The following is a 57,671-nucleotide window of genomic DNA, read 5'->3' as shown; positions in this document are numbered from 1 at the left end:
CACCCCTCGTTCGCCAAGGGTTGTTTTGATTCCCTGGGGTAATTGTTCAACTAAATCTGCTAGTTGGGCCGTTTGAATCGCATACGTTAATTGTTCTTCATCAATCAAATCATCAGGAACTCCAAAGGCAATATTCCGTTCAAATGTGTCATCGATTAGAAATATAGATTGGGGAATATAGCCCACTAAGTTTTGCCAGGAACGGAGATTGGTGTATATAGATTTACCGTCAACTTTTATGTCTCCACTCTCTGGAATTAAAAGACCTAAAATTACATCGACTAATGTAGTTTTTCCTGCGCCAGACTTACCGATAAATGCAATAGATTGACCTTTTTTGATATTTAGAGTAATATTTTCTAGATTAGCAACTTGGGATTCAGGATAACGGTAGGTTAATTTTTCTAGAGAAATTTGATCAAAAAATGATATTGCTTGACTATTTGTGACTGAATAGTGTAGCAAATCATCTGTATTGAATTTAGGTGAAAAACTCTGCCTTTTTATCTGCTCTATTTCTTTGAGTATGAAATAGAGTTTTTCTAAAGTATACTTTGAGTTTCGCAGTGCCCCAGTTGCCATTATGACTTTGCTGACCGACGGAATCAAACGAATCGAAGCAACGGCAAAAACACCGAGAATTGAATTCAAATCTCTTGAAGTTTGACTTAAAACAAAGACTAGCGTAAACCCAATTAAAAATGTTATCAAACTGCCTTCCACCAGAAGACGTGGAACAGTTTGCAAAATACTATAGGAAATACCTGCATTGATATACCGCTGAGCTTGCTCATCAACTTGATGAACGAAATAATCTTCACAACCGATTACTCGTGTCTCTTTGAATCCTCCCAATGCGTGATTGATAATGCGAATAGAGGCAGATTGAGATTCAGAGAATTCTTTGCCAAAGTAAACAAGCTTCCCTTTGAATTGGTTATAAATCAAGAATACTACGAGCAGGAGTCCAGCAATAGTTGCTGTTGCTAAAAAGTCGGTGTTGGCGAGAAGTGCAACTATAAAACATACCACCATCAATTCAGAGACTCCTTGAAGTAATGGAATCATGATATTATTGCAGAATCGATTGGTTTCATTAAATGTATTGTGAATTAAAATTGCTGTGTTAGTTTTGAGGTGAAAAGTATAAGGAGCCATTAAATAGCTATCCATTAATTTTAGTCTCAGTTTTCTTTGTTGACCATAGCCAAATCGATGAATGTATCTCTGGCTGTATAAAAATAAAGCTGATTTACTGTAAAAAACAAGTATAATAACTAAACCAATAACGATAATAAACTGATTAATGGAAATTAAGCCAAAAAACAATTGGAATTGCTGATACAGAAAGAATGTGTTGGAATTTTGATGAATTGACTCTGGGTTTGTCGCTAATCCGATAAATGGTCCAATCAGTCCTATGCCTAATGTATCTAGCAGAGGAGTGACTAAGAAGAAAAATCCCAAGGGAATGAGACTGTTCTTACGGGATGGAAGAACATACAAAAACTTGGATAAATAGTTAAACATTGCTATATACCTTAAAAGCTATATTACAATTATAAAATATAATGATATAATTAATTTAATTATTTAATTCTTGTCTGGCAACCTGTCTCACTTTAGTATTGTATGTAAAGATATTATCATAGTTTTAAGGAACTATTCAAGTAGTGCTGTTAAAGTCAAGGATGAACTCAATAACGACAGGAGGCTTTAGGATAAAAAGCATTTGATGAGCAGTTAATGTAACTTTTTGTAAAAAATCTTGACAAAAACAAAAAATAGTGGATTTATTTGGAGATATGCACCCAGGCAACAGTAGGAAAAAGATACGAGTGTTTTTTGTGTCATTAAAAACTAGGGTTGATTTTCATGAATAACTTAAAAATGCTATAATTCCCCTATGGAATTTGTATCCGTTAATTTATTATGGTGGACAGTCAGCCTTTGGAACCTTTAGAGCAAAAAGTCAAAATATTCGTACATATAGGAGTGGCAAAGGCAGCTAGCACAACCTTTCAAAAACATCTATTTGATAAACATCCAGAAATTCATAATTTGGGCATTTATCCCACAGGTAATTTAGGAAAAGATAGTAACGAAATAAATTATAATTGCGCTTATTTGAAAGATAAAGCCTTAAGACTGTTTTACAGTAACTTAGTGATGTTAGATGGACTTGAATATCGTTTTAGCAATAACATTAAACTCTATGAACAGGCTGTAAAACCTTGCTTAAAGTTTGATAAGATTAACTTATTTAGTTATGAACGTTTTACCTCTGTTTTGTTTTCTCATGATGACATCAAAATTAAGGCTGAACGATTAAAGGAGATTTTTCCCAATGCTAAAATCATCTTAGTCATAAGAAATCAAACTCAACTAATTATATCTCAGTATCGAGATCATCCTTTTGATCCACGATGTGTAAGAATTGGTAAACCTGTATCTATAGATAAATGGATCAAAATTGCTCTTGACGATCAGTTTACTAAATACATTAGCTCTTTAAATTACTATGGAATCGTCACTCTTTATGCTGAACTTTTTGGTCGAGAGAATATAGGAGTGTTTCTTTTTGAAGACTTGGTACATTGCCCTGACTATTTTGCCGAAAAAATATCGGAATTTTTAGGTATTAATTCTGCAACTACACAATCTATGCTCAAAAACAAACATGAAAACTTGTCAGTATCTGGGCGGTATAATTTGTATAGAAAATTAGCGAGGAGAAAATTTATACCTCACTTAGAGTCTCTAAGATTTTTGCCAAATTCTTGGACTAACTATGTATCTAATTTTTTAAAGGAAGGAAAAAAGGGTGAGTATAAAATCAGTCCAGCCATGCAAGCTAAACTTCATGAGCATTTTGCTCCCTTGAATGATAAGTTACAGGAAGAATATCAATTAGACTTGAAGAGTTATAATTATCCACTTACCTAATCATGAACGAAAAAATAAGAGTCGGCTTTTATCTACAAAATAGAGGCTATTTGAATGTTGACTTAAGGGTTCCAGAAAGGGGAAATCCAGGGATTGGTGGTACTGAATTTACTACAGTTGCTACAGCCTACTATTTAAACAAATTTTATTCAAATCATCTGGATATCTGCCTGTTAGCAAATATTCCAAACTTATTACCTTCATCTTTAAATGTCTATCAGGCTGAGAGTCTTGTTGATGCCGCGATAAAAAGTGAACAAGAAGGATGTGATATTTTTGTTTTTAAATCTACTCAAGGAGACGATGAAATATATGATAAACTTCGTCAACTAAAGATAAAAGCCATAGCTAGATCTAATAATACACCGTATAGGGAAGGATTAAATCAAATTGCCAACTGTCCTCAAATTAAAGCCCATGTTTGTGTGGGTCATGAACAACTCGACCTGTTGCGAGATCATAAAGTTTTTGAAAAATCAGTTCTGATTTTTAATCCATTTAATGCTAATAATTTTGTTCCAAAAAAAGATATAGTAAAAGCCGGAAATACAGTTGTGTTTTTGGGAAATATTCATCCAGCTAAAGGCTTTCATCACTTAGCTAGAGTTTGGTTCTCTATTCTTAAACATAGACCCGATGCTAAACTGATTGTCATTGGGAGTGGTAAACTCTATGATCTAAACCAAAAATTAGGAAAATGGGGAATTGCTGAAGAAGGTTATGAAGCACAATGGATACGCCCCTTCTTGTCTGACGAGAAGGGGAATATACATGATTCTGTGAATTTTATGGGATTACTCGGCGCTGAGAAGATTGACATTCTACAACAGGCTGACGTGGGAGTTGCTAATCCATCCGGTTTGACAGAAACATTTTGTTCAGTTGCTGTGGAGTTCCAAGCCTGTGGTACACCAGTTGTTTCGGCTGCTCAAGGTGGATTACTTGACACTGTGGTTCATGGAAAAACAGGGTTGCTTTGCAAAAATGATAAGGAGCTAGTCAAAAATATTTTATATCTTTTAAATAACCCTTCAGTAGCTCAACAATTTGGTAAAAACGCAATTCAGTTTGTTAAAGAAAAATTTGACTACCGAAACAATGCTCGACAGTGGTTTGAGTTATTCATGGATGTTTACTATGACAAACCCCTTATGCCACAACCCATGAAAGAGAATTATTTTTATAATGCTAAGTTTTTCAGAGAAGGAATGAGACTTTTCAAGAAAGCTGTACCTTTATTTTATCAAACTCCTGCTTTAATTGAAATTAAGCCTTTAATCAAACATTTTTTTAAAATTAACTACAGAGGTTGATCAGTTGATGAAAATTTTTTTTACTCTGGATTAATACACTCATCTAGCTACCCTAGTTTATTCAAAAAACTAGCTATTAGTATTTTTAGTCCTTTATATGGATTAAATAGAAAGGCGCTAATAGCAAAGCGACGAGCTTGATTCCGATTAAAACGATGCATTTTTATGCTGATACCGGAATAGTAAGCTGACCAAGCCTCAGCTTGAATGAATAAATTTTCCCCTTTAAGTACTTTTCTCAAGCTATTCCGACGCTGCTGAATAAACACCAAAAATTTTTCATATTCATCTGTTCTTTTTGATAGAGAATTTGTTCTATTACGATATTTATACACACATTCTTCTATATTGTAAAATTTTCCTATTTTAGCTAGCTTGAGAATTATATTAGTCGCCACGCCATATTGTAAATCTTCGTCAAACATTCCTACTTCTTCTATCGCTTTTCTACGAACAAGGCTCGCGAGTATTAGATTTTGCATACTAGCAAACAATTTTTTTCGATTTGTAGAAATTTTTTTAAACGAACTATAACCTAAAACTTCATTTGTTAAGTCATCAAAATATTCCATTTCCCCGTGTATAAGACAATAGTCACTACCTAAAGAAAGCATCTTATTTAGTAAAGTATAAACTGCTTTTTCCGGTAGTAAATCATCGGCATCTACAAACATTAAAAAATCACCTTTTGAGGATTTAATACCTGTGTTTCTAGCTTTTGATTCACCACTATTACCTTGATGGATATAATTAATCCTAGTTAAATATTTTCTTAAGACAGTAACTGTGTCATCAGTAGAACCATCATCAACTACAATAATTTCTATAGCTTGATAATCTTGTTGTAAAATACTCTCTATAGTATTTGGAAGATACTTGGCTGTATTGTAGGTTGGGATAATAATACTAACTAATGGAGGTAAGCTTTCCATGGTTTATCATCTAAAGTAAACTTCAATTTTTTGGAGTAAAGAGTAATCAAAAGTTAAATTTCTCAGTATCTAGACTTAACCGAACCACTGAAACAATATAATAACACCAAATGTAGTCAGTTTCTAAAAGACGGCTAATTGAAATATTCACTATAACCATGAATGTTAACAGCAAGATTGGTAATACTGATTCATAGTCTTGGGTTTGAGTCACATATAAGACAGCACGAGCCAGAGTTGTCAAGAATGATACAAGAAACAGTCCACATCCAACTAAACCTAAAGCTACAGTTAAGTCGACAAAACCATTGTGAGCATGATCAGCTTTGTATCCGGTAGACGCTATTATTATCTTAGCAGAAGGATCATCTACTCCTAGATCGGGTTTCCAAAAGCCCTCATATCCGTAGCCTAGCCAAGGGCGCGATTTTATCCCTTGCTCCCAGACCATTTGCCAAATTGGTATACGTCCCGTAAACGTCATATCCTTGTTCAGAACATCAACCACAATTGTCTCCAGATTTTCTGTAATTAGAATAGCTGCTATAGTAACAACGATCAAGAAAACTAGGACACCAAAAAATGCCCATTCAGAACTTAGTTTTTTAATGAATTGAAGATATATTATAAGGCTTAACAAAACAACAACTTGTACTTTAGAGCCAGCAGAATTAGTCTTTTGTAAGAGCAAAAATGACACGCAAATTATGCCTATTGATAGCCAGCGTTGTTTCGGATTATTAATTGCATGCCAAATCCATAAGGTTGCAACTAAAGCCATAGCCGCTCCGAGTTGGTTAGGATGACCTAAAATACCGGGCCAACCCTTACCATGATAACCCCGTTTTACTAAAGAAATTAAGGCTATTCCTGCACCAATCCAACGAAAAAGATGATAAAAATATTTTAAAGAGTATTGTTTGGCAATATAAACCGTAACCGTTGTAGTGCAGAGAAGAACTAGACTGCCTTTAAAAGTGTCCATAGGAGTTATTGACCAAAAAGCCGATAGACTTAAGATTAACAGGAAAAGACACAAGGACGGGTTCTTTTTGATAATGACAACTCCAACCTTTAAAGAATCTTTGAGTGTAAAACGCAGCCGTGGGACTAAAACAAATAGAACAGAGGCATAAAGACCTAGCTGAACAGCCGCCGAAGGTAGGGTTTTGGCGCTGTGAGCTAGTGCATTAGGATGTAAGTATAAATTAAAGCCATATAGTGTAGGACTGTAAAGCGTGAAGAAAAAAAGAATGACAAAAGCTTTTTCCAAAAAAGCCACAAGTTTCTTGTTGCGACTCGTAAAACAAAATACAATAGCTAAATAGACTGTACCAATAGCTAGGATGATAGGCAGGAATATAGGACTTAAAATGAGTTCTTTCATTATAGTTTGACCGAGAATATTGAACGAATAATTTTAAGTGTATTTAAGTGTTTTTATGTCTATAAAAGCTTTCCTGAAATAGCTGATAAGCTGTCAGGCATTTGAATTGGATAAAAGTAGCGAGCAAGATGCTCGCACGACAAAGATTTCACCATTTCATTTATTGATATTAAACTTTAAATGCCGAACAGCTTCAGCAAAACAAACTCAAAAACATTCAAACTGATATCCTGTGTATACAATGAAATTGATATCCTTACTCCTCCGACAATGGCAGTGGAATCAGTGGAAATGTCTTCTACCCATCTTAACCAACAAAAAACGCCGACAATTGCAGGTCTGACCCTTTTGGCTTTCATGGTTATGACTTGCCCGGGGTTGAGCCAAGCTCAATTACCTGTTTTCCCAGAAAACCTGCCCGTCAGCCCCCCAACTAGCCCCACACCAACACTATCAGATTACACCCTAGGCGGTGGCGATCGCATCCGTATTGAGATATTTAAACTGCCCGACTTAAGTCAAGAGTACCAGCTCCCCCCGGATGGAACACTTGTCCTACCCTTAATTGGTGCTGTATCTCTGCAAGGCGTAACCCTGACCGAAGCCAACCGCACTCTATCCAACCGCTACGCTCGTGTCCTCAAGCGCCCCATTGTCACCGTAACCCTGGTAACGCCTCGCCCCTTAAGTGTCGTGATTGCTGGGGAAGTTACTCGTCCGGGTTCTTACTTACTCAATCTCCAAAGCGGTGTCGGTGTTCAACCTGGATTAAAATATCCCACCCTACCCCAAGCACTTGAACAAGCGGGAGGAATCACCCTAGCAGCCGATATACGCCAAGTCCAAATCCGTTCCAGTTCAGGAAACCGCTTAGAATCTGTCAAAACAGTTAATTTGTGGCAACTTGTCCAGACTGGAACTGAACGTCAAGACCTCACCTTACGCGACGGCGACACCATCTTTGTGCCACCCTTAACCGCAATTAATCTTACCGAAGCCAGTCAAATTGCGACCAGTAGCTTTGCGCCTAAACCGGAACAACCACGCACTGTAACGGTTGTAGGTGAAGTCAATCGTCCGGGAACTTATGTGGTTGTAGGTGGAAATACAACAAATGCCCTAAACCGGAGTGGCTTTCCCACGTTGAGTCGCGCCCTCCAACTAGCTGGGGGGATTAAGCCCCTAGCGAATATTCGCCAAATCCAGCTACGCCGGGTCAGCAAAACGGGTGCAGAATACATGATTCCGGTAAATTTGTGGCAATTTCTCCAACAAGGAGATTTTACTCAAGACACCGTTGTCCAAGATGGCGATACGATTGTTGTCCCCACTGCTGCTGATGTTAATCCTGCCGAAGCCACGGAATTAGCGACGGCTAATTTTTCACCGGATACGATTCGCGTCAGTGTGGTTGGCGAAGTCACTGAACCAGGCACAGTAGAAGTTCCCCCCAATACCCCCCTTAACCAAGCATTGTTAGCGGCTGGGGGATTCGAGCAAAGTCGCGCTCGGAAGCAGTCGGTGGAACTGATTCGCCTCAACCCCGATGGCACAGTTGCCAAACGCACCATCCCGATTGACTTTGCCCAAAACATCAATGAGCAAGGCAATCCCATTCTTCGGAATAACGATATCGTCGTGGTTAATCGCTCTGGTTTAGCTAGAGTTACAGACACCCTAGGAACAGCACTAGCACCAATTAATCCCGTGGTAGGAGTTTTGAGAATCTTTCAACTCTTGGGAATTCTGGAGTAGTTAAAACATCTACAGAAAAATGGCATTCACGATCTTTTTTGTAGATTGGGTTGAGGGACGTAGGCGAAGCCTTCTCAAAAGAGTAACCCAACGCCATCATCAGCTTGAACATTTTGTGCAACCCTGACATCCTCCCGTTTTGCATTCCCTAACAACTCATCCATCTCCCTGTTGTTCCCCTTTACCCTCTGGCTAGCGGAATAAATGCATAGAATGTAATATATAGGATTCTGTCCTACTCCACTCAACGGTGTTGATGCTGTTTTCTAGCCAATCAACCCCAGACGCTAGAGGTACTCTAGATGGATACCGAACCCAATTTCCCGCCTTTATCATCTCGGTCTAATGGCAAACCCCTTCAGGTGTTGCCGCAGACCTCTACCACTGTACCTGAGGAGAGTGAAGAACAACCCATAGACTTAAACTGGCTGTTTGCCGTTATACGTCGCCGCTTACTGGTTATGGCAGGTGTGGCGATCGGCTTAACCGCGCTAACTGGGGGGTTCATTGTCTGGAAAGCCAAGAGCGTCCGACCTACATATGAAGGCTACTTTCGCTTACTGGTTGAACCCGTATCTGCTCAAGGTCGATTGGCGGAGCAATACATCATGGCTGGAACAGATTCAGGCACAGATATTCAACGCATCAAAGTCGATGAATCAGCGTTAGACTACGAAACTCAAATTCGGGTCTTACGCAGTACTCAACTGATTGAACCCATTGCCGAACAGATTCAACAGCAATATCCTGACCTTGACTATAACAAACTCCTAGGTAAACTCGGCATTAACCGCGTGAGTTATGAGAAAGACGGCAAAGAACAAGGTACGAAAATTTTACAGGTGACCTATCGGGATACTGACCCCAAAGAAATTCAGTTTGTTCTGGAAAAGGTTGCCCAAGCCTATCTGAAATATAGTCTGGATGAACGTCAAACCAGCTTACGCCAAGGCATTCAATTTCTGGAAGAACAGCTTCCTCAGCTATCCCAGCAAGTTGACACGCTGCAAGCGAAAATCCAAACCCTACGGCAACAACACAATGTTATCGATCCAGAAGAAGCCAGTGGCTTACTGACGCAGCACGCTCTATCCATCAAACAAGACCGATTAGCCACTGAAGCCAGATTAGCGGAAACCCGGACTCTCTATCAAACCCTGCAAAACCTCTTTCAAGAAACCAATGGAACGCCACTGCTGGCGCGTGAAGGATTAGCCTACAATACAATCACTGGACAGCTTCAAGATATAGAAACCCAGATGGCATTAGATTCCTCCCTCTATCTGGAGGATAGTCTACCCATGGAAATCCTGCGTGAACAGGAGCAACAATTGACTCGTTTATCCCGAGAAAAAGCCCAAGCCATTCTGCAAGATGTGGAAGGGAAACTAAAGGGAATAGAGGAACAATATCAACAGATTATTCAAGCCGAAAATCAAGTTAAACAGCAAATTCAAGCCTTGCCCAATGCAGCTCGTCAATACAATGACTTACAACGGAAGTTAGAGGTTGCCACCGATAACCTCAAGGAATTCTTAAGAAAACGCGAAGCCTTGAGATTAGACAATGCCCAACAGGAAGTTCCTTGGCAGCTCATTGAGGAACCCAAGATTCCGCGTCATGAAAATGGTATGCTCATTCCGGCTGAAGCCAAGCAAACCAAGCGACAGGTGATGATTGCCATGATTTTAAGTTCGCTGCTGGGAATTGGGGTGGGTTTTCTGGTTGAAGTTCTCCATACGGTTTTCCACACCCCTGATGAAATCAAAGGCGCAACCAAACTACCTGTATTAGGCGCGATTCCGATTGCCAAGACACTCAAGAAGCTGCCTCAGCAACGGAATCAACTCGCAGCGTTAACCCAACTTGCTGATGGAGCAAATGGGAAAAACCGTCCTCTGTTGGGGGGGAATCATCGCAGCCAACGGAATCCCTACACCGCTTCTCCCTTCATGGAAGCGTTTCGTTCACTCTACACGAATATCCGCTTGCTGAATGCGAAAAAGCCAATTCACTCGTTAGCGATTAGTTCAGCCATACCAGGTGACGGGAAAACGACGGTTGCTGTCTACTTAGCCAAAACTGCAGCGGCAATTGGTCAGCGCGTCTTACTTATAGACACAGATTTACGAGTTCCGCAGCTTCACAATCGGTTGGACTTGCCCAATACCCAGGGGCTTAGTGATATCATTAGCACAAACGTAACGATTAATCAGGCAATCCAGAAATCTCCCTTAGATGACAACCTCTTTGTCTTAACCGCTGGTCAGACCTTGGCTGACCCAATCAAGCTGCTCTCGTCTGATAAGATGCAGTCTCTCATGGATCAATTTTCTACCCAGTTTGACTTGGTAATATATGATACACCACCGTTGCTTGGGTTAGGAGATGGTAACCTGCTAGCAGCTCAGGCAGATGGGACGTTACTGGTTGTAGCCATAGAGAAGACAGACCGTTCTCTGCTCACAAAGGCATTCGATGGGTTAAAGATTGCTGGCGCTTCTGTTTTAGGAACTGTTGCCAATGGTGTTAAAGCAGAGGAAACAGCGTCCTATCGCCGACAGACGGTTCGATATTAGTGCCAGACAGACTATCAACCCGATAGTGATAGAATTTGAGAATTATCGATCGATTGATTTACGCATTAGCCACTTCTGTCGTCATTCTCCATAGTTATTGTGTTACATAATGGCTTTTACATCCTTAGCACCGAACCCTTAATCGTGTCATATATCGGTCATTTTCCCAGTTTACCTGAAGGGTTCAGACCGAAACATATTTTGCAAGGGTGTGCTGGCTTTGCGGCTCGATGGAAACCGATGGTCAAGCACAAAACCAATCAAATCCTGCATTCGCTAAAAGGTAGGAAACATCATTTTATCGTCAATACCCCAGAGGAAGATCTATGGCGGAAACGTTGGTTGATGCAGGGAGCGCATTTTAATCATAATCTTTATGTTAACGAGTATATCTATAAACCACTTGATGAACCAAAACATTATGATGCTATTTACATCGCCCAGCTTGCCCCCTTCAAACGGCATTGGCTGGCAAAAGATATAAAACGCCTGATGGTAGTATCTTACGGCGGTGATTTGCCCACCTTCTGTCCAGAATTAGCCCATGCTGAGTATAATAAGGAATTTATTCCCCGCCCAGAATTAGCTAAAAAAATGAATCAAGCTTATGTGGGTTTGTGCCTTTCGGCGCAGGAAGGAGCGATGTTAGCTTCTATGGAATATCTGCTTTGTGGCATTCCCGTCGTCAGTACACCAAACAAAGGCGGACGTGATGAGTTTTTCAATGAGAAGAATTCAATCATTGTTCCACCAGAACCTGATGCTGTTGCTCAAGCCGTACAACGTTGGCAAAAATCACCACCCGATCCGCATAAAATCCGCGAGCAGGTACTCAAGCAGGTCAACGCTGCTAGGCTCGATCTATGTCGCTACGTTGCTCAACTTATTGAGGCAGAGGGAGGTGGTAAAAAAGAGCCAGAAAAACTTATGGGAAAATATTTTGCTGCACCCGGTATTTCGTCTCGTTTTGTTCATCAAAATGATTTAACCAACTTTGACGTAGAGCAATTCAGAGTGTAAATTGGAAATTACTAATATTTCCAGAAATTCATAGTTGCACTTTCTGAATTTCTGATTTACGCTTCAAGCTCATCACCAAAAACCAGATTGTACTCCCTAGTACCACAACAATACGATATTGCAACAATAGATTGCTGTGGATAAAACTCATGACCAGATTTCGTGGAAAAAGCATAATGAATAGCAATCCTAGGGCAATCCAAGTTGCTATTGGGCGATTATGCATATAGCGCCAGGATGCCGCCACCATAGGTGCTAATACGACTAAATCATAATGATGTGCCAAACCAAACAGTAAAGCAATTGCCATCAATAGTCCAATCATATCATCGATAATCACTCTAGAACGATACCACCATAATAAACCCGTCAAGACAATTCCCAACGGCAATAACGGTGGCACTTTAATCCCAGCCGCATAAAATAAATCTTGGAGACTGAAAACCCCCCCAGTGCCTAAAACATTGGCAAATATCGTTTTATGTTTACCCAAAGTAGCGAACCAATCAAAAAACACCTCAATTGGACCACTAATCGCCATGGGAACTAGGCAAAAAATCAAGGTAGTAACAGCGGCTACTGCCAAAATTCGCCAGCGCCGTTCTAAAAGGAACCACAGGATAACCAGGAGGCTTAACTGCGGTTTAATTGTAGAAATGGCAATCAGAATACCACTTAAAACCCACTTATCGCGATAAGCATAATACCAACCCCCAACCAGCGCTGCGGCAACAATTAAGGTTGTTTGTCCCAAAACAATCACATTTAGGGTAAAGGGATTAGCCAGAACAATGGCTGGAATAAACCACACTGCACCAGAACCCGGAACCCTTAGCTGTTTTACCTGAGGCTGTTTAACCAATAATACAGAGAAATAAGCTAATACCCCAGCGCTAATCCCATTGACAAGGGTCATTACTACTTTTGCCTGTGTCCAAGGAAATGCGCCGAGAAGAAGACACAGGGGCGCAATCTGGGGAGGATAGAAAAAACTCCCTAAACTCTGGTTTGCCCCTAGTCGGCTAGCTACATTCGGATCATAAGCATTTGACCCTTCCCACCAAGACAACCCAGCCACATACAGGTATTTTGTGTCAAAGTGTTGGTTAAAGCCAATGATGCTAACGATAACCAACAGTACACAAGCACCCAGTAAACAGGCACACCGCACCCACAAATTTTGGGACAGACGAAAAATCAATACCGTCAATTTTAACAATTATATTTTATCTCTAATAAATTCAGTAAACACCTTAGCATCATTACTGATTAAATGAGTACCATCTGAAGTGTTCCACTCTCTCGCGGGTGGCTCAGGTAACCACTCAAATTTCTTGGGCGGAAATAAGGTTCGTAGAAATTCTTGCTCTTGACGTTGCTTCATTGTCTTATCAATCCGTGGATCTCCAGGTACATTGTACAAAACAACCCGCACACCACTTGTTTCAATAGCTTCAATTTGAGATTTAATAGACTCTGCATCTCGCCTTAGAGTTGCTTTGTCTTCTTCTGATAATGGTCGATTATTGTCCTGAATCGCTTCTTTGACGATGGTTTCTCTAAATTCTAGATTAATGCGCTGTTGGTCTATTTCCTCTAGACTAATAATATCTTTCTCTTCCAAAAAATTTCGCACAGCTTGGATAAAAACACTCACAGGTCTATACTCAGTCCTAAACATAGGAAGATACTGACGAATATAGTACTTGAAGGGACTAAATAACGACTTGATTAGGTCTTCATCTTGCCGACCAATTGTCTCATTAATTTCTACTAAAACACGGGATGGCTTTAATTTGGTCTTTTTCACTAACTCTAAACCCGTTGCTGAAGACAATCCCCGCATTCCTAGATTCGCCGCGTCATCACTAATATATTGAGGATCAAGTTTAGCGGTACGCGAACTTCCCACTAATAACACATCAATTTTGCTATCGTGATAGACGTATTTTTCAACTTTGACATAGTTTGTTTCCTCGATACTGATACCCTCACTAGAAGGTAACACTTTACCAACCGTTAATGTATGATATAAGCTCAGTAAGAAAATCAAGATTAATAGCGGACGCACCATAAAGCGCCAACTAGAATTGGAAGTAGATGAATTCATTAGAGCTACCACTATTTAATAGTATAAAAAATAACATTGTCGCTAGGGCTATGTTTTGAAGCCCTTTTACAACTTTATTTTTTGAGGGATCAAGATAACGGTTGGTTAGATGTTCAAATGTGGGAAAATGAGGGAAATGGTACATAACAACGGGTAATGAAAAAATTAAAATAGGAGCCACAAACCTCAAATCGGGAGGTTTACCCACATTTTTAATCAGCGCTCCCATAAATTGTAGCGCTTCTCCAAACTGAGGTAGCTTAAACAAAAGCCAGCCTAGAGAGACAAACCAAAATACAGCTATCACTCGAATGGAATCTAAGATAAACTGTTGCCAGAGTGGTAATTGCTTCACTTGTTCTTCTGCTTTCTTGTTAGCTACACCCAAAAATCGTTCTAGGGCTAAGCCGAACCCATGAAACATCCCCCAAACCGCATAACTCCAAGCCGCACCATGCCAAAGTCCTCCTAAAGTCATAACAATCATCAAGTTAATATATGTCCTAATGTTACCCTTGCGATTCCCGCCTAACGGGAAATATAAATAATCTCGTAACCAACTTGATAAGGAAATATGCCAACGTCGCCAAAATTCGGCAATCGATCGCGAAATATAAGGGAAGTTAAAATTCTCTGGAAAACGATATCCCAACGCCGCTCCTAAACCAATGGCAATGATAGAGTATCCGGCAAAGTCGGCAAATATTTGCATCGAGTAGCCGAAGAGCAAAACTAGATTAGTCGAAGTGGCTTGTCCTTGGCAGTATGGGCAAGCAATCCAATACGTATAATCTTTTAAGTTATCCGCTACGACCATTTTCAGAAAATAACCAACGGTCAAGGAACGGAAAACAATATCCCACTTAATGTATTTTAAATACTTCGTTTCTATCTGAGGAAAAAAGGTATTTGCTTTGACAATAGGACCTGCAATAATTTGGGGAAATAAGGCAATAAAGAATGAAGTATTGATAAGATGACGAACTAAACTATCTCCTACATACGAGTTGTCTTTGTCCCGATTGCGAAAAACATCAACAACTAAACTAATTCCTTGAAATGTATAAAATGAAATCCCAATCGGTAGCGGCAAATGTAACAGTAAAGCAACAACCCCTTCTTCTGGATTAACCGTAGTTAAGTTATCAACGAATAGATGCGTTACTAAAGAACCATACTTAAACAAGCCCAATATCGCTAAGTTAGTCGTAACGCCTGTAAACGCCCAAAAGAATTCACCTTGTTTGTCAGGCGCATGGGCAACTCGGAAACTGGTGAACCCATTCAGCAGCATTGATATAATTAGCAAGATAACCAGCATTGGATTATCCCAACTGTAAAATATCAAACTCGCTACAAGTAAGATAGGAATTTGTATAGTCTTGCAGGCGGGCAAGTAGTAGACTGAGAAGGTTATTAAAAAGAAGACTAAGAAAGCAAAGCTATTAAATAGCATAAGTTTGGTAGCCCACTAGACACGATTTGAGCAAGAGTATACCAGATGTAAATGCGAGCGGCTCAGGAGCATAACATTTTTTTAAAGTTATTATGGATGGGGCAAGTATATTGCTGGCATATAGTCCACTCCTATCCGCATTAATATTCTAAAAGTCCCTCTAGCTGATGCAAATACTTTCTTAACAAAATAACATATCCGGTATCTTGATATTCTCAGAGAGTAAGTCAACTAAGTAGGACTTACGCCCTAAATACTACTGGCGTGGTATCGCTAAAATGATGAGATATTACCATTGGATCGGGCGCAAAGCTTTGCTCCCCTACTGTTTCCGGGCGTGGGATGAATTCATCAAATGAGGTGTGCCACGCCGCTATATATATACTGAATACTGATTGATTATTGCTCAGGTACAGCATAGCGATTAAATCCGATCGCGCCTTTGAAGTTGGCGTCGCTGAGGTTCGCTCCCTGTAAGGTTACACCCATCAAAGCGGCTTGGGCAAAATCGGCTTGCGTCAGGTTAGCATAACTCAAATCTGCCCCAGTTAAGTTAGCCCCGCGTAAATCACATCGGGTTAAATTTGTATAGGTTAAATTAGCCCCAGTTAACGTGGAACGAATCAGGCTGGCATCTTCTAAGGTGGCGCCAACCAATGTAACATTACTTAAATTCGCCTCTCGCAGTTGCGCCTGCTGCAAATCCACACCACTTAAATTGGCATTTGTCAGCGTCGCACTGTGTAGGTAAGCTGAATGGAGAATCGCCCCCGTCAGTTGGGCATTAGTTAGGTTTGCGATCGCGAGTTTAGCATTGCTCAAGTCTGCCCCCTCCAGATTCACCCCTGTCAAATTAGCACGATTGAGTCCAGTCCCTTTCAATAGCGTCTCTTGCAAGTTCGCCTGACTCAAATCAGCCTTCTGAAAATTGCTCCCATTCAGAACCGCTCCTTGCAGTGTTGTCCTCACTAAAACCGCGCCATTAAAATCAGCGTTACTGATATAAGCTTGACTTAAATTAGCACCGCTTAAGTTAGCGCTATCCCCATTCACTGTATCCAGATTGGCATGATTCAGGTTAGCGCCCCTCAAATCCGCTGAGCGAATATCGGCTACCTCTAGTTGGGCGTCGGTTAAATTAGCATTGCGTAGATCTGCACTGACTAAGTTCGCGTTGGTGAGTGTAGCTTCCTGTAAGTGCGTGCTGACTAAGCTAGCGTAGTCGAGTTGAGCTTCTTGGAGATTAACACGAGTGAGTAGCGCCCCATTCAGGTTAGCCCGATACAAGTCAGCCCCCTGCAGGTTAGCATCGCGCAAATCGGTGACCACGGCTTCATACCAATTGGCAATAAATGCCGGAAAATAGCCCAGCCAGGATAGAGTATTGTAGAGATTATCGGGTTCGACCTGAGAGGGTAAGGGGTTATTAGCATCCCGTTCTCTTAACGCCAGTTTCGCCTCCCTCAAATTCGTCCTCGCTAAATTTGCCCCAGCCAATTTAGCACCATTCAATTCAGCATTGCGGAGATTGGCTTCCTTTAAGTTAGCCCCCTCTAGAATTGCCCCCTTTAAATTAGCACTGCTTAAATCTGCCTGTTGAAGATTGGCATTGGTTAAATCAGCATCGGTTAAGTCACACTGAGGACAAGCATTGGTTGTCTTTAGCTGTTCCAAGTGTTGGGGGTTAGCCCCATGGGTGGTGTTGGTGAACCCTTGAGTGATGACCAGGGAAATCCCCAAGACAAGCGTTTTCAAGCATGTAGGGGCGGGTTTAACTCTTATCGTGTTTTTTCCGACGCCGATGTAACTAAACCCATCCCAACCGACGTTTTCAGTTGTGAGAGGGGGAATCAGAGGGATTTTCATGATCACTTGTGCGTGGCTCATTGTTTGAACCCGTTTTAAGGGGACGCGAGCTTTTCGCCCGTAGACGCGGAGCGGCTTCTGACGGAGTACTTTAGTTCAGGGCTGATTAAGTGCTGAGTCATTAGAGTCTTATTGATTTTAACCACCGCCTGGGAGGTCGGCAATTTTTTCACCCGTCCCGGTGACTTGTTCTTGTCCATTGCTATAGGGGAACCAGCAGCAGGAGTAGCCGCCTAGGAAAGGGTTTCATGGGAGCGATCGCGCGTCATGTAGCTATGGGATATTTCCAGGTTAAGGGGAAAAGGAGAGTTTTCCCCTGATCCTAGACGTGCCATGGCACGTCTCTGCATAAGCAAAATCAATCATCCTCATATCAGATTGTGTGGCTAATGAATCTAAAGAAATGTTGCGGTTTTAGAAAAAGTACGTTAAATTTTATTACAGAGACAGATACAGGAGACACCACTCATGCAAGAACAACAAACGAAGTTTGGCTTTACCTCAATTGCTGAAACCTGGAATGGTCGCTTGGCGATGCTGGGTTTCGTCATCGGTATCGCGACCGAATTACTCACAGGTCAAGGCATTCTGCAACAAATCGGCTTAATGTAATGGCAAAAGACGGGTAATTGGACAAGGCGAAAACGTACACCAAAGGGTATTTAGAGGGAATAGTTATGCAAGAACAACAAACAAAGTTTGGCTTTACCTCATTTGCTGAAACCTGGAATGGTCGCTTGGCGATGCTGGGTTTCGTCATCGGTATCGCAACCGAATACCTCACAGGGCAAGGCATTCTGCAACAAATCGGTTTAATGTAATGCAGCGATACCTGACTCCTTCCTAGAAGACGCTTCGTATCCCTACGGCTCGACTCAATCGTTGGTAGCCAAGACATCTAGAACTGATTATTCGTGTACAGAACGATTATAGGACTGAGGGCTTTTGCCTTCAGTCCTTTCCCGTTATCCTAAGAGTCTGTCTGTTTAGAGTTATTCAGTATGTCCTCCCAACTATCGAGGAAACCCAGCGCTATCAACGTTGTCTTTGTCGGCTTTATTGCTGTCGCTATCCTATTTGCCGGGTATACCGACAGGATGGAAGCCATTACTGACGCCAGTTTTGAATCCGCCAAAACCGCCGTCGAGTTAGCCATTGGCTTGATTGGTATCATGGCACTTTGGTTAGGATTAGTGCGGGTTCTGGAAGCGGGTGGACTGATGTACAATCTGGCAACTGTGCTCAAACCCTTGATGGTGAGACTTTTTCCCGATGTACCTCCCACCCATCCAGCAATGGGGGCGATGATTCTGAATATTTCTGCCAATATGCTGGGTTTGGGGAATGCGGCGACTCCATTTGGCATCAAGGCAATGGTGGAGTTAAATAAATTGAATCCGTTTCCAGGAACGGCAACTGATGCGATGTGTCTGTTTCTGGCAATTAATACATCAAGTGTTGCCCTATTTCCCTTGGGTGTAATTGGTGTACGAGCCGCAGCCAATAGTAGTGATCCCGCCGCAATTTGGCTACCTACGTTGTTGTCTACGACTTGTTCTACCCTTGTCGGGGTTTTAGTGGCGTTGTTTTTACGCAAAAGGAGTCAAGTATCTGAGCCGAGTATAGCCGATGAGTCAGGACAAGAAACGGTATTGCAAATAGAGGATGAAGTTAAGCCCGTTGAAGAACCTGATTTTTCCCATTTGTTGTATCCAGCCGGTCTCGTTTCTAAAATTATCGCTTGGGGTTTTATGGCTGGATTTCTCTTTTCTATGGTTTATGGGGTGATTACCAGCCAAAGTTTAGGTGGTTTCTTCGACCAAGATTTTCTTTCCTATTGGCTAATTCCCACATTAATCTTATTGATTATCGCCTATGGTGTCGGACGAGGGGTGAAAGTTTATGAAGCGGTGACAGAGGGAGCGATACAAGGGTTTGAGATTGCAATTCGGATTATCCCGTTTTTAGTCGCTATTTTAGTGGCAATTGGTATGTTTCAGGCGTCGGGGGCGATGGAAGCACTCTCAACTCAATTAGAACCGATAACCGACTTAATTGGTATGCCTGCTGACGTATTACCGATGGCGTTAATCCGTCCCCTTTCTGGAGGCGGAGCATTGGGCATCTTGAGTTATATAGTGGAACAAGCGCCGGATTCCTATAGTGCGTTTTTAGCTTCGACAATGATGGGTAGTACAGAAACAACGTTTTATGTTTTGGCTGTTTATTTTGGCGCCGTTGGCATTACTCGTATCCGTTATGCACTTGTGGCAGCGTTATTGGCAGATGCGACGGGGTTAATTATGGCTTGTGTTTTTTCGGCTCTATTTTGGAGATGAATTTGTCATTGGTTATTTGGATACCCAGGTTACTTTAAGTTATAAGATTGGGTGAACTTGGGGTAGGGCGGGTTTATTTACATCTTTATCTCTCGCAACAGATAACCGTAAAACCCGCCCCTACAAATGTATGATTGATACCTATTTTTTAAACGCAGAGGACGCAGAGGTTAACGCAGAGGTACGCAGAGGAATTGGGTGTATTTGATGGAAAAGTTTATCGTAAAAAAATATATATGAAAGTAAGCTGATGTAGAGTTAAATTGCGTATTTCCTGTTTCCTAACAAATGACGAATGACGAATAATGGGTATTTTTCCAGCTCCTAAATTTAATACGTTTACAATTGAGAGCTTTCAACTGGAATCGGGTGTTGTATTACCTCAGGTTAATTTAGCCTATCGAATTAGTGGTACACCGTCATCACAACCACCAATTGTTACCTGTACGGCTTTTGCTCAAAGTTATTATGATCTTGCTTATCTGCGGGGTCCTGATTTGGCTTTAGATCCAAAAAAAGACTGGATTATTCATACGGAGTTGCTGGGGAATGGGCGCAGTAGTTCTCCGAGTAATACTCCGCCACCGTTTAAAGGTGCTAATTTTCCGGCGGTAACGATTCGGGATAATGTGAATTTACAATTGGCATTTCTAAAGCATCTTGGTGTTCCAAGGATTCGTGCTGTTGTTGGTGCGAGTATGGGGGGACAACAAGCAATTCAATGGGCGGTGAGTTACCCAGAAATGGTACAAAAATCTGTTATAATTGCCGGAAGTTGTCGGGCTACCTGGCATGTTCGTTTATTTCTCAATAGTTTAATAACCTGTATTCGTTCTGATCCGGCGTTCCAGGAGGGCAATTATTCAGAACCTCCGTTGTTAGGACTTTCGCGTATGTCTGAAGCTTGGGCGCCTTGGGCTTTTTCGCCAGAGTTTTATTCATCACAAATGTATCAAAGGTATCCTGATACTCAGGCGAATTCTCTGGATGAATTTTTGGCTAAATGGCGTACCCGCTATTATGAAAAAGATGCGAATGATCTATTATGTCACTTTCAGACTTGGGCGGCTCATGATGTTAGTTTTACCCCTGGTATGAATGGATCATTAGAAAAGGCTTTGAGGAGTATAAAAGCAGAGGTTCTCTTTCTACCCATTCGCACCGACGCCTATTTTGCTGTCACCGATGTCGCCGCAGAAGCCGCACTCATTCCTCATGCCCAACTTATGGTGCTAAACTCAGTCTACGGTCATGCTGGGGCGTTTGGACGAGACAAGGGCGATCGCGAACAAATCAATCACGCGATCGCGAACTTCCTCAAGGTTGATTCGCGATCGCACCATCTTGGCGATTGAGCCATGGTGGGTTACGCTTCTCTAATACACCCGACAATTTATCCCTTCAATTTTTTCCCTAAAAGTTGGTTGGTTAATTTAGGATTTGCCCGTCCACTGGTATTCTTCATCACCTGTCCGACAAAGAAACCTTGCAGCTTGGTTTTACCATTCCGATACTGTTCCAATTCCTTGGGATTAGCGGCAATCACTTCATCAATGATGGCTTCGAGTTGGGTGACATCAGAGATTTGAATCAGTCCCCGACTTTCAGCTATTTCCTTGGCTGAACCACCTTTCGACAGCAGTTCCGGGAGAAGTTCTTTGGCAATTTTACCACTGATTGTATCATCTTCAATGAGCTGAATCAGTTCTGCCAAAATTAACGGTTTGAGAGCAATTTCTGTAATCGCTAGTTTCTCGGTATTCAGATAAGCCGCAATATCTCCCATTACCCAGTTTGCCGTTTGTTTGGGATTGGCATTTGCGGTTACAACGGCTTCAAAATATTCGGCAACCAGTTTATCCTCGGTTAATACACGAGCATCATACGCCGAAAGCCCATATTCGCTTTCATAATGATGCCGTTTCTGGGCGGGAAGTTCGGGGAGTTCACTGCGCCATTGTTCTAATTGTTCTTTGGAGACTTCAATTGGGGGTAAGTCGGGTTCGGGGAAGTAGCGGTAATCGCTAGAGCCTTCTTTGACTCGCATACTAATTGTGCGTTGACTTCCTTCTTCCCAGAGGCGGGTTTCTTGGATAATGGGTTCCCCGGTTTCAATTGCCTCAATTTGCCGTTCTATTTCGTAGTCAATGGCTTTTTGAATGGCGTTAAAGGAGTTCATATTTTTGATCTCGACTTTCACGCCAAATTCTTTTTGACCGACGGGGCGCACGGAAATATTCACGTCACAGCGCAGGGAACCTTCCTGCATGTTGCCATCGCTGATACCCAGATAGCGCATAATCCGGCGCAATTCTTGGGCATATTCTGCGGCTTCTTTGCCAGAACGTAAGTCGGGTTCTGAGACAATTTCCAGGAGGGGGATACCCGCACGGTTGAAATCAACGAGGGAGTAGGTGGAACCGGAGAGTCTGTCACTTCCCGCATGGACGAGTTTTCCCGCGTCTTCTTCCATGTGCAGGCGAGTGATGCCGATTTTTTTGTCAATGGGGTTTCCGTCGTCATCGATGAGTTCGATTTCTAACCAACCATGTTCGGCGATGGGGAGGTCATATTGAGAGATTTGATAGTTTTTGGGTAGGTCGGGATAAAAGTATTGTTTGCGGTCAAATTTACTATAGGGGGCGATTTGGCAGTTGAGGGCTAATCCGGCTTTGACGGCGGATTCCAGGACTTTTTTATTGAGGACAGGTAGCACTCCAGGAAGTCCCATGCATATCGGGTCGATGTTGGTGTTGGGGGGATTGCCAAATTCTGTGGAGGAGTAGGAGAATATTTTGGTGGCGGTGTTGAGTTGGCAATGGGTTTCTAGACCAATTATGGCTTCGTACTTGGTTTTTGCAGGTGCTGCGGTGGTCATAGGTGTTTCTTTGCTGTTTTTGGGTTTATCTCTGGGGAACTGTTTAGAAATTCGGCGTTATAAACTGCCTTATTTTATCGAATTTCTCCGCGCCAATTCATTTCCTGGTGCGCTGAGTTTCCCGCAAAGGAACGAGTGGCGACTAATTCAATCTCAATCGCGACTCCAGGACGCAGGTATTCAGCTTCTATCGGGAGTTTGCCTATTTCTAGGGTATAGCGGTTGTTATGGCGGGTGACGAGTTCCGCCGGAATAATCCCGTCATACCGGGTTCTATAATCATAGAATCGACGGAAGCGATCGCCGGAATTGGCGGTGCGATATTTTAACGAGAATTGGGTGTCCAGCAAGTCGGACTTTCCAGCTAAATCCACGACACTAAAGGTTAAGTCGGAACGATTTCCGGCAAAATCTGCCCGCGTCAGTTGAGTGGCTTCCTTTTCCAGTAGCGCATTGGTGACGACAAACTGGGTTACACCCCCCTGTTGAGACATTGTGCCATCAAACCAAACCTCTTTGGGCAAGGATACATCAATGCGTTGATCGGATTTGAGACTGAGGGATAGGGGTTGATTATAGAAATCGGTAATCGCCCGTTGTGCATTCCAAACCAACTCGAAGGAACCTTCTAAACGTCCGACAAACTCCCGATACTGGTTGGCGATAATCGAATTGGGTGCGAGTAAAGTGGTTGCACCACTACGAGTTTGCCATTGATTCACAGAGAGTGCGATCGCGCCGTTTTGCAGTTGGGGTAGAGTAACTGTAACGGTGGGTTTATCTTGTGGTAGCGCTTCAGTACGATTAATTAATGTCAGTGTACCCAGGCTTCCCTCTTTTCCCCCTTGACCCTCTCGACCCTCTCGACCATCGTCTCCGTCTTCACACTCAAATCTCTCTGTTTTACAATCAACTTCACCATTGTCTGATTTTTTGGTACAGGTTTCCACCTCCCAACGTTGATCATCACACTCACACCCATCTCCCCCATAAGCGCCGCGCCCAGAACGTCCACCTCGTCCGCCAACGGAACGGATATAGATTTGTTTTAAATCCTCTCGATTTGTATAATAAACCGTCAATGACCCACCATTCCCACCATCTCCGCCATTCCCACCATCTCCGCCATCGCCCCCATCCGCCGCTTGCAGGTCATACTCCACGTTTCGGGGTTGTCGAGAACAATCTCCATCCTCACCGCGTTTCCCATCATCCCCATCCCCGCCATCTCCTCCCGACAAATCCAGATTAATCGGAGAACCATCAGTAAAAATCGTGCGATTTTCCCCATCTCGTCCCCGTCTCCCCACAGGTCCATCGGTACCATCTCGACCATTATCTCCAAATTCCCGTTCTGGATGACTACTCCACGCCACTAAGGGACAGAAGAGGGATTTTGATGTCGGGGGTAGGATAAAAGAGAAGGTTAGGGTTAATAGAATTAAGGATAGCTTTCCAGAGAAATACATTGACACCAATAGAATTCTGTCTTCCTTGGGGTAAATTTCCCCAATTAAGGGATGACTGGCGTTCTTGGGGATTGGTTCCAGAGGTACTGGGGGAGATAGGGGAGATGGGGTATTCGTAGGGGCTCTCGCATTCGCGCCCAAATCTATCGGTTTTCTATTCACATCTCAACGCGAATGCTTCGCCCAATCCCCATCAAGAAGATAGGGGAGATAGGGGAGAAAATTTAGATGAAACAAATGACAAATAACCAATGACGAATGACTAATAACTAATAATCGGTAACTCAATTTCAAAGGTTGTTCCCTCACCCTCGACTGAATGACACCGGATTTTCCCGCCATGTTTCTCAACCACAATTTTATAGCTAACCGATAATCCTAATCCTACGGCTGTCCCCACAGGTTTTGTCGTGAAAAATGGGTCAAAGAGTTGGGTTTGTGTCTCTTCATTCATTCCACAACCGTTATCGGTAATGCGAATAATTACAACGTCTTGTGTTGGGGGATTGGGGATTGAAGAATTTTTGATGTTTGATGTGGGGTTGGGATTTGGATAGAAATTCGATCCATCTGCATCGTTTGATGTGGGGTTGGGCGAAGCATTCGCGTTGGGATTTGGATAGAAATTCGATCCATCTGCATCGTTTGATGTGGGGTTGGGCGAAGCATTCGCGTTGGGATTTGGGTAAAACTCCGATACATCCGGGCGCGAATGCTTCGCCCCTACGGATTCCCCTACGAATTCCCCTACGAATTCCCCTACGAATTCCCCGACGGATGGGAATGAAACTTGACGATGAACAACGTTTGTATCAATTCTAATCAAACCTGGTAAATCCTTCAATTCTATCGCATCAATGGCATTATTCAACAGATGGATAAACACCTGATGCAACTGACTGGCATAACCCCTCAAAAATGGCAATTGACTATAGTTTTTGATCACCTGAATCTCTGCCTTTTTTCCTTGGGACTTAAGCCGATGCTGGATCAAAAATAATGTCGAATCAATTGTTTCATTAATATCAACAGTCTTTTGATCCAGTTCATCCAATGTCGAAAAATTCCGCAGCGCTTGCAGAGATAGCGTCACATCCATCAGACGTTCGGCGCCCATCTGAATGGAATTAAACATTTTTTGCCAATCTTGGGCAATAAACTCTAAATCAATCTGCTCCCGTAACTGCTGAATGTCTAGCGTCGGCTCAGGATAAGCTTGCTGATAAAGTTGCAGCAGGTTTAACATATCGCGGAAATAAGACCGACCGAGGACAATATTCCCACAAATCCAGGTAATCGGATTATTGAATTCCTGGATTAATGCCGTTGCCATGCGCCCTACGCTGGATAATTTTTCGGATTGAATGAGTTGAAATTGGGTCGTTTTTAACGCCGTTAACGTCTGTTCTAGGTCGCATTTTGCTTTCTCTAATTGCGTCGAGCTGCTGATGTCTTGAAAAACCAATACTGTCCCAATCAGATTATCGGTTTTATCGCGAATTGGCGTTACACTCCCGCCAATGGGAATCCTTATATTTTGCCGAGAAATCAATACACTATGACTGGGGATAGCCGCAGTAAACTTGTTTTGTATCGCTAAGTTGAGCGGTAGGTTAACCGATTGTCTTTCCTGTGCATCAACGACTTGAAAAACCTCCGTTAATTCCCGTTCTATTGCCTCAGAAAACTGCCACCCTGTCAACATCTGCGCCACTCCGTTGAGAAAACGGATGCGACATTGATCATCAATAAAAATTACCCCATCCCCCATTTCTCGCAAAATGGCGGTGAGGAGTTGCTCTCTAGCATAGCGATGTAAGGCAATATCAATGGCAATAAATAATTCCCGTTCTTTAATTGGCTTTAAAATATAACCAAAGGGACAAGATACTTTGACTCGTTCCAATGTACTCGGATCAGAATGTCCGGTAACATAAATAATTGGAATGGACAAACGCTCCCAAATAAGCTGTGCCGCTTCAATTCCATCCATCTCTCCCTGGAGGTGAATATCCATCAACACCAAATCAGGACACAGTGCTGTCGCCATGTCCACCGCCTTCTCTCCCGATGTCGCGATCGCGCCAACACAATACCCAAAGGTTTCTAACTGTTCTTTCAGGTTTGTCGCAATAATTATCTCATCTTCAACCACGAGTATTTTAGTTAGTCTTTGAGAAATTGTTCTGGATATTTTTTTCATGATAAATAACTGACAAGGGGGACAGGGAACAGCACAAGTATATCCTTACAGTTTGCGGTAAAAAAGAACAAACTTAAAGCATTGGATGACTAAATCGATAGTCTGGGAAACGGTAACGTAACCGTAAATGTAGTACCAACACCCAAAGAACTCTCAACCGATATAGTTCCCCCATGTAAATCAACTGCCTTCTTCACAATCGCTAATCCCATACCCGAACCTCGGACAGTCCCAGCATTGCTGGCTCGCCGGAATGCATTAAAGATATGGGGTTGATCGGCTAAAGGAATGCCAATTCCTGTATCTTTTACCTCAACAATCAGTCGGTCATCTTCACAGGTGAGAGTTAGATAAACAGGACTCTGTTCGGGAGAATATTTCAGGGCGTTTGTGAGTAAATTTCTCACAATCAGTTGCAGAATTTTTTTGTCCAGATAAGCGGTTTGACCTTTACCGCAACTGAGCCATTTAATTTCTGACCGATTACTCGCAATCAGGCTGTATTCTTCAATAATCTGTTGACAGAAGAGTTTTAAATCCAAAGGCGCTGGATCAAGGATAAGTTGACCCGCCTCAGCTTGCCCAAAGGTTAACACATCTTCCAGCAATCCCACCATATATTTAACCGCCTGTTTAATTCGCTGGCAATTCAGCCGATTTTTCTCAAATTGCCCCGATGAATCATTGGCTTCAATCAGGAAGGTTGACGCTTGAATAATTGAGAGGGGTGTGCGATATTCATGGGAAACGGTGTGAATAAATTGCCGTTGGAACTGGTTGAGTTGTTGTTCCCTGGCTAACTGTTGGCGCAGTGCGGCTTCGGCTTGCTTGCGATCGCTAATATCTTGGAACACCAATACCGCCCCCGCTAGGTTCCCCTGGTTATCCCGAATGGGCGCAGCGCTGTCTGCGATGGGTAGGGGTGTACCATTTTTGGTAATCAGGAGAATATCATCGGTGAGATAAACGATTCTATCCTGTTCTAACGCCAGAGTAACGGGGTTATTGACAGGGTGCTGGGTTTGTGTATCAATAAGGTTAAACACCTCTGTCAAATCCCGATTTTTGGCATCAGCAAATTCCCATCCGGTTAGGGATTCCGCCACCCGATTTAGAAACTGAATCCGACAATCTTGATCCACCAAAATTACCCCATCCCCAATTCCCCGCAACACCGCACTCAAAAATTGCTCGCGTTCATAGCGCTGTAAGGCAATTTCAATCGCAACCGATAATTGCCGTTCATTCACGGGTTTTAGAATATAACCAAAGGGCGCGGTTACCTTTGCCCGTTCTAAGGTAATTTTATCTGAATGTCCAGTTAAATAAATCACCGGAATTTGCAACTCATCCCAAATTTGTTGCGCCGCATAAATTCCATCCATGTCCCCCTGTAACCAGATATCCATTAATACTAAATCGGGATACAGTTCCCTGGCTTTAGTCACGGCTTTTTCCCCAGAGGCGGCGATTCCCACTACTATGTAACCTAAAGATTCTAAATTTTCCTTCAGGTTGAGAGCAATAATTCTCTCATCTTCCACAACCAAAATTTGAGTCATCGTTGCTGTGTCAGTTTCAGATAAACATTCTTCACTGATCATGATCATGATCTACCTCCATCCCCTGAGATTGTAAAGTTGGTACAAAAATTGTGAACCTTGTTCCGTCGCGATCGCTGGTAACCTCAATCTCGCCCTGGAGTCGATGTACCAGCTTTTTCACCACAGTTAGCCCCAAACCCGTTCCCCCCGGTTTCCAGGGATAGGGACTGGGAATGCGATAGAATGGGTCAAAGATTTTCGCCCGTTCCTCTGGGGGAATTTCCACGCCAGAATTACTCACCTGAATGGCAAAGGTAAAATGGTGAGAGTTGAGTGTTGAGGTATTTTCCCTATCTGACTCTAGAAGGGCGGGTTTAGTTAAGTTATCAGTTTGTCGCCATAGGTTATCTGTAAAACCCGCCCCTACATCCCCTGCTCCCCAGACGCGCCATGGCGCGTCTCTACATTCCCCTCGCACCGTTACCGCAATTTCCTCCCCGGCTGGCGTATCTCTGAATGCATTATTTAGCAATTCTGTCAAGATCCGGGTCAGGCTCGACAACTCTGAAACCAGGGGTGGCAAATCTGGAGCAATATCAACAGAAAAACGTTGCTGCTGAAACGTCGCCCAGGCTTGAAACGGCGCAACATGCTCATAAATCCAGTCTGGGAATCGAATTGAGGTTAGCTCTAGAGGATAAGCCTGAGCGTCAATCCTTTGCATATCCAGCAAATCATTAACTAGCTTGAGTCTCGGGTTACACTGCTGTTGCAAAATCGCCCAGTAACGAGCCATTGTTGTCGAATCAGCACGGATTTGTGAACTTAATAAACTCTGTTGATCCAAAATGGTTTCCAGCATCCGAACCGCCAACTTAATCGTGGATAAAGGCGTTGACAATTCTTCAGATATAGTACCTAAACCGTCCTTTTGGAACTGATCTAGACATTGCAGTTCCACCAGGTCATACTCTAATTGTCGGGCGCGTTCCATGGCTTGATTCTGTTCCTGGGCTAAGCGCTGTTGCGTCGCATCTCGAAACACCAAAACCGCACCCGCGATCGCACCGTCGTTATTTTTAATCGGAGCAATGCTATCCGCAATTGGGATCGCCTTTCCCTGCTTTGGGATCAACAAAATCCGCTCTTCCAGATAAATGATGGTGTCTTTTTCCAGTACCCCTTTAATCAAATCACCAACAGGCTGCTGGGTTTGTTCATCGATAATATTAAATACTTCAGTTAATTCCCGATCCCTGGCGTCAGCTAATTGCCAACCGGTTAACGATTCCGCCTGATGATTGAGAAACTGAACTCGACAGTCTTTATCCGTAACAATCACCCCATCTCCAATCCCCTTGAGGATGGCGCTGAGTAATTGCTCTCGTTCATATCGCTGTAATGCGGTTTCAATGGCTACGTAAAGGGCTTGTTCTTTGACGGGTTTGAGGATATAACCAAAGGGAGCGGTTATTTTTGCCCGTTCTACAGTACTCTGATCTGAATGTCCGGTAACATAAATCGTGGGAATTTTCAGGCGTTCCCAAATTTGCTGCGCCGCTTCAATTCCATCGATATTACCTTTAAGCCAAATATCCATCAAAACTAAATCGGGATGGAACTCTGTGGCTTTGTCAATCGCCTTTTCTCCCGACGCCGCGATCGCGGGGACTTTATATCCCAGAGATTCTAAACTTTCTTTGAGATTAATCGCGATAATTCTCTCATCTTCAACCACGAGAATTTTCATCGCTTCCTTTAATCTAGGGGTGGGGGGGTGTCTACTAAACATGATTGAGTTCTCCTTTTTTTCTAGTTTTATCTGATTTATTTTCTAGTTTTAACTTGACTCGCAAAAATGATTTTAAATTCAGTCCCCGAATCACAGTTGAGTTCCAAGGTTCCATCGAGCTGCTCAACTAATCCCCAAACCAGTGTCAATCCTAAGGAGGTTGTTGTTTCAATATCAAAGGATTTAGGTATCCCCACACCATTATCACGCACAATCAGAGTGATCCGGTGATCACAATTGCGCTGAAATGCAATATTAATTTCTCCTTGACGATTCTCTGGAAATGCATATTTGAGGGAATTAGAAACCAATTCATTCAAAATTAAACCACAGGGAATCGCCGTATCAATAGCCAACGCAATATCCTCAACCTGATAGGCAATACGAACTTGACTGGAACTGATGTTATAAGAATCAAACAGATGGGTAATTAAATCGGGAACATATTGGGCAAAATCAATCTGGGCTAAATTCTCTGATCGATATAATTTTTCATGAACCAAGGCAATAGAAGCAATGCGATTTTGACTATCCTGCAACACCAACGCCACCTCTTGATCCTGAGTTCGCCGCGACTGCATTTGTAGCAAACTACTGACAATTTGCAAATTATTCTTAACCCGGTGATGAATTTCCTTGAGCAAGACTTCTTTTTCTTTCAGGGAGGCTTTTAGTTGTTCTTTAGCTTGTTTTTGCACGGTGATATCTTGTTGAACGGCGACAAGTACGGTGCCATAATCAGGATGATCAAATCGTGATGTTGTGGCTTGACACCAGAAAGGTGTGCCATCTTTCTTAACATTCTGGATTTGGTAGGTATATTCACCCTTTTGCATCACGTTATGGCTAATAATCTTTTTCACCTCTTCCGCACTGATTTCATCATCGTCGTAATTGAGAATAGATACCGATTTTCCTATGAGTTCACCTTTGTCATACCCAAACATCTGCTCAAACTTGGGATTCGCATAAACAATCTGCCCCTCAGTCACACTAACCAAACAAATGCCTTCTGCCATATTTTTAGTAATCACAGCCTGGAGATTTAGCTCTTTTTCCGCTTCCTTGCGGTTGGTGATATCAGTAACCCGGACTAAATTTAAGGTACTATCAGTTACCTGGATTCGCTTCACCGCTAAGTTTCCCCAGAAGCATCTGCCTTTTTTGGTGATATATTCAACTTCTTTACTCCAAACTCCGTACTGATTAATGGCTTGATTGATGCTGTTTAACTCTTCTAGAGTGAATCGGTATTTTTGGAGAGTATGCCCTTCAATATTAATCAGTTCAGCTTCGTTCGCGGCTTCAAATAAATTAACGGCAGGTTGATTACAGTCGATGGTTAATCCGGTTTCTGGATTTACTAAAAATAGAGCATCGGTTGATTCATTAAAAATCGCTTCTTTCAATTCTCGGCTGCGACTCAAAGCTAACTCTGTTTGTTTGCGATCGCTGATATCCACGCAATAACCCACAACTTCAATTGGGTTGCCCAATTCATCCTGAATCAGTTTCCCTTCATCGCATAGCCAATGATACGTGCCATCACCATGGAGGAAACGGTATTCAAAGGAGTAATTTCCCTGTGCTAATTTTTGGGGTAATGTCTGGAGAATCCCGTTAAGATCCTCAGGATGAATATGATTTAACCATAAATGAGACCCATTCAAAAATTCCTGTGCAGTGTAACCCAAAACATTGGCGACATTTTCACTAATGTATGTCAGCTTGTAATTCGGATGAGGCTGGGTGCTAAAAATCACCGCAGGGCTGGAGGTGAGGAGATATTGCAGGTGTTGCTGATGTTGACGTAATCTGTCTTCGGTGGATTTGCGATCGCTAATGTTTTGCATCTGAGCGATAAAGTAGAGGGGTTGTTCGTGATAATCTCGAACCAGAGAACCTGTTAACAGAATCCAGATAATCTGCCCCTGTTTGTGGATATAGCGTTTTTCTAGTTGATAGCAGCGAATTTCACCCGTTAGCAGTTGATTTGCCCAGGCGACATCGGTGGCTAAATCGTCGGGATGGGTAATCGTGTGAAAGGTTTTGGTGAGTAATTCTGGCTCGGAGTAGCCCGTCATCTCACATAACGTTTGATTAACTTTGATGAAGCGTCCGTTGAGATCAACTAGTGCCATACCAATCCCCGCGTAGTCAAAGGCATTGCGGAACCGGGCTTCGCTTTCTTGCAGGGCGGCTTGCGCCTCGATACGTTGCCGAGTTTGGTGATCAATATGGCTAAGATTTTTAACAGTTTGTATTGCGCCCCGGATCGGTTCAGTGTCATCCTGGATGGGGCGAAAGGTAATTTGGTAATCATGGCGATCGCCTGTACTATCACCAAATTCCTGAATCACTGTAAATTCTTCACCCCTAAGCGCCCGCCCCCAAAGCTCTCGCGCCTTTGCCTGTTCTTGGGGCAAATGGGCAAGGGCTTCAATCAAGCTCGTACCCATCTCAATCTTTCGACCAAAAATATTGAAAAATTCCCCTTGATAAGCCCGGTTAAACGCAATATACCGCCCGTTCAAATCCAGCGCCGCTATCAGCTCTGTGGTGTTCTCCAGAATCGCCTGAACCAGGAACGGCATACCCCCTGTTTCCTGAGCCTCAAACCCCACACCCTTTACGGTGTCTGGGCTGAGCGCCTGCAACTTCGCCTCAGCCTGCTGTAAGCGATCGCGCAGATCCCGTATTTCTTGTTGGAGTTTTGCTTTGACTCGCTGGTTCATATTCCTCCCAAACTAATTGAGACTTTGACCCTTCAAGTTTGAGTTTTAATCGTTAAGATAAAAGAACAAGCTATTTGATCATAATCATGAATTTATTAATTTAATTTAGCAAATTTCTTAATCAGATCTGGGGAAAATTAATAAATATTAATTTGCTTGATAATCAAAGATTATAAAATCAAAAAAGTTATTTATTTTAACCTTAAAAGGTGAAAAAATCGTGAATGAATTGCGCCGAATTAAGGTACCATTAAGGTAACAAACCCCACAGCCCACACCTCAAAGCCGACACCCCGTCTCTTTTTTAGCTTTATTGTCACCCCTTGAGCAGTGTACAATCTCGCTATATTGGACTTATAAGCTGGGAGTGCCTTGTGTATTATTTTCAGGAACCGCCTTATTTATTGTTAGTGATGGGTTTACTGACTGGGATTACCTGTGGTGCAGCCTTTGAAGCCACGCTGAAACAAAAGGTGCAGGAATGGGCAAAGAACCGTTCCTCACGCAGTCTCGCTCAAATGCAAGGATTCCCCTTACTCATCCCATTCCTGGGAATTTCCGCCGGAATTTGCGTATTTCTGGCGGCTGGACTCGAAATTTTTAGCTTTCCCACATTCTTGGCTTACACCATCTCCCTACCCCTAACTCTATTCATTGGTTGGTTAGTGTGGTATCAGTTGGGTAAACTTTTAGCACAGCTAGACCGAGGCGGCTCAAAAGCCATAGACCTCGACGCCTGGGAGTAACATCGAGTCACATAAAATTTGTCATTTGTCATTTGTCCTTTGTCATTGGTAAGGCTTTGAGAGGGGTTGACCCTTTTGTTCCCTGGAGCCTTCTGCAATAAAATCTTTCCGATGAGGGAAGTCAAAATGCATCCGGCGTATCAGGCTTAATGACAGGTATAACTGGGAGGGTGAGGTGCGCCAACTGTTAATTCAAGTGCCACGAGGACAAGGAGATAAGGTTCTCGATATGGCTAAAGCTCATCAGGGGATGAATCTGGCTCGGTTTGAAGCGTCTGATACTGAGGGACAGCTAGATTTTGTAATCGCCTATGTTCCTAATCGTCAGGTAGAGGGCTTTCTGGAAGCCTTAGATACGCTCCCTGACTTACATGTTACGTTAGTGCCTCGGGGGATGATGCCCCTACAACCTCCTTCGTCAGAAGCCCCTGAACAAGTGAAGGAGGTGCAGTTACGCAGCCCCCTAGAGATATTTTTAGCCGGGTTGCAGAGTATTGGCTCTTGGAGGGGATTTCTGGGGTATGCAGCTTGTGCAGGTGTGGTGGTTTGGATTGGTTTATTTACCAATACCATTTATCTACTCACAGCCGCGATGCTGATTGCACCCTTTGCCGGACCTGCAATGAATACCGCGATCGCAACGGCACGAGGAGATTTATACTTACTTAAGCGCAGTATCATTCGCTATGGTGCAGGGATTAGCGTGACTGTAGTTGTGGCAGGGGTTTTGAGTTTAATTATGCAACAGGAAGCACCAACCACGCTGATGATGGCGAGTTTTAAAGTATCTTCGGTTACCATCCTCCTACCCTTAATTGCCGGAACAGCGGGTGCATTGAATCTGGTGCAATCTGAACGCAGTAGTCTGGTTTCCGGAGCCGCCATTGGTGTGTTAGTCGCCGCATCCTTAGCCCCAGCCGCCGGATTAGTGGGAATGGCAGCCGCGATCGCACGGTGGGATATGGTGGTTAATAGTCTGTTCCTACTTGTACTTCAGTTGGGCGGGATTAATCTTTCTGGCGCCATCGTCTTCCGTCTGGTTGGGCTTTCCGCGAAGGGCGCTCGGTATAACCGGGGAAAGCGGTGGCTGTTTCCAGTGGTGTTGGGGATTGTGGCGATTATACTGGCTCTTTTGTTAACCGGGCAACTTTGGCAGGAACCCTATTTACAGCGAACGACGCTAGAACAGCGTACTGCAACTGAGATTCAGCAGGTGGTACAGGAGAGTGATTTGGCACAACTGGTGCAGTCGAATGTGCAGTTTACTCCGACTAAACTCCAGGATAAAAATACGCTACTGACAGTCGTTTATGTCCAGCGTAACCCGGAGGTAACTGCCTCTACGGAAGCGATTCAGATGCAGTTAACCCAAGCGATTCAAACTCATTTACTACAACAGGAGTTTAATGCCACACCCTTAGTGCAGGTGAATGTGTTGGAATTGCCAGAGGTTCCAGGACAATAGGGGAATGGATGTACAACTATTATTCGCGATCGCACAATCTTCGGTGTTAAACTCATCAATAACCACGCTGCTTTCGTTAATCTTCGCCATACTCCTAGCGCTTGTTCATATATTGGGTGAAAAAATGCGCTTTCTTGATGCGATTCCTCGCAGTCAGTGGTTATCATTTGCCGGGGGAGCATCGGTGGCGTATGTTTTTGTGCATTTGTTGCCAGAACTTAATCAGGGACAACGAACCATTGAGCAGACAGAAGGATTTGCTCTCGCATTTTTGGAAAACCATGTTTATTTAGTTGCGCTTTTGGGATTAACAGTATTCTATGGCTTAGAACATCTGGTTAAACTGTATCGGCAAAATCAGCACAAGCTTGGAAGTCTACTCTCTCAAGGGATCTTTTGGTTACACATTGGTTCGTTTTCCCTTTATAATCTTTTAATTGGTTACCTACTCATTCATCGCGAGGAACCGGGATTAGAGAGTCTCTTATTCTTTTTTATCGCCATGGCATTGCACTTTTTTGTTAATGACTACGGATTACGGGAGCATCACCAAGACGCTTATCACCGCATCGGGCGCTGGGTTTTAGCTGGTGCGATTTTGTGCGGTTGGACGATTGGACAAGCCACGGAAATATCTCAAGCCGCCCTAGCCGTACTGTTTGCCTTTCTAGGTGGGGGAATTATTCTGAATGTGATTAAAGAAGAACTACCAGAAGAACGGCAAAGTCGCTTTTGGGCATTTGCTTTGGGGGCAATTGTCTATGCTGGGTTGCTCATTTTGGGTTAGATTTTTGGGCTATTCAGGACAAATAGTCGCGTCTTGAAGTATCGATGGCTAATCAAGCACTTTCTTCAGATTTTCCATATTTTGCGTAGACCTGTTGAGGGGTGGCTGGCATTACGTTATAGTATTCTTCGCTACCGTTGCTCTTGCCAGTAGGAGCTTGATATCCACAGACAAACTCGGCTGTGCCGTCACTGAAGATATAAGCCCCACTATAGTAGCCCTCTTGGTTAGGACTTCCAAAGGTTTCTTTGACGATTTTGGTTTTGTTGCTCATCGAAAATCTCCTTCTACTACTGCCTATCATCTTAAAAGTTTGAAAATTACTGTTGTCCCTCCCTGTGGCACAACAGCGTGACTGCTCTCTAGGTGTAAATAATCTAGGTTTGACACTCCTCAGCCTAAAGGCGTGAGGATTCTTCTTTCATCGAACACTCTTACTATGAAATAGTCGCCTATTTCATACCAGAGGAGCATCTCTGGAAGAAGCGTTTTGCTCCATTACAGAAGCTAGTTTCGATATGCCCTATCGTACTATTGAAAACAAGAAAGAATGTGTTTTGGGCGTGCTTGTTGCTTAGACTTTTTACCTGTACAAGCCTTTCTGTACAAAACCCTCTAAGCCTAGTTTTCAAGGTGCGATGCCTCTCGGCTCTGGGTTTTTATAGAGGTTTAATACCCTTTCCTCCAAGTGAATTTTAACACAAAGTCGTCCTTTAAGGACGAGGCTTTAGACCCAATTTTTCGGTAAGGCGGCTAAGGCGACATACTGGGAGACAACGGGTGGACAGATGAGAATCGTATCCTGAATTTTCTTCACCGCCGCCAGCAGATGCTGGGGAATCACCATATAGCCAATGCGCCAACTGGCAAACCCATAAGTTTTAGACAGGGAGTACAGGGAAATCGTATGGGAGTCACTTTGGGGAAAAGCCGCCGGGGAAACGTGCTTTACGCCGTTATAGGTAAAATACTCGTAGGCTTCATCGCTAATGTGATAAATTCCCCGTTCCTGACAGAGTTTATTTACCGCCTCTAACGCTTCTTTTGAGTAAACAGCCCCAGTGGGATTGTTCGGCGAAATCGTAACCACGGCTTTGGTTTTCCCGGTTATGGCTTGCGCGATCGCGTGGGGACGCAGTTGATAATTTTCGTCAGTTGCCACAAGTACCGGATGACAACTCGCCATGGTAATTGCCATTTCGTGGTTGAAATAGTAAGGCGTCTGAATAATAATTTCGTCGCCCGGAGTGGTAATTGCGAGAATGGCATTCATAAACGCCATGTTTGAGCCGGCGGTGACAACGATACAGTTGTGTTCGTTGAGGGTAATCCCGTTATCAGTGTGCAGTTTGGCTGCAATCACAGACAGCAATGGTGCAATTCCCTGAACCGCTTTGTACTTGTGGTTATCTGGATCAGCCAGAAATTCCGGCAAACGTGCGATCGCCTCTGGTGGGGGAGGGTAATACACGACACCCTGTCCCAAGGAAATTGTACCGGGATGACGGCGAATCAGTTCCCCAACGATGGGAATCACGGGTGACTGTACCGCTTCCATGCGAGAGGTTAAGGTGGACATCGGCGACTGATAATCAGATCAATTAAGGGCGCACGTCGTTGGTTATTAGTGCTTAATCTCAAAACTTCACCTGACTAGGGTTCAACGTTTAGATCCCCCTCGCATCCCCCTTAAAAAGGGGGACTTTAAACCATTCACCCTTAACTACATAAAATTCGGTTGATGGCGAATTAAATTGAGAAACTCTTCACGAGTTTTATGGTCATCTTGGAACACACCCACCATAGCGCTGGTTACTGTCCAGGAACCGGGTTTCTGTACCCCCCGCATAACCATACACATGTGAGTCGCTTCCATGACTATAGCCACTCCCTGGGGTTCTAAAATGGTTTGAATAGCTTCGGCGATCTGGCGGGTTAGGCGTTCCTGAACTTGTAGCCGCCGCGCATACATTTCCACGACACGCGCCAATTTACTGAGTCCCACGACTTTCTGGTTGGGAATATAAGCAACGTGTGCCCGTCCCATAAATGGCAGCATGTGGTGTTCACACAGGCTAAAGAAGTTAATATCCCGCACTAACACCATTTCATTGTGACCTTCATCAAAAATCGCCCCATTCACTAATTGTTCGAGGGACTGATTGTAGCCACCGGTCAAAAACTGTAGTGCTTCCGCGACTCGTTTTGGCGTTTTGAGTAACCCCTCGCGTTCAGGATCTTCGCCAACGCCTAAAAGTAACGTCCGCACTGCGTCCATCATGTCTTCGGTTGAGGTTTCCCCAGAAAGCCCCAGCTTAGGTTGCTGACCGTTATGGGTATTGCGATCGGGTCGGGGTTCAACTTGAGGGATGGACGTGTTAAGAGTCACGGGTGTCATAGACTCAGAGCGATTCACACCATTGGATGAAGCAATAGTCATAATTGGGTAGTATTGATAATTTTGACAAGGATGGATGGGAGGGTCAGATCGTGTCGTTCTAGAGAGTTCCGGCACTGGGCATCAGGGTCATCGAATCGATAACAGCCGTTTGGGGCATTAAGGCGGCGTGTAAAATAGATTGGGCAACGATTTCGGGGGTCAACATGGCTGACCGATTCAAGTCGGCTTTTACGGTGTCTGTATCCCAGATTGGCGTATTCACTGCCCCTAGAGATAAGGTCACAACCCGGATACCATGGGCACGTTCTTCAGCCGCTAGGGTTTTTCCTAGGGCAATCAACCCGGCTTTACTGACGTTGTAGGCTCCCCAACCCGGAAATGGCTGCAGACCCGCAATGGATGCCACGTTAATAATTGTGCCGTGTTGCTGCTGGCGCATGGTGGGTAAAACACCAAGAATGCATTGCCATACGCTGGTAAGATTGAGATCCAGTACGTGCTGCCAGTCCGCTAAGGGGGTTTCCATCAGCGTACCGGTATAGCCCATACCCGCATTGTTGACCAAAATATCCAGGGAGGCAAATTCCGCCGCGATCGCTTCGATCTTGGTCTTGACCTGATCGAGTTGATTTAGATCAAGGAGATAGGGTTGAGCCTTGACCCCAGCTTCTCGGACAGCCGTTGCTACTGCCTCTAATTTGTCTTGGGAACGACTGACTAATGCCAGATCAATTCCAGCTTGGGCAAAGGCTAAAGCTGTAGCTTTGCCAATACCACTACTCGCCCCTGTAATCAAGGCAAGTTTTTTAACGGAAGAAGTCATAAAATTTTCCAACTCAGATGCGGTAAAGGTTCCCTGGTTAACTCATAAGGGTATAAGGGGAGGAAAGAGTCCGCCAACATTCAAATTAAGCAACAGCGAATCATCGACAATGGGGTTGGTAAGGGGGCGAATGGAAACCCCTGTCATTTATGTATGGGGAGGAATTCGCCCCCTTACATAAACAGCAGTCTGACAGGACTTCCTTCCCCTAGCTGTCTTCTATGGGGTTCCTGACTTCTTGCGGCTACATTCTCACTAAAAAGCCCTGGATACACCAGTTTTCCTCTTTTTGATCTACATTCATTTATCCCCCATTGGGACAAGGAGACGACGGAGGACAGTTAATCCCGAATGGCTAATGTGAAACTTAGATCAAGCTAGGGTTGATTTGCCGATGGATTAACGTCCTGACGTTAAGTTGTGAATAATTGTTACAGAGCTGACTATTTGATTATACGACTATCTGGGTTTGATTGACAAAAGGGTAGAAATAAGGAAGGCAATCCAGTCCTTATTCCTTAAGTTGGATGCCAAATTTCCCTTAATTATTTTAACGCTCAAACCGTTTTCAGGCATGTAGCTCGGTAAAAACACCAATATGCCGAAACTTCTGATAGCGTAACTCCTGACGTTCCTTAGGGCTAAGCCGAGATAAGTCTTGCAAGTTCTGTAATAGGGCGGCTTTGAGCGTTGCTGCGGCTGTTAAGGGGTCACAATGAGCGCCGCCTAGGGGTTCAGGAACTAATTGATCTAAGATACCTAAATCCTTGAGATCCCAAGCCGTTATCCGCAGCGCAGCAGCGGCTTGGGGAGCTTTTGCCGCATCTTTCCAGAGAATGGCGGCACAGGCTTCTGGAGTCGCAACGGTATAAACGGCTTGTTCTAGCATTAAGATACGATCGCCCACCCCAATACCCAAAGCACCACCCGATCCGCCTTCGCCAATCACCGTACAGACAATCGGCACATCCAGACGGAACATTTCCCGAAGATTATACGCGATCGCTTCCCCCTGACCTAATTTTTCCGCATCAATACCTGCCCAAGCCCCTGGCGTATCAATAAACGTTAAAATCGGCATACCAAAGCGATTGGCATGTTCCATCAGCCGCATCGCCTTACGGTATCCACCGGGCGACGCCATGCCAAAGTTCCGCACCACATTGTCTTTGGTATCCCGCCCCTTTTGATGCCCTAACATTACCACCGGACGTCCCCCTAAACGCCCAATCCCACCGACTAGGGCTGGATCATCATAGCCGCCGCGATCGCCATGTAATTCCATCCATTCATCACTAATCGCCTGAATATAATCCAGAGTACTCGGACGCCGGGGGTGACGGGCTAACTGAAGCCGTTGGGCTGGAGATAAACTACTAAAAATTTCTTGACGCAGTTGTGCCGCCCGTGCTTCTAACTGACGAATTTGGTCAGAGACATCGACATTGTTTTCTTGTGCGAGTTCACGAATTTGGTTAATTCGGGTCTCTAATTCATAGAGGGGCTTTTCAAAGTCCAGCAGAAAAATCCGGTTTTCAGTTGCCATGGGTCAGTCGTTGTATCCTTATCCCTTAAAAGCTCAGCAGGGGTCTAAATCCATGTTTAATTGACACCTGTCCAATTTTTTCCATCTTTTCTACCGTAATCTGATTCCGTCCCCAGGAAAAGTTGGTATACCACTTTTCAAACTCTAACAGCATTGACTCGGCAAAGCAGGCAAATAGCTGGCGTCCTGGATCTTTCATTTCGACGATTTGCATAATTTTCCAGTCGATATCCAACGAATGCTCGACAATACCCCCATTGAGAACGTAAATGTCGGGATATTGCAGCTGGGTGGCTAAATTCTTGGGGTAACCCCCATCAATCAGCAGACAGGGCTTCTTTAATACTGAGGCATCAATTTCAATGCCCTTGGACATGCTCGCCACCCAGACAATAATATCCGCTTGGGGTAGCGCCTCCTCTAATCCCATAATTTTGCCGCGCCCTAATTGGTCTTGTAAGGCTTGCAATCGTTCCTGGTTACGGGCGCTTAAGAGAATCTCGGCAACATCTGTGCGGCTATTGAGCCAACGACAAACGGCACTGCCAATATCGCCCGTTGCCCCACAAACCGCCACGGTGGCTTTTGACAGGTCAATGCCCAGCTTTTTCGCCCCTTGTTCGACTTGGGCGCAAAGGATGTAAGCCGTGTGGGTGTTGCCCGTGGTAAAGCGCTCAAATTCTAGCTTGACATTGCGAACCTGGCTTTTCTCGTACAAGTGGAATTCTTCAAAAATAATTGACGAAAAGCCACCTAATGCTGTAATATCTATGCCATTTTTTTGGGCATGAGCCATGGCGTTGAGAACTTTACGGATGGCGGCTTTGATCCGGCGCGTGGCTAGCATCTCTGGCAGAAAACACGATTCCACATAGCGTCCTTCTATCGTCTCCCCTGTCAGGCTAGTCACCTTGATGGTGTCAACGATTTGGGGAGGGGCGCTGCACCAAAAATCTAACCCTTGGTCAGCATATTCTGGGTAGCCTAGATCTCTGGCGACGGCTTGGGCGTGTTGCAAACTGGTGAGGTGACCGATAAGACCAAACATTTACTGCTCGCTGGTAAGGCTGTTAATTAGGGGGAAATGGAAAATTGGAGTAAGGGTAAGAAATTGTTAAGGATATGTGACATCCTCCTACACCAAATCAGAGATTATGGTGTAGGCTTCCAACATCGCTGTTAGACATTGCTGCCCTGCGCCACTTATCTAGGGACAACGCCCCCGACAGCCCGACTTGACAGCCAATTTCTTTCCCCCAGAGTCCCTGGGTACTCAGTTGCTCATAGCCTCGGTTACAGATTTCCTGCGCTGAGGCTATATCTCTATCGAGATGGTATTTACATTCTGGGCAGCTATGCCACCTATCAGATAGTTCTTTCCTGACTTCAATGCGACAATTTGGACAAGTCTGAGATGTTCCTTTATGGTCAACTTCAGCGACGTAAACACCGCGTTGCTTCCCAACGTAATAAAGAATATCTCTAAATTGACCAAACCCCGCATCAACTGTATGTTTACCTAGAAACCCTTTTGCCATAGTTCGGAAATCGATATCCTCTAGAAAAATGGTTTCCGCCATGTCACACAGCTTGTGAGCCAATTTGTACTGATAGTCTTTTCGCTTGAATGCAATATGATTGTGCAACCGCTCTACTTTGCGTCTGGCTTTTTCATAGTTCTTGGAACGCTTCTCTTTTTTGGATAACCTGCGTTGTAGCACTAAGAGCCTACGGTGCATATCCTTGAAGAATTTACGTCCCGGTTCGACGAAACCATCACTGGTTGCTAAATAACTATTCAATCCAACGTCTACCCCAATGAAGTGACCATGTGGTACGGCATCAGGAATAAAAATGTCAGATTGAATGCTTATGAGTGCGAACCAACCTACCGCTTTTTTAATTACCCAAACCTGCTTAATGACAAAGCCAGACGCTCCTACGTCGCTACCGCTTGCGCTATCAGGGAGCGGACGATGCAGGTTGATTTGGACTTTTCCCAGCTTAGGTAATTTAATCTGCCATCCGGTTATCGGGTTCACCTTGAATTGAGGAAAAAGTATCGACTTTATCTGTCCATACTTTTTGAATCTTGGAAATCCATAACCTCGATTCCGGAAAAAGTCCCAAGCATCATGTAACCGTCTAATGGTTGTTTGTAATACCTGAGAAGGTACTGCTTTCAGCTTGGTGAAATTCTTTTTTGCCTTGGGTAAATTGTTTTGTTGCTGCTGGTATCCAGGAAAAGGATAATCAGCCCTCATTATGTATTCTGACTCTAGGCTACACCTATCTATTGGACATTTCCTTGAAGCAATCCAATCCTTTAGCTCCCTAAGTGCATAATTATAAACACCTCGACAAGTTTCGAGCCACTCGTCTAGAAATTCGACTTGTTTAGCGTCAGGATAAATTCTGTAGGTGTAGTTGAGATTCAACATATATCGATTCTAGTTTAGTCTACCGTAAATGCAAAATTATAGTAGAAGTGGATTCTGACTGCATTTGATTGATTGGGGGAGTGAAGGCATCCCACCGCGCTCATCAAAGATTACAGCGTGGGACTTATAGCTCCCCCAAACCCCCTCACAAGTTAAAAATATTATCAGGAAGATAGGGGAGATGGGGAACGATGAGGGAGCAAAGGTGCAGGGGAGGGTGTAGAGACGTAGCTACGTCTCTACATTCGACGATTACATCTAGGTTGAGCTAGACGGCTGTCAATCCGTAGGCAGACATCCGCATGATGTCACGGGTGGTAAAGCCGATATTGCTTAGGGCTTCACCGTAGGCGATCATGAAGTCTTCGACCAGAGCATCTTTTTCCATTCCCAGGATATGAGCATCGTTCTCAACTTGGTTAAGCATACGCCAAACCAGGGGCAGGTTTTGCTTATTGGCTTGTTCGAGTTCGGTTTTTGAGGCTTCAAAGTTCTGTTTGAGCCACTCTTCGCCAAAATTGAGGTGGGTGTACTCGTCTTTCACCACACCTTCGGTGATTTTTCGGGCAAAGGGATCAGCGACGGGAATGTAAATGTTATAGGCGGCGATCGCGAAGCATTCAATAATCAGCGATTGAATCAGCAAGCAGGTGACGATATTACCTGAGGCGGCGGCGGTTTGGAAGTTTTGGTGTAATTGGCTGAAATACTCCTTGGCAAATTCCATGTCCGGTGTGACACTCAAGTTGCGACCACAGGCTTGAAACCCCTTCTTATGGCGGTTTTCCATCTTAGCTAGACTGGTTAGCTCATCCTTTTGGTCGGGTAGCAGTTCAGCCAGTTGGATGTAATTCTCTTGAGCTTCTTGTTCCCCTTCGATCACGATCGCGTTGATGCGGCTATAGGCGTCCTTGTATGTTTCACTATTGAAATCTAGCTCTTGAGTGACTGTAAGCTGCTGCATCAGTAGATTTTCTCCTGTTTGCATGAGTAGAGGTGTTTCAAAAACGCTTTGAACCCAATTCTAGGCAATTGGCTCAAAGCCGCTATATAAAACTTAACCCATCAATGATATATGGTGAGAGGTATTGAGGAATAGTGCCTTAGACAGAAAATTCTCCCCTCCATCATCGGTATTCACTGATTAAAAGCATAGGATTAAACAAAGATAAATGTCTAAATGGCTACAGATTTTGTCCTGGGTCATGGGTCATTCGTCAGGGAACAGGGAACAGGGAAAAAGTTTTGACCCTTCACGACATTCTAGGGCATGGCGTGTAAGTGTGTAGGGACTCTTTTCACTGCTATCACTTTTCAACTCATACAGATGTGACTCGCGCCCACCCCCATCTTCCCCATCCGGGAATGCGGAAACGCTAGAATGTGGAGTCGAACAGTTATTCATCCCTCATTCATGTTTGATTGGGTCTGGTTATCTCGCGTCGCAGGGCTAGGATTAGTAGGAACCGCTGCCGGATCTACTTTATTCTTTGGTATATTAGGGCGAACTTTCCTCTCGCAGCCAAACAATCGTCACCCCAACTCAATAGCTGCGATCGCGCCTCTTAAGACTCAAGCTGTAACGCTACCCCCGCAACCGTTACCCTTGCTAACCTTACCCAATTCTACTTCCGCCTCTGAGGTATCCCAGAAGTCTGTTGCGGTTCTCTCGCGCCCGTTTGATCTCAAGCAAAGCCTCAGCACCTATCAGCCTCTGTTTTCCACACCAACCTCTCTAGGTATGGTGGCTATTGGGGTAGCTGAGGGGAATTATCGCCTGTTTACTGAAAAGGGCAATCTCTACGTCCAGCAAACTTCTTTCTACTTTGGACATACTGATCCGGGTAACTTATCCTGGGGAGATGTAGTCACCAACTATGGACCGTGTAGTGATCAAGGACGCAGTAAGGGCAATATTGCCTTAGCCGAACAACTGTGTTTAGAGCGATCGCGATCGCGACTACCCACTCATCTAGTCGATTTGAATGCGGCTGGTATCGACCCCGAACGGGATTTAGAGGCTTTACTCAATGTAGCTGATTTATACAATCAAGCGATGCCCATCCATTCTCGTCACTTTCCCCACGCCCTCGCCATCGCCAAAAAGGGTGGGTTAAGGGGAAGTGATGCTCTGGCTTGGGCAAGAACAGCATCATTTTATCTTAATGTCAATAACGAGTTAGATTTAGAAACGGGTTCCAATAAAGCCACAGGACTCTTAGGTATCTGTGCTAGAGAAAACCTCCCCATCACGGAATGGGAATGTGTTTACAAAGACCAAATGCGACGAGTCAAAGCCATTGCTTCAGTTGTTGAGAAGTATAGCCAAATCTATCAATCAAAAACGAATTAAGGAATTGTTACGAATTTCTTATCGGAAGGTGAGGATGTCAAGTGCACCCTAAGCGCCTGCTTGAGGTTTGAGGGGTAGCTCCACGGTAAAAGTGGCTCCCTTTCCCTCTCCAGCACTTTCGCACCACACGGTTCCCCCATGGAGTTCAACGAGGTGACGTACAATAGCGAGTCCTAATCCTAGTCCGCCATGGGAACGAGTTGTTGAGCCTTCAGCTTGGCGAAAGCGGTCAAAAATGTAAGGCGCAATGTCAATGGATACCCCTTGACCCGTGTCTTGTATCCGAATGCGTACCGCATTTTCCAACCATTCCAAATAAATCTTGACTTGTCCGTGAGTTGGGGTAAATTTAATCGCATTAGACAAAAGATTCCATACAATTTGCTGTAAGCGATCGCTATCCCCCTTGATCGCCCTCCGACTCGGTGCTAAAAATGAATCAATCCGAATACTTTTAGCGTCGGCTGCGGGTTGTAAGGTATCAATTGCTGCGTTGATAACTTGGTGTAAGTCAACGGGGATTATATTTAAGCGCAACTTACCCCGAATAATCCGCGACACATCCAGCAAGTCATCAATAAGCTGGGCTTGAGACTTAGCATTGCGTTCAATCACTTCTAACGCACGCTCTACTTTGTCGGGACTCAGTTGTCTTCTCCGCAAAAGTCCCGCCCACCCCAGCATCGCGTTCAGGGGTGTTCTCAGTTCATGGGATAGGGTGGCTAAAAATTCATCTTTCAGGCGATTCGCGGTTTCAGCTTCAGCGCGGGCGGCTTGTTCACTCTTGAGCAATACAGTCCGTTCTTCTTCCGCTTGTTTGCGCTGGGTGACATCTTCAATCGCACCCTCATAGTACATAATTTCACCCTGATCATTGCAGATAGCACGAGCATTGTAGCGTACCCAAATCATGGTATTATCACACCGAAACATCGGCATTTCCAAGTTTCGCACCACTCCTTCAGAGTCCATCTGATTTTGCCATAAGTGGTTGACTTGAGGATTAACTAGGTGCTTGGAGATATTTGTGTCAAGCAAGGCTTTTAGACTGGGATATCCCAACAGTTGCAACAGGGCTGGGTTGGCTTCAATAATTTCTCCTGTTGGTGTCATCCGATAAAGTCCGATGGGTACGCTTTCAAAGAGTTGTTGATATCGCTGTTGCACCTCTTTGAAGGCTTGACGTTGCTTTGCTCGCTCCAATGCTGCTCTTACGGCGGCGGCGAGACGAGTATAATGCTGAGGCGATTTAATAATATAATCGTCAAGTCCTGATTTCATCGCCTCGACAGCAACTTCTTCGTTTCCTGTGCCGGTAAACATCACCACAGGACAATCTGGATACCGTTCCTTGACTTTGTGCAGTACGTTTAAGCCATTGCTCCAACGCAAGCTATAATCAGTGACGACGAGATCAAATTGTCCCTCGGCTAATGCCTGTTCTACTTCGCTGATATCGGTAATCTCTTTAGGCTGTAATTGGTCAAACTCCTGCTCTAGCTTGCGTAGCGCTAGCATGCGATCGTCGGGGTTGTCGTCAATTAACAGAATTCTTACTGGATTGTCATTTCTCATTTGTCATTCGTCAGGGAACATAGAACAGGGAATAGAAAGTCAAAATTTATAATTTCTAAGTCAGACAAGGGGTTTTTCGTTAAAGATTAACCAATACAGATCAAGAGTACGAATCATTTCTAAAAAATCATGAAAGTTTACAGGTTTCACTAAATAAGAATTGGCTCCGATGTCATAAGCTTTATTAATATCTGGGGTTTCTCTGGATGCCGTCAACACCACAACTAATAGACGTTTTAACTGAGGTTGCTGTCGAATCCAAGCTAAAACTTCTAGACCGGATTTACGAGGCAGTTTTAAATCGAGTAAGATAAGAGCTGGAATAGGATAACGTTCTAGATCATTATAGGGTGCTTTGCCCTCTAGGTAATTGATTGCCTCCTCTCCATTCATGACAACTTGCAGTGAATGAGGTAGATTGAGGCGTCCAAATGCACGCTGAATTAGGAAAACATCATTATCATCATCTTCAACGAGTAAGATATCAGAAGGTTTACCACTCATAATTTGCTCCATAAAACTTACTCAAACTGATGTTTGATGTTTGGATGGGCGAAGCATTCGCGATGGAAGTTTAGCCGTAAAACCGAAAAATATGGGCGCGAATGCTTTGTGTCTACGAATGCGTGACTATTGGATGGGCGAAGCATTCGCGATGGAAGTTTAGCCGTAAAACCGAAAAATCCGGGCGCGAATGCTTCGCCCCTACACGGTTTGCGCCTCGATCCAAAATCGGCTTCCCTGATGGGGTGATGATTCAACTCCCGAACGTCCTCTTAGACGTTCCATGCCTTTACGGACAAGGGCTAAACCAATACCACTACCAGGATAAGTTTCACGACCGTGGAGGCGTTCAAATACCAGGAAAATCTTTTCTTGGTATTCTGGCTCAATGCCAATTCCATTATCCTCGAAATTGAGTCGTATCCACGTACAACCATTTACATCTTGTCGTTCCTCTGCCCACACCTGTATCTGAGGCTGCACCGTCTCTGGGACAAACTTGATCCCATTGACAATCAAATTTGATACAACTTGGATGAGTGTACCACGATGACCCCAAACTTCGGGCAAAGGTATTACCCCTTTCTGGGCTACGTTAATTTGGGCGTATGTGTTTTTGATAGTTTCTTGGAGTTGAAAGAGTACTTCTGTCACAATGGAATCTAAACTAATCGGCTTGAGGGGGAATTCCAGGCGCCCCAAGCGACTATATTCTAATAAGTCTTGGATCATGTTGTCCAAACGCTGGGCAGAGGTGATAATCCGCTGAGCATAGTCTAAACCGATTGAATTTAACTGGGAACCGCAATCTTCAACTAAGGCATTCGCAAACCCTTGCATGGCTCGTAACGGCGCTCTGAGATCGTGAGAAACTGTGTAGGAAAATGCTTCGAGTTCACCATTGATAGCTTGCAATTTTTGCGTTCGTTCGGTTATCCGTTCTTCTAGTTCAGTGGTGTAGCGTCGAAGCTGCTGTTGTAATCGGGATTGAGCGATCGCGATCGCGAGTTGATTGGTGACCTCTTGTACAATGGTTTTATGCTCCTCATTCAGGACATTTTCTCCACTGAATTCTAGGTTGAGTGTGCCAATTAATTCTTGCTTACTTCTGAGTAGAATAATCTGGAAAGATTCAGCGTTCTGTGAGAGTAAGGCTTGCACTATGGGTTGCAATAATGGCACAATCTCTAGCTGTGGGAGTTGATGGATTTTACCGTCAGCGAATTGGGTAAGCTTTGAGGTAAATGGTTCTAGAGCAATTGTTGTTCCGGCTGGGTTATCTACCTCACCGTCAGTCGCGAGGAGAAGGGCTTGCTGCGAGTCCCAATCAAACACCACAACACTCAGATGACGACGAGATAGCAAAGCGTTTAAACCCCTTAACGCCACTTGCGCGATCGCAGAGGGTGATTGCTCGGCGAGAATGGCTTTGTCAATGGTTTGTAAGGTTTGCAGGCGGTCAATCGTCTGTCGCAATTGAATTTCAAGTCGCTTGCGCTGGGTGATGTCAAACGTAAAGCCGAGAATTTGATCGATTTCACCGCGCTCATTTAACATCGGTACATATTTGATTACTGTGGTAAAGGGGTTAGTATTCGGTAATGTAATCGTGGCTTCTATTGTCTGCGGAGTTCGGGTTTCTACCACATGCTTGAGCGTCGGTAAATACGATTCAGTAATCTCCGGCGACCAGATTTCTTCATCAGTGTGTCCTAGATACTCCGCTAATGACTTTCCCGTGCGTTCAAGGGCTGTCGTATTCACAAAAATAAACCGTCGCTGATCATCATAGATGACGAACATATCTGGACTATGATTTACCGCTAGCCGGAAGCGCTGTTCACTCTGACGTAGGGCTTTTTCTGACTGTTTGTATTCGGTAATATTATGGTTAACTTCTAAAATTCCAAATGGATCTCCTTGGTGTTCTCGCTGCAATGTCCAACGACTCGCCACAGTAATGTTAGTCCCATCCCGTGTACTCTGTATCAACTCACCGGGCCAATATTCTTGATGCCATAATTGAGCCTTAATTTCGCTTAACGGCTGCGGAAAAATAGTGTGCAGCAATTGGTGGGCATTTTGCCCAACGGCTTCTTGATTACTCCAGCCATACAAGCGTTGCGCTCCCTGATTCCAATAGGTAATTTTTCCCTCTAGATCCAGCACCATAATCGCGTCATTGGCTAAATCTAATAGTTGTGCTTGTTGGCGAAGCTTTTCTAGGACTAATTTCTGGGCTGTAACATCCGTCTGCACTCCCAGAAAGTGAGTTAATTTTCCCTGGGAATTTCGCACGGGTGAGATATAGAGATTGTTCCAGAATAAAGAACCATCTTTACGATAGTTCCGCAAGGTGATTTTACACTCTCTTTGCGTCGCAATCGCCTGTCGTAATTCATCCAATCCAGTTTGATTTGAGTCATCTCGGTGCAAAAAGCGACAGTTACAACCGAGTGTTTCTGAGGCGCTGTAACCGGAGAGTCGTTCAAATCCAGAATTGACAAAAATAATTGGGTTATCCGGTTGATAGGGATCACTAATTAAAATCCCGTTGCTACTGGCATTAACCGCACTCTCTAGTATCCGCAATCGTTCCCCTTGCTGACAACGATCAATCGCTGCACTGAGAATATTCGCGATCGCTTGTAAAAAGTTAATATCATCTTGGCTAAACTGGCGGTAAACTGTGCTATGAACACCCAAAATTCCAAAGGGTTGATTCTCTGGATTAGACATGGTGTCCCAATGTTTCAGTTTCTCTAGTCTCGCTGAGGAAAGTCCGGGGATAATCACACTCATCCCACTGACAACTCTATGATCGCGTAATAGAGGTGGACCCGAAAATCGTGATTCCGTCCGCAAATCTTCGACAATGACTGGTTTTTGGGAGACGAGAGTATAGCCTGCTTGGGAATTAATTCCCGTATCTACAGTCGCTTTACCGACTAAACCAACCTGCCAACCTACACCCGCCCGCAACAACAATGCTTTGCCATCGGGAAGTAATTCCAGGACTTTGGTGTAGTCTACGTTGAGCGTTTTCGCTAACAAATTGACCGCACAATTCATCAAAGAGTCAATGTTAATCCCTCTTAAGGCATATTGACTAAACCGCACAATTGTAGTTTGCTGAGCAATCCGGGCTTGGAGTGTGGCGATCAGTTGTAATTTCTGGGAAATAGGGACAGGTTGAGTCGTTTGTGGCAAAGAAGATTGGGGCTGTAACTTAGACGCTAAGGCAGCACAGACGGCTGTCACCAGTTTTGGATAATGGGACGGCGATTTAATAATATAGTCATCTAAACCCGCCTTCATTGCCACTACAGCAAGTTCTACACTGTCTTGACTGGTAAACATGATAAATGAACAAGCAGGTTGCAGGCGTTTAACCTGTTTCAAGACAGCTATACCCGTTGTCCAAGGGAGTTCATAGTCCGCGATCGCAATATCAAAATGATCCTCTAAAAGTACCTGATTTAGGTCTTTAGAGTTAGTTGGCTGTGCGACGCGCAGTGCGGAAAACTCTCGCTGTAATTGACGAATGATTAAGGCTCGTTCATCTGGGTCCTCGTCAATGAGGAGCAGATGCACAGGAGTGTTAATCACAATTTGTCACTTTGGAAGGATGTTCTACTCAGAATATCTCATTATTACCTATCCCATCTCTGACTTATGGAAGAAGTTGGAGATATAGCAACCGCCATAGCTGTTAGGACACATCATTTATGTAGAGACGTTGCATGGAACGCCTCTATGGTGCCTTTGTCCTAATCGATGTGTCTACTGCTATATAAACGTTCGGGATAACCCCAAACCCAAACACCCCACTACGAGTAAGCCAAGTAGAACAGACGATTCAGGAACTAGGGAACAGAGGTTCATATCATCGGATTTGGCATGATCTATCCCCAGTAGGAGAATTCCTCTGAAATCTTTGGATAAACTGCACAGCAGACGAGTACCGCTACCAACGCAAGTCAAAATTTCTAACTTGAATTTATAAAATATGACAATAACTACTTCAACAGCCAAAGCCTCTTTATCTCAACCGGAAATTCCTGTTGCTCAAGTGCGTCAAAATCAGGGCGGCGAACTCGACGCGATCGCCAAGTATCGCCGTGCGGCTAATTACCTAGCAGCGACTCAAATTTATCTCAAAGATAACGTTCTCTTACGCGAACCCTTAAAACCTGAACACATTAAAGATCGTTTACTCGGTCACTGGGGGACTTGTCCCGGTATTAATCTAGTCTATGCCCATCTCAACCGACTGATCCGGCGTTACGATGCCAACATGTTTCTGGTGACAGGACCCGGACATGGTGCGCCCGCAAACCTTGCCAATCTTTACCTAGAAGGGTCTTTAGGAGATTATTATCCTAACCTTACCTTCGATGAAGCTGGAGTGTATCAGCTAGTCAAGCAATTTTCTTGGCCCCGCGGCTTTCCGTCTCACCTGTATCCGGGGATTCCGGGCACCATTCACGAAGGGGGTGAACTAGGCTACGCCTTGGCGACAGCGTTTGGGGCGGTGATGGATAACCCCGATCTAGTGGTTGCTTGTATCGTTGGCGATGGCGAGTCAGAAACCGGACCCACGGCTACAGCATGGCATGGAACAAAATTCATTGATCCGGCTGAATCCGGGGCAGTTTTGCCGATTTTGCACTTGAATGGCTATAAAATCGCCAGCCCGTCTATTTTTGGCACAATGAGTGATGAAGAATTGCTGCATCTGTTTACCGGGTACGGTTACCAAGTGCGGATTGTCGAAGATGCGGACTTGGATGCCGATATGTATGCTTCAATGGATTGGGCATATCAGGAAATCTGTCGGATTCAACAAGCCGCCCGTTCGGGGAACCGCCTCAGCAAACCCCGTTGGCCCCTAATCATCTTGCGATCGCTAAAAGGATGGACGGGGATTAAAGAAGCCGACGGTGTACCGATTGAAGGGAATTTCCGTTCTCACCAAGTTCCCCTCAAAGAGGTGAAGAGTAATCCCGAACATCTAGAACTGCTCGAAAATTGGTTCCGTTCCTACCATCCTGAGGAACTCTTTGACGAAAAAGGACAACCCTTACCCGACATTTTAGACCAATGTCCTCAAGGGGAACGACGCATGGGCAGCAATCCCCATACCTTCGGTGGGCGTGTGCGTCAACCCTTGGATTTACCGAATATTTTTAACTACGCTGTTCCCGTAGAACACCCAGAAGCAAAAGAAGGGTGTAAACAGGGTGAGAGTAGCATTAGCAATACTTATGAGGCGGGAAAATACCTGCGGGATGTGATTCAGCAAAACCCCAACAACTTCCGTATTTTCTGCCCCGACGAACTCGAATCCAACCGTCTTCACAAAGTCCTTGACGTTACCCAGCGGAACTATCAGTGGCCCACTGGACCCTTTGATGGCGAGATTGGACCGGATGGGGGACGAATTATCGAGGTGCTGAGTGAACATACCTGTCAGGCTTTTTTACAAGGCTATCTCCTCACCGGGCGACATGGTTTATTCCCCTCCTACGAGGCATTTTTGGGCATTATCACCACGATGATGGATCAATATGCCAAGTTCTTAAAATATTCCCAAGAATTCTCGTGGCGTCCGCCTGTATCGTCTCTGAATTACTTAGAAACCTCAACCCTGTGGCGACAGGAACATAATGGTTTTTCTCACCAAAATCCTGGCTTTATTAATAGTGTTTTGGATCAGCAAGCCGACTATGCCCGGGTTTATTTACCCCCAGATGCGAACTGTTTACTCAGTACGATTGACCACTGCTTGGAGAGTACAGGCTATGTCAATTTAGTTATTTCCAACAAAAACCCTCTACCCCAATGGTTGTCCATGGAGGAGGCGATCTCACATTGTCGGGCAGGCGGTTCAGTTTGGCAATGGGCGAGTACCGATGATGGGGTTAATCCGGATGTGGTACTGGTGGGAATTGGTGATTGTCCCACGTTAGAAGTTATGGCAGCCGAGCAAATCCTGAGACAAGAATTACCGGAGTTACGGGTGCGAGTGGTTAACGTGACGGACTTATTAATTCTTGAACAAAATTCCACTCATCCTCACGGGTTAGACGATGAAATGTTTACTGCGTTATTTACCCCCGATAAACCTGTTATTATCAATTTCCACGGTTATCCTTCGCTGATTAAGCAATTGTTATTTGGGCGTCCAACTATTGAGCGATTCCAGATTAATGGGTATCAGGAAGAAGGGACAACCACCACACCCTTTGATATGCAAGTCCGCAATGGTACGAGTCGTTATCACTTAGTTATGCAAGCGATTCGCTTAGCCGCACGACAAAATCCTTACGTTTCAGCACAGGCAAATAACCGAGTTCGTCATTATGAATATGTGCTAGCTGCTCACGGGCAGTATATCGTTGAGAATGGCGAAGATCCTGAAGAGATTACCAATTGGCAGTGGTGTTAATTTTTCAGGGAACAGTTCTGTAGGGGCGGGTTTGACTATTATCCTTTTTTGTGACCCAGATGCTATTAAACCCGCCCCAATTGTTCCAGACGTAGTGTGCTACGTCTGGAACACCTCCATTCTTTTGTTATCAGAATCAGGGATGAAAATTTTAGTATTAAATGCGGGTTCTAGTACTCAAAAAAGTTGTTTGTATGAGATTGGTGAATCTTTGCCAAATTCTCCACCAGAACCAATATGGGAAGGCAAAATTGATTGGAATGAAAAGTCAGACACGGAGCTATTAAAGGTTAAGAATTGTAACGGAAAATCCCTGGAGGAACGCCTACCCACCGATGACCGAATTAAGGCGATTTCTCAAATGTTGAATACACTCTGGCGCGGTCAAACGCAAGTTATTTCCCAACTAAGTGACATTGATGTGGTAGGACATCGGGTGGTTCATGGCGGCGATAAATACCGTCAACCAACATTTATTAACGCTGAAGTGAAAGATGCGATCGCGTCTCTATCTCCTCTGGCTCCATCCCACAACCCAGCGAATCTAGAAGGAATTGAGGCGATAGAGAATATTTTACCAGATATGCCCCAAGTGGCTGTATTTGATACTTCATTTCATGCTCAAATTCCCTTACCCGCCGCTATTTATCCAGGTCCTCAGGAATGGCTGGATCAAGGAATACGTCGTTATGGTTTTCATGGTATAAGTCATCAATACTGTCTGGAACGAGTTGCTCAGTTGTTGGCAAAAGACGCTAAATCGTTACGAGTAATTACCTGTCATTTAGGTAATGGGTGTTCCTTAGCCGCAATCCGGGATGGGATTAGTATCAATACAACCATGGGTTATACACCTTTAGAGGGGTTAATGATGGGTTCTCGTTCGGGTTCAATTGACCCTTCTATTCTGATTCAACTGATGCGACAGGGGTATAATGCGGATCAATTAGAGCATCTGCTGAACAAAGAATCGGGATTAAAAGGATTATCGGGAGTGAGTAGTGATATGCGCCAAATCAATGACGCGATCGCGGCGGGTAATCAGCAAGCTAAACTCGCTCTAGATGTCTATATACACCGCTTACGCTTCTATTTAGGGGCAATGTTAACCTCCTTGGGTGGATTAGATGTATTGGTATTTACCGGCGGGGTTGGCGAACATCAAGCCTCTTTGAGATCTGCTGCATCTGACACCCTAGTATTTCTGGGGCTCAAAATTGACTCAGACAAGAATGAAACCAATCCCGTAGATGCGGATATTTCCACAGAGGATTCAAGCGTGCGCGTTTTCGTGATTCATACCCAAGAAGACTGGGCGATCGCGCAATCCTGTTGGAACATGGTGAGGGAGTCGGCTAAGTCGTGAAAATCTGTAGGGGCGGGTTTAGATCTTTAATCACTTCAGGCATAGGTTTAGGCGTAAGGGAAAAGACTTCCTTTAAACTGTTGAGCTTTTTACCTCTAGTAACGTCACTCACCACATCAACTGTTCTATTATCACTTGTGTAATCTTACTGAGCCTGCTCCAACCAATCCACTAAATTCGCCACCTCCGAAAAATCCAATAGCGCTTCTGCTAACGCTTCCAACTGTACGATGGGTAATCTTCTTACTCGCTCAATCAATACTGGCTCAACCTCACCCAACCGCCGCTTAAGCTGACGGACAATCAAATTCACCTCTCCTGCTCGTGGCTGCTGCTGATCTAACCAATCTACTAGATCTCTAACTTCAGAAAAATCCAATAGCGCTACCCCTAACGCCTCTAGCTGTTCGGGAGCTAACTCGCTAACCCGCTCAATTAATGCTGGTTCAACCTTACCCAGTCGCCGCTCAATCAAACGCCTAATCAAGCTAAATATACCTTGTTGCAGAATATCTTGATAAATCACAGATCCACGCATCATATCCTCCCGCAAAAACCGACGAATTAAATCTTTTTCAAACCGCAACCCCGCGAGAATTTCTGTACAACCAGAAATATTTTGTCGCTGCTCCCTATTAGGAATTCTAGCGACTTGTTCCGCTACCTGCGCCAACAATCCTTGAGGCTCCTCTGTTCGCGCCAATGTCGCCAAAGGTAACAGTGTTGGATTAGCTAGAAATGGTGCTGGTTCTTGTTCCCACAAGCGAACCACTCGATAGCGGTGAATCGTTGTCTCGTCTCGATATTCCTCAGTAAAAGCCACTTCATTGGTTGTCTCCTGTAAAAAGATAACCACCTGTACCACAGCACAACGATATTGTCGCTTCAACCTTACCGAGTAATCCAGCATCCGAAACGGAATCGGTTGGTTAGAGTAGGGTAGCGTTTGAAACTCAATATGCAAGATTTGATTAGCGATTCGCAGGAAGCTTACAGCATCTGCACGAATAGGCTCTAAAGTCAACTCGGTTTTGAGTACCTCAACCTCACCTGATTTAATGGCAAGTAGCCAGTCGGCAAATGCGACTGGATATTGTTCTGCCAGATACTTACATACATTGTCGTAACTCAACCTGTTGCTTTTCTCCTCACTCCAGCACAATTATGGTTGCTTGAAAAAAGCAATTATACTCCCTTGTGCTTACCGTAACTGCTCAAACCAACCCACTAAATCTGACACGCCCGAAAAATCCAATAGCGCTTCTGCTAAGGCTTCCAACTGCGCGATCGATAATCCCCGAATCCGCTCCATTAACGAGGGTTCCACTTCACCCAACCGTCGCTTGAGCTGACGTGTAATCAAAGCCACCTGTCCTTCTCGTCGCTGTTCCTGCTCCAACCAAACCTCTACATCTGCCATTTCTGACCGATTAAAAAGTACCTCCACTAACGCTTCTAATTGCTCAACCGATAATCCTTGAACCCGCTCAATCAACGATGAATTAATCTCACCAAAACGTAAATAGAGTAAGCGCCTCACCAAAGACAGTGCTTCTTGTTTTCTAGACTGTTCCCAAATATCTTGATAAATCACAGAGTCACGCATCATATCCTCCCGCAAAAATCGACGAATTAAATCTTTATCAAACCTTAACCCCGCAAGAATTTCCGTACAACCGGAAAAAGAGTTCCCTACCCCTCCACAAGACTCCCTGCAGCAGACTCTACTTACCCCACCGCCAGAGGATTTAACCAGCGTATAATCTCTAATTTCAGTCGATTTAAGTCCCGATAAACGCCTTGCTTCATCCATTGACCGATCGCATCAAAGGGAGTAAATGCATCTCCCGTTTTCCAGTTGACATCTTGTCCCAAGGGTGTTAAGTGATTTCCCGGTAACATTTGCAGCACCACCATATTAGGAAATCGCTGTTGCAGAACAGGTGATAGGATTGCGGTTTGGTCTATCTCGTCATTGACAAATTTAATCAGTAAATTGCGGCGGACGGCGTATTGCTGGGCAATCAGTTCGTTGGTTTGTTGGGGTGAGGGGGTAAATTCAACGTCAAAGGCTGGCTTGATATTCAACTGCTTGAGGAACGTCAACTGATCCAGCACGTTGAACTGTTCCAGAAATGGGATCGCCTGTTTCGCGGGGTAGTTGTTGAAAGAAATCAAAATATTACCCGCCCGTTCCACAGAATACAGACTGCCAATCAGCAGATGCAGTTTACAACCCATGCTATGTCCGACACCGTAGATGGGTAAATACTGTTTCTTGAGTAGTCTTGTGGCTTTGAGGCGATCTAGGGTAGTCTCAAAACGGTTGAGGACTTCCCGGGCGATCGCAACGTGATCTAAGGTATTGATAAACGGCGTAGCTACAACCAGGTAACCCTGACGCCCTAATTGCTCAAGTAGCCAACGGTAGGTGACTTGGGGCGCAGCCGCAATAAATGCCCCACCCAAAAAATGCACGATACCAATGGGACGGGAAGGAATTAAAACCCAGCTACCAGATAGTTCTTGCCAGTCCATAGGAAGAGAGGGAAGTTTATATATCTTTATATCTTGACATTCTTCCGGCTGAGTGGCGTTACTTATACCGCTTCTAAAAACCTAGACAAACCTACCCATAAGTAATTCTGCCTTGGTATAAGTCCACGGTGTAACTTTTGGTCGATAACCGTTAACGCTTACGCTTGGCTGATACCCGGCGTTGTTGCTCGATATCAGCCTTAACCAACAGCTCCCAGTTAGAGACACTATAGTAATCGTGTCTACGATTGACTACAGGGCATCGACCAATAAAATTATTAAATTGATATAGAGCGCTCCATACGTGCTTTCTCGGATTCACTCCGAGATAGGCGGACACAGAGCGCGGCA

The 57,671-nt window shown here is 44.2% G+C and carries 40 protein-coding genes and 4 pseudogenes (1 of these 44 running past the window's edge); 15 read left to right on the top strand and 29 right to left on the bottom strand.

Annotated elements, in window-relative coordinates; all coding sequences use genetic code 11:
- A protein-coding gene (locus tag RID09_RS07750; protein WP_446335370.1) for an ABC transporter ATP-binding protein crosses the window boundary here: on the bottom strand, positions 1-1,530 show its 5' portion. 306 nt of this gene lie to the left of the window's left edge; the window shows 1,530 of its 1,836 coding nt (coding positions 1-1,530); its start codon is at positions 1,528-1,530; the stop codon falls past the left edge of the window.
- 402 nt (positions 1,531-1,932) lie between these two features.
- Here RID09_RS07750 and RID09_RS07745 point away from each other — a divergent pair, with 402 nt between their 5' ends.
- Together RID09_RS07745 and RID09_RS07740 are read left to right on the top strand one after the other, a co-directional pair.
- Positions 1,933-2,946 carry a sulfotransferase gene (locus RID09_RS07745; RefSeq protein ID WP_446335369.1) on the top strand — a complete coding sequence of 338 codons (1,014 nt, stop codon included), beginning with the start codon at positions 1,933-1,935 and terminating at the stop codon, positions 2,944-2,946.
- A 2-nt stretch (positions 2,947-2,948) separates the two neighbouring features.
- Positions 2,949-4,259, top strand: coding sequence for a glycosyltransferase family 4 protein (locus RID09_RS07740; protein ID WP_446335368.1), 1,311 nt, complete (start codon positions 2,949-2,951; stop codon positions 4,257-4,259).
- Positions 4,260-4,306: 47 nt separating this feature from the next.
- Here the strand turns inward: RID09_RS07740 and RID09_RS07735 are convergent, their stop codons facing one another.
- Together RID09_RS07735 and RID09_RS07730 are read right to left on the bottom strand one after the other, a co-directional pair.
- On the bottom strand, positions 4,307-5,191 hold the full coding sequence (locus tag RID09_RS07735; protein WP_446335367.1) for a glycosyltransferase family 2 protein: 885 nt from the start codon (positions 5,189-5,191) through the stop codon (positions 4,307-4,309).
- Between the two features lie 46 nt (positions 5,192-5,237).
- A complete protein-coding gene (locus RID09_RS07730) occupies positions 5,238-6,578 on the bottom strand; it encodes an O-antigen ligase family protein (protein ID WP_446335366.1) in 1,341 nt (446 codons plus the stop codon).
- 270 nt (positions 6,579-6,848) lie between these two features.
- Between RID09_RS07730 and RID09_RS07725 the strand changes: the two genes are divergently transcribed.
- The 3 genes from RID09_RS07725 to RID09_RS07715 all read left to right on the top strand — a co-directional run bounded on the left by RID09_RS07725 (position 6,849) and on the right by RID09_RS07715 (position 11,932).
- Complete coding sequence (locus tag RID09_RS07725) at positions 6,849-8,333, top strand: SLBB domain-containing protein (protein WP_446335365.1); 1,485 nt, start codon at positions 6,849-6,851, stop codon at positions 8,331-8,333.
- A gap of 302 nt (positions 8,334-8,635) precedes the next feature.
- Positions 8,636-10,912: a GumC family protein gene (locus RID09_RS07720; RefSeq protein ID WP_446335364.1), complete on the top strand. Its 2,277-nt coding sequence runs from the start codon at positions 8,636-8,638 to the stop codon at positions 10,910-10,912.
- A gap of 99 nt (positions 10,913-11,011) precedes the next feature.
- Complete coding sequence (locus tag RID09_RS07715) at positions 11,012-11,932, top strand: glycosyltransferase (RefSeq protein WP_446335363.1); 921 nt, start codon at positions 11,012-11,014, stop codon at positions 11,930-11,932.
- Positions 11,933-11,960: 28 nt separating this feature from the next.
- Here the strand turns inward: RID09_RS07715 and RID09_RS07710 are convergent, their stop codons facing one another.
- The 4 genes from RID09_RS07710 to RID09_RS07695 form a co-directional block, all read right to left on the bottom strand.
- Complete coding sequence (locus RID09_RS07710) at positions 11,961-13,142, bottom strand: glycosyltransferase family 87 protein (protein ID WP_446335362.1); 1,182 nt, start codon at positions 13,140-13,142, stop codon at positions 11,961-11,963.
- Positions 13,143-13,151: 9 nt separating this feature from the next.
- On the bottom strand, positions 13,152-14,042 hold the full coding sequence (locus RID09_RS07705) for a hypothetical protein (RefSeq protein WP_446335361.1): 891 nt from the start codon (positions 14,040-14,042) through the stop codon (positions 13,152-13,154).
- The gene (locus RID09_RS07700; protein ID WP_446335360.1) at positions 14,017-15,363 is read right to left on the bottom strand and encodes an MBOAT family O-acyltransferase; all 1,347 of its coding nucleotides are present in this window, start codon (positions 15,361-15,363) and stop codon (positions 14,017-14,019) included. Before RID09_RS07700 ends, RID09_RS07705 begins: the two co-directional genes overlap by 26 nt.
- A gap of 534 nt (positions 15,364-15,897) precedes the next feature.
- A complete protein-coding gene (locus RID09_RS07695; RefSeq protein WP_446335359.1) occupies positions 15,898-17,364 on the bottom strand; it encodes a pentapeptide repeat-containing protein in 1,467 nt (488 codons plus the stop codon).
- Between the two features lie 468 nt (positions 17,365-17,832).
- On the opposite strand from RID09_RS07695, the gene RID09_RS07690 reads away from it, so the two are divergent.
- The 4 genes from RID09_RS07690 to RID09_RS07675 all read left to right on the top strand — a co-directional run bounded on the left by RID09_RS07690 (position 17,833) and on the right by RID09_RS07675 (position 21,058).
- Positions 17,833-17,976, top strand: a complete 144-nt coding sequence (locus tag RID09_RS07690; RefSeq protein ID WP_446335358.1) for a chlorophyll a/b-binding protein — start codon at positions 17,833-17,835, stop codon at positions 17,974-17,976.
- A gap of 65 nt (positions 17,977-18,041) precedes the next feature.
- Positions 18,042-18,185 carry a chlorophyll a/b-binding protein gene (locus RID09_RS07685; protein WP_446335357.1) on the top strand — a complete coding sequence of 48 codons (144 nt, stop codon included), beginning with the start codon at positions 18,042-18,044 and terminating at the stop codon, positions 18,183-18,185.
- A 180-nt stretch (positions 18,186-18,365) separates the two neighbouring features.
- Positions 18,366-19,703 carry a nucleoside recognition domain-containing protein gene (locus tag RID09_RS07680; RefSeq protein WP_446335356.1) on the top strand — a complete coding sequence of 446 codons (1,338 nt, stop codon included), beginning with the start codon at positions 18,366-18,368 and terminating at the stop codon, positions 19,701-19,703.
- Positions 19,704-20,008: 305 nt separating this feature from the next.
- Entirely contained in the window at positions 20,009-21,058 is a 1,050-nt protein-coding gene (locus RID09_RS07675) for an alpha/beta fold hydrolase (RefSeq protein ID WP_446335355.1), read from the top strand.
- Between the two features lie 38 nt (positions 21,059-21,096).
- Here RID09_RS07675 and gatB read toward each other — a convergent pair whose 3' ends face one another.
- The 6 genes from gatB to RID09_RS07645 form a co-directional block, all read right to left on the bottom strand.
- Complete coding sequence (gene gatB / locus RID09_RS07670; RefSeq protein ID WP_446335354.1) at positions 21,097-22,581, bottom strand: Asp-tRNA(Asn)/Glu-tRNA(Gln) amidotransferase subunit GatB; 1,485 nt, start codon at positions 22,579-22,581, stop codon at positions 21,097-21,099.
- 74 nt (positions 22,582-22,655) lie between these two features.
- The gene (locus RID09_RS07665; RefSeq protein ID WP_446335353.1) at positions 22,656-24,212 is read right to left on the bottom strand and encodes a collagen-like protein; all 1,557 of its coding nucleotides are present in this window, start codon (positions 24,210-24,212) and stop codon (positions 22,656-22,658) included.
- Between the two features lie 100 nt (positions 24,213-24,312).
- Positions 24,313-26,253, bottom strand: coding sequence for an ATP-binding protein (locus RID09_RS07660; protein WP_446335352.1), 1,941 nt, complete (start codon positions 26,251-26,253; stop codon positions 24,313-24,315).
- 89 nt (positions 26,254-26,342) lie between these two features.
- On the bottom strand, positions 26,343-27,863 hold the full coding sequence (locus RID09_RS07655; RefSeq protein ID WP_446335351.1) for an ATP-binding protein: 1,521 nt from the start codon (positions 27,861-27,863) through the stop codon (positions 26,343-26,345).
- A complete protein-coding gene (locus RID09_RS07650; protein WP_446335350.1) occupies positions 27,847-29,589 on the bottom strand; it encodes a response regulator in 1,743 nt (580 codons plus the stop codon). The genes RID09_RS07655 and RID09_RS07650 overlap by 17 nt, the downstream gene beginning before the upstream one ends.
- Before the next feature lie 35 nt (positions 29,590-29,624).
- On the bottom strand, positions 29,625-32,324 hold the full coding sequence (locus tag RID09_RS07645) for a PAS domain S-box protein (protein WP_446335349.1): 2,700 nt from the start codon (positions 32,322-32,324) through the stop codon (positions 29,625-29,627).
- Positions 32,325-32,698: 374 nt separating this feature from the next.
- On the opposite strand from RID09_RS07645, the gene RID09_RS07640 reads away from it, so the two are divergent.
- From RID09_RS07640 to RID09_RS07630, 3 genes are all read left to right on the top strand, one after another.
- Complete coding sequence (locus RID09_RS07640) at positions 32,699-33,070, top strand: hypothetical protein (RefSeq protein WP_446335348.1); 372 nt, start codon at positions 32,699-32,701, stop codon at positions 33,068-33,070.
- 175 nt (positions 33,071-33,245) lie between these two features.
- The gene (locus tag RID09_RS07635; protein WP_446335347.1) at positions 33,246-34,535 is read left to right on the top strand and encodes a DUF389 domain-containing protein; all 1,290 of its coding nucleotides are present in this window, start codon (positions 33,246-33,248) and stop codon (positions 34,533-34,535) included.
- Between the two features lie 4 nt (positions 34,536-34,539).
- On the top strand, positions 34,540-35,322 hold the full coding sequence (locus RID09_RS07630) for a hypothetical protein (RefSeq protein WP_446335346.1): 783 nt from the start codon (positions 34,540-34,542) through the stop codon (positions 35,320-35,322).
- 52 nt (positions 35,323-35,374) lie between these two features.
- Here the strand turns inward: RID09_RS07630 and RID09_RS07625 are convergent, their stop codons facing one another.
- The 8 genes and pseudogenes from RID09_RS07625 to RID09_RS07590 form a co-directional block, all read right to left on the bottom strand.
- Positions 35,375-35,596, bottom strand: coding sequence for a hypothetical protein (locus RID09_RS07625; protein ID WP_446335345.1), 222 nt, complete (start codon positions 35,594-35,596; stop codon positions 35,375-35,377).
- A 471-nt stretch (positions 35,597-36,067) separates the two neighbouring features.
- Positions 36,068-36,901 (bottom strand): annotated as a pseudogene (locus RID09_RS07620) (pyridoxal phosphate-dependent aminotransferase); the annotation flags it as partial.
- 144 nt (positions 36,902-37,045) lie between these two features.
- Positions 37,046-37,762 (bottom strand): GTP cyclohydrolase I FolE, encoded by a 717-nt coding sequence (gene folE / locus RID09_RS07615; RefSeq protein ID WP_446335344.1) that lies wholly within the window; start codon positions 37,760-37,762, stop codon positions 37,046-37,048.
- A gap of 58 nt (positions 37,763-37,820) precedes the next feature.
- Positions 37,821-38,546, bottom strand: coding sequence for an SDR family oxidoreductase (locus RID09_RS07610; protein WP_446335343.1), 726 nt, complete (start codon positions 38,544-38,546; stop codon positions 37,821-37,823).
- Positions 38,547-39,114: 568 nt separating this feature from the next.
- Positions 39,115-40,092, bottom strand: coding sequence for an acetyl-CoA carboxylase carboxyl transferase subunit alpha (accA, locus tag RID09_RS07605; protein WP_446335342.1), 978 nt, complete (start codon positions 40,090-40,092; stop codon positions 39,115-39,117).
- A 25-nt stretch (positions 40,093-40,117) separates the two neighbouring features.
- Positions 40,118-41,140, bottom strand: coding sequence for a long-chain acyl-[acyl-carrier-protein] reductase (locus RID09_RS07600; RefSeq protein WP_446335341.1), 1,023 nt, complete (start codon positions 41,138-41,140; stop codon positions 40,118-40,120).
- Between the two features lie 97 nt (positions 41,141-41,237).
- Positions 41,238-42,533, bottom strand: coding sequence for an RNA-guided endonuclease InsQ/TnpB family protein (locus RID09_RS07595; protein WP_446335340.1), 1,296 nt, complete (start codon positions 42,531-42,533; stop codon positions 41,238-41,240).
- Between the two features lie 268 nt (positions 42,534-42,801).
- Positions 42,802-43,497 carry an aldehyde oxygenase (deformylating) gene (locus tag RID09_RS07590; protein ID WP_446335437.1) on the bottom strand — a complete coding sequence of 232 codons (696 nt, stop codon included), beginning with the start codon at positions 43,495-43,497 and terminating at the stop codon, positions 42,802-42,804.
- A gap of 450 nt (positions 43,498-43,947) precedes the next feature.
- On the opposite strand from RID09_RS07590, the gene RID09_RS07585 reads away from it, so the two are divergent.
- The gene (locus RID09_RS07585; protein WP_446335339.1) at positions 43,948-44,886 is read left to right on the top strand and encodes a hypothetical protein; all 939 of its coding nucleotides are present in this window, start codon (positions 43,948-43,950) and stop codon (positions 44,884-44,886) included.
- A gap of 48 nt (positions 44,887-44,934) precedes the next feature.
- Here RID09_RS07585 and RID09_RS07580 read toward each other — a convergent pair whose 3' ends face one another.
- The 3 genes from RID09_RS07580 to RID09_RS07570 all read right to left on the bottom strand — a co-directional run bounded on the left by RID09_RS07580 (position 44,935) and on the right by RID09_RS07570 (position 50,574).
- Entirely contained in the window at positions 44,935-46,461 is a 1,527-nt protein-coding gene (locus RID09_RS07580; RefSeq protein ID WP_446335338.1) for an ATP-binding protein, read from the bottom strand.
- Positions 46,462-46,521: 60 nt separating this feature from the next.
- A complete protein-coding gene (locus tag RID09_RS07575; RefSeq protein ID WP_446335337.1) occupies positions 46,522-46,977 on the bottom strand; it encodes a response regulator in 456 nt (151 codons plus the stop codon).
- A gap of 189 nt (positions 46,978-47,166) precedes the next feature.
- Positions 47,167-50,574: a PAS domain S-box protein gene (locus RID09_RS07570; RefSeq protein ID WP_446335336.1), complete on the bottom strand. Its 3,408-nt coding sequence runs from the start codon at positions 50,572-50,574 to the stop codon at positions 47,167-47,169.
- A gap of 400 nt (positions 50,575-50,974) precedes the next feature.
- Here RID09_RS07570 and RID09_RS07565 point away from each other — a divergent pair, with 400 nt between their 5' ends.
- Complete coding sequence (locus tag RID09_RS07565; RefSeq protein ID WP_446335335.1) at positions 50,975-53,416, top strand: phosphoketolase family protein; 2,442 nt, start codon at positions 50,975-50,977, stop codon at positions 53,414-53,416.
- 142 nt (positions 53,417-53,558) lie between these two features.
- The gene (locus tag RID09_RS07560; protein WP_446335334.1) at positions 53,559-54,782 is read left to right on the top strand and encodes an acetate kinase; all 1,224 of its coding nucleotides are present in this window, start codon (positions 53,559-53,561) and stop codon (positions 54,780-54,782) included.
- A 145-nt stretch (positions 54,783-54,927) separates the two neighbouring features.
- On the opposite strand, the pseudogene RID09_RS07555 reads toward RID09_RS07560, so the two are convergent.
- From RID09_RS07555 to RID09_RS07535, 5 genes and pseudogenes are all read right to left on the bottom strand, one after another.
- Positions 54,928-55,104 (bottom strand): annotated as a pseudogene (locus RID09_RS07555) (DUF4351 domain-containing protein); the annotation flags it as partial.
- A 9-nt stretch (positions 55,105-55,113) separates the two neighbouring features.
- A pseudogene (locus RID09_RS07550) lies at positions 55,114-55,914 on the bottom strand (Rpn family recombination-promoting nuclease/putative transposase); the annotation flags it as partial.
- 69 nt (positions 55,915-55,983) lie between these two features.
- Positions 55,984-56,391: a DUF4351 domain-containing protein gene (locus RID09_RS07545; protein WP_446335333.1), complete on the bottom strand. Its 408-nt coding sequence runs from the start codon at positions 56,389-56,391 to the stop codon at positions 55,984-55,986.
- Between the two features lie 119 nt (positions 56,392-56,510).
- Complete coding sequence (locus RID09_RS07540) at positions 56,511-57,320, bottom strand: DUF1350 family protein (protein ID WP_446335332.1); 810 nt, start codon at positions 57,318-57,320, stop codon at positions 56,511-56,513.
- A 151-nt stretch (positions 57,321-57,471) separates the two neighbouring features.
- Positions 57,472-57,671, bottom strand: a pseudogene (locus RID09_RS07535) (hypothetical protein); the annotation flags it as partial.

It is taken from the genome of Coleofasciculus sp. G1-WW12-02, assembly GCF_040219735.1.
GTDB lineage: Bacteria > Cyanobacteriota > Cyanobacteriia > Cyanobacteriales > Coleofasciculaceae > Coleofasciculus.
This window is presented reverse-complemented; position numbering and strand designations above follow the sequence as displayed.

Excerpts from the sequence above, each read along its gene's own strand:
- RID09_RS07745 (WP_446335369.1), top strand. The coding sequence starts at position 1,933 with ATGGTGGACAGTCAGCCTTTGGAACCTTTAGAGCAAAAAGTCAAAATA.
- RID09_RS07740 (WP_446335368.1), top strand. The coding sequence starts at position 2,949 with ATGAACGAAAAAATAAGAGTCGGCTTTTATCTACAAAATAGAGGCTAT.
- RID09_RS07735 (WP_446335367.1), bottom strand. The coding sequence starts at position 5,191 with ATGGAAAGCTTACCTCCATTAGTTAGTATTATTATCCCAACCTACAAT.
- RID09_RS07730 (WP_446335366.1), bottom strand. The coding sequence starts at position 6,578 with ATGAAAGAACTCATTTTAAGTCCTATATTCCTGCCTATCATCCTAGCT.
- RID09_RS07725 (WP_446335365.1), top strand. The coding sequence starts at position 6,849 with ATGGCAGTGGAATCAGTGGAAATGTCTTCTACCCATCTTAACCAACAA.
- RID09_RS07720 (WP_446335364.1), top strand. The coding sequence starts at position 8,636 with ATGGATACCGAACCCAATTTCCCGCCTTTATCATCTCGGTCTAATGGC.
- RID09_RS07705 (WP_446335361.1), bottom strand. The coding sequence starts at position 14,042 with ATGAATTCATCTACTTCCAATTCTAGTTGGCGCTTTATGGTGCGTCCG.
- RID09_RS07700 (WP_446335360.1), bottom strand. The coding sequence starts at position 15,363 with ATGCTGGTTATCTTGCTAATTATATCAATGCTGCTGAATGGGTTCACC.
- RID09_RS07695 (WP_446335359.1), bottom strand. The coding sequence starts at position 17,364 with ATGAAAATCCCTCTGATTCCCCCTCTCACAACTGAAAACGTCGGTTGG.
- RID09_RS07690 (WP_446335358.1), top strand. The coding sequence starts at position 17,833 with ATGCAAGAACAACAAACGAAGTTTGGCTTTACCTCAATTGCTGAAACC.
- RID09_RS07685 (WP_446335357.1), top strand. The coding sequence starts at position 18,042 with ATGCAAGAACAACAAACAAAGTTTGGCTTTACCTCATTTGCTGAAACC.
- RID09_RS07680 (WP_446335356.1), top strand. The coding sequence starts at position 18,366 with ATGTCCTCCCAACTATCGAGGAAACCCAGCGCTATCAACGTTGTCTTT.
- RID09_RS07675 (WP_446335355.1), top strand. The coding sequence starts at position 20,009 with ATGGGTATTTTTCCAGCTCCTAAATTTAATACGTTTACAATTGAGAGC.
- gatB (WP_446335354.1), bottom strand. The coding sequence starts at position 22,581 with ATGACCACCGCAGCACCTGCAAAAACCAAGTACGAAGCCATAATTGGT.
- RID09_RS07660 (WP_446335352.1), bottom strand. The coding sequence starts at position 26,253 with ATGAAAAAAATATCCAGAACAATTTCTCAAAGACTAACTAAAATACTC.
- RID09_RS07655 (WP_446335351.1), bottom strand. The coding sequence starts at position 27,863 with ATGATCATGATCAGTGAAGAATGTTTATCTGAAACTGACACAGCAACG.
- RID09_RS07650 (WP_446335350.1), bottom strand. The coding sequence starts at position 29,589 with ATGTTTAGTAGACACCCCCCCACCCCTAGATTAAAGGAAGCGATGAAA.
- RID09_RS07645 (WP_446335349.1), bottom strand. The coding sequence starts at position 32,324 with ATGAACCAGCGAGTCAAAGCAAAACTCCAACAAGAAATACGGGATCTG.
- RID09_RS07630 (WP_446335346.1), top strand. The coding sequence starts at position 34,540 with ATGGATGTACAACTATTATTCGCGATCGCACAATCTTCGGTGTTAAAC.
- RID09_RS07625 (WP_446335345.1), bottom strand. The coding sequence starts at position 35,596 with ATGAGCAACAAAACCAAAATCGTCAAAGAAACCTTTGGAAGTCCTAAC.
- folE (WP_446335344.1), bottom strand. The coding sequence starts at position 37,762 with ATGACTATTGCTTCATCCAATGGTGTGAATCGCTCTGAGTCTATGACA.
- RID09_RS07610 (WP_446335343.1), bottom strand. The coding sequence starts at position 38,546 with ATGACTTCTTCCGTTAAAAAACTTGCCTTGATTACAGGGGCGAGTAGT.
- accA (WP_446335342.1), bottom strand. The coding sequence starts at position 40,092 with ATGGCAACTGAAAACCGGATTTTTCTGCTGGACTTTGAAAAGCCCCTC.
- RID09_RS07600 (WP_446335341.1), bottom strand. The coding sequence starts at position 41,140 with ATGTTTGGTCTTATCGGTCACCTCACCAGTTTGCAACACGCCCAAGCC.
- RID09_RS07595 (WP_446335340.1), bottom strand. The coding sequence starts at position 42,533 with ATGTTGAATCTCAACTACACCTACAGAATTTATCCTGACGCTAAACAA.
- RID09_RS07590 (WP_446335437.1), bottom strand. The coding sequence starts at position 43,497 with ATGCAGCAGCTTACAGTCACTCAAGAGCTAGATTTCAATAGTGAAACA.
- RID09_RS07585 (WP_446335339.1), top strand. The coding sequence starts at position 43,948 with ATGTTTGATTGGGTCTGGTTATCTCGCGTCGCAGGGCTAGGATTAGTA.
- RID09_RS07580 (WP_446335338.1), bottom strand. The coding sequence starts at position 46,461 with ATGAGAAATGACAATCCAGTAAGAATTCTGTTAATTGACGACAACCCC.
- RID09_RS07575 (WP_446335337.1), bottom strand. The coding sequence starts at position 46,977 with ATGGAGCAAATTATGAGTGGTAAACCTTCTGATATCTTACTCGTTGAA.
- RID09_RS07565 (WP_446335335.1), top strand. The coding sequence starts at position 50,975 with ATGACAATAACTACTTCAACAGCCAAAGCCTCTTTATCTCAACCGGAA.
- RID09_RS07560 (WP_446335334.1), top strand. The coding sequence starts at position 53,559 with ATGAAAATTTTAGTATTAAATGCGGGTTCTAGTACTCAAAAAAGTTGT.
- RID09_RS07545 (WP_446335333.1), bottom strand. The coding sequence starts at position 56,391 with ATGATGCGTGACTCTGTGATTTATCAAGATATTTGGGAACAGTCTAGA.
- RID09_RS07540 (WP_446335332.1), bottom strand. The coding sequence starts at position 57,320 with ATGGACTGGCAAGAACTATCTGGTAGCTGGGTTTTAATTCCTTCCCGT.